The organism is Mycobacterium sp. DL592, from assembly GCF_011694515.1.
GTDB lineage: Bacteria > Actinomycetota > Actinomycetes > Mycobacteriales > Mycobacteriaceae > Mycobacterium.
In genome coordinates this window covers 717,615-773,403 of record NZ_CP050192.1, presented here as the reverse complement: position 1 = coordinate 773,403, position 55,789 = coordinate 717,615, and the positions used below count along the sequence as shown (strand labels likewise).

General features: G+C 68.1%; 58 protein-coding genes, 1 tRNA gene and 1 pseudogene (2 of these 60 only partly in view). 31 read left to right on the top strand and 29 right to left on the bottom strand.

The features are described from left to right. The 7 genes and pseudogenes from HBE64_RS03840 to HBE64_RS03815 all read right to left on the bottom strand — a co-directional run. A protein-coding gene (locus HBE64_RS03840; RefSeq protein WP_167097929.1) for an SDR family oxidoreductase crosses the window boundary here: on the bottom strand, positions 1–295 show its 5' end (the start). 455 nt of this gene lie to the left of the window's left edge; the window shows 295 of its 750 coding nt (coding positions 1–295); its start codon is at positions 293–295; the stop codon falls past the left edge of the window. A 29-nt stretch (positions 296–324) separates the two neighbouring features. Then, positions 325–792, bottom strand: coding sequence for a zinc finger domain-containing protein (locus HBE64_RS24600; protein ID WP_243841604.1), 468 nt, complete (start codon positions 790–792; stop codon positions 325–327). Between the two features lie 201 nt (positions 793–993). Next, positions 994–1,188 (bottom strand): annotated as a pseudogene (locus HBE64_RS24595) (DNA-formamidopyrimidine glycosylase family protein); the annotation flags it as partial. Between the two features lie 18 nt (positions 1,189–1,206). After that, positions 1,207–1,599, bottom strand: a complete 393-nt coding sequence (locus HBE64_RS03830) for a phage holin family protein (RefSeq protein WP_167097925.1) — start codon at positions 1,597–1,599, stop codon at positions 1,207–1,209. A gap of 29 nt (positions 1,600–1,628) precedes the next feature. Beyond that, complete coding sequence (gene cobF, locus HBE64_RS03825; protein ID WP_167097923.1) at positions 1,629–2,363, bottom strand: precorrin-6A synthase (deacetylating); 735 nt, start codon at positions 2,361–2,363, stop codon at positions 1,629–1,631. Positions 2,364–2,373: 10 nt separating this feature from the next. After that, on the bottom strand, positions 2,374–3,543 hold the full coding sequence (locus tag HBE64_RS03820) for an MFS transporter (RefSeq protein WP_167097921.1): 1,170 nt from the start codon (positions 3,541–3,543) through the stop codon (positions 2,374–2,376). Further along, positions 3,540–5,843, bottom strand: a complete 2,304-nt coding sequence (locus HBE64_RS03815) for a heavy metal translocating P-type ATPase (protein WP_167097919.1) — start codon at positions 5,841–5,843, stop codon at positions 3,540–3,542. The genes HBE64_RS03820 and HBE64_RS03815 overlap by 4 nt, the downstream gene beginning before the upstream one ends. Before the next feature lie 30 nt (positions 5,844–5,873). Between HBE64_RS03815 and HBE64_RS03810 the strand changes: the two genes are divergently transcribed. Further along, positions 5,874–6,362 (top strand): DUF2231 domain-containing protein, encoded by a 489-nt coding sequence (locus HBE64_RS03810; RefSeq protein ID WP_167097917.1) that lies wholly within the window; start codon positions 5,874–5,876, stop codon positions 6,360–6,362. Between the two features lie 3 nt (positions 6,363–6,365). Here HBE64_RS03810 and HBE64_RS03805 read toward each other — a convergent pair whose 3' ends face one another. Further along, positions 6,366–7,337, bottom strand: a complete 972-nt coding sequence (locus tag HBE64_RS03805) for an AraC family transcriptional regulator (RefSeq protein WP_167097915.1) — start codon at positions 7,335–7,337, stop codon at positions 6,366–6,368. Positions 7,338–7,574: 237 nt separating this feature from the next. Here HBE64_RS03805 and HBE64_RS03800 point away from each other — a divergent pair, with 237 nt between their 5' ends. Further along, complete coding sequence (locus tag HBE64_RS03800) at positions 7,575–8,441, top strand: TIGR03619 family F420-dependent LLM class oxidoreductase (RefSeq protein ID WP_167097913.1); 867 nt, start codon at positions 7,575–7,577, stop codon at positions 8,439–8,441. A gap of 3 nt (positions 8,442–8,444) precedes the next feature. Here HBE64_RS03800 and HBE64_RS03795 read toward each other — a convergent pair whose 3' ends face one another. Beyond that, a complete protein-coding gene (locus HBE64_RS03795; protein ID WP_167097911.1) occupies positions 8,445–9,245 on the bottom strand; it encodes an enoyl-CoA hydratase/isomerase family protein in 801 nt (266 codons plus the stop codon). Between the two features lie 43 nt (positions 9,246–9,288). Between HBE64_RS03795 and HBE64_RS03790 the strand changes: the two genes are divergently transcribed. The 6 genes from HBE64_RS03790 (at position 9,289) to rnhA (ending at position 15,005) form a co-directional block, all read left to right on the top strand. Next, positions 9,289–9,717, top strand: coding sequence for an SRPBCC family protein (locus HBE64_RS03790; RefSeq protein WP_167097908.1), 429 nt, complete (start codon positions 9,289–9,291; stop codon positions 9,715–9,717). A gap of 109 nt (positions 9,718–9,826) precedes the next feature. Next, entirely contained in the window at positions 9,827–11,698 is a 1,872-nt protein-coding gene (locus HBE64_RS03785; protein ID WP_167097906.1) for an acetate--CoA ligase, read from the top strand. Between the two features lie 28 nt (positions 11,699–11,726). Beyond that, positions 11,727–12,437, top strand: coding sequence for a phosphatase PAP2 family protein (locus HBE64_RS03780; RefSeq protein WP_167097905.1), 711 nt, complete (start codon positions 11,727–11,729; stop codon positions 12,435–12,437). A gap of 103 nt (positions 12,438–12,540) precedes the next feature. Continuing rightward, the gene (locus HBE64_RS03775) at positions 12,541–13,857 is read left to right on the top strand and encodes an HNH endonuclease signature motif containing protein (protein WP_167097903.1); all 1,317 of its coding nucleotides are present in this window, start codon (positions 12,541–12,543) and stop codon (positions 13,855–13,857) included. Between the two features lie 15 nt (positions 13,858–13,872). Next, complete coding sequence (locus HBE64_RS03770) at positions 13,873–14,496, top strand: glyoxalase (protein ID WP_167097901.1); 624 nt, start codon at positions 13,873–13,875, stop codon at positions 14,494–14,496. Positions 14,497–14,531: 35 nt separating this feature from the next. After that, positions 14,532–15,005 carry a ribonuclease HI gene (gene rnhA / locus HBE64_RS03765; protein WP_167097899.1) on the top strand — a complete coding sequence of 158 codons (474 nt, stop codon included), beginning with the start codon at positions 14,532–14,534 and terminating at the stop codon, positions 15,003–15,005. A 2-nt stretch (positions 15,006–15,007) separates the two neighbouring features. Here rnhA and HBE64_RS03760 read toward each other — a convergent pair whose 3' ends face one another. Continuing rightward, a complete protein-coding gene (locus HBE64_RS03760; protein WP_167097897.1) occupies positions 15,008–17,275 on the bottom strand; it encodes an ATP-dependent DNA ligase in 2,268 nt (755 codons plus the stop codon). Between the two features lie 32 nt (positions 17,276–17,307). Between HBE64_RS03760 and HBE64_RS03755 the strand changes: the two genes are divergently transcribed. The 10 genes from HBE64_RS03755 (at position 17,308) to HBE64_RS03710 (ending at position 25,448) form a co-directional block, all read left to right on the top strand. Next, on the top strand, positions 17,308–17,535 hold the full coding sequence (locus HBE64_RS03755; protein ID WP_167097895.1) for a hypothetical protein: 228 nt from the start codon (positions 17,308–17,310) through the stop codon (positions 17,533–17,535). Between the two features lie 35 nt (positions 17,536–17,570). Continuing rightward, positions 17,571–18,509 carry a Ku protein gene (locus tag HBE64_RS03750; protein ID WP_167097893.1) on the top strand — a complete coding sequence of 313 codons (939 nt, stop codon included), beginning with the start codon at positions 17,571–17,573 and terminating at the stop codon, positions 18,507–18,509. A gap of 126 nt (positions 18,510–18,635) precedes the next feature. After that, the gene (locus HBE64_RS03745; RefSeq protein WP_167097890.1) at positions 18,636–19,427 is read left to right on the top strand and encodes an SDR family oxidoreductase; all 792 of its coding nucleotides are present in this window, start codon (positions 18,636–18,638) and stop codon (positions 19,425–19,427) included. Positions 19,428–19,435: 8 nt separating this feature from the next. Next, a complete protein-coding gene (locus HBE64_RS03740) occupies positions 19,436–20,512 on the top strand; it encodes a diacylglycerol kinase (protein ID WP_167097888.1) in 1,077 nt (358 codons plus the stop codon). A gap of 23 nt (positions 20,513–20,535) precedes the next feature. Next, positions 20,536–20,775, top strand: a complete 240-nt coding sequence (locus HBE64_RS03735) for a hypothetical protein (RefSeq protein WP_167097886.1) — start codon at positions 20,536–20,538, stop codon at positions 20,773–20,775. A gap of 83 nt (positions 20,776–20,858) precedes the next feature. Then, a complete protein-coding gene (locus HBE64_RS03730) occupies positions 20,859–22,085 on the top strand; it encodes an Nramp family divalent metal transporter (RefSeq protein WP_167097884.1) in 1,227 nt (408 codons plus the stop codon). A gap of 44 nt (positions 22,086–22,129) precedes the next feature. Then, positions 22,130–23,200: a poly-gamma-glutamate hydrolase family protein gene (locus HBE64_RS03725; protein WP_208300556.1), complete on the top strand. Its 1,071-nt coding sequence runs from the start codon at positions 22,130–22,132 to the stop codon at positions 23,198–23,200. 64 nt (positions 23,201–23,264) lie between these two features. Next, on the top strand, positions 23,265–24,080 hold the full coding sequence (locus HBE64_RS03720; RefSeq protein ID WP_167097882.1) for a DUF1365 domain-containing protein: 816 nt from the start codon (positions 23,265–23,267) through the stop codon (positions 24,078–24,080). Positions 24,081–24,142: 62 nt separating this feature from the next. Further along, on the top strand, positions 24,143–24,697 hold the full coding sequence (gene sigK, locus HBE64_RS03715; protein WP_167108602.1) for an ECF RNA polymerase sigma factor SigK: 555 nt from the start codon (positions 24,143–24,145) through the stop codon (positions 24,695–24,697). A gap of 10 nt (positions 24,698–24,707) precedes the next feature. After that, positions 24,708–25,448: an anti-sigma factor gene (locus HBE64_RS03710; RefSeq protein WP_167097880.1), complete on the top strand. Its 741-nt coding sequence runs from the start codon at positions 24,708–24,710 to the stop codon at positions 25,446–25,448. A gap of 1 nt (position 25,449) precedes the next feature. On the opposite strand, the gene HBE64_RS03705 is transcribed toward HBE64_RS03710, so the two are convergent. After that, positions 25,450–26,553 (bottom strand): glutamate--cysteine ligase, encoded by a 1,104-nt coding sequence (locus HBE64_RS03705; RefSeq protein ID WP_371744084.1) that lies wholly within the window; start codon positions 26,551–26,553, stop codon positions 25,450–25,452. 62 nt (positions 26,554–26,615) lie between these two features. Between HBE64_RS03705 and HBE64_RS03700 the strand changes: the two genes are divergently transcribed. From HBE64_RS03700 to HBE64_RS03690, 3 genes are all read left to right on the top strand, one after another. Further along, positions 26,616–27,449 carry an LLM class F420-dependent oxidoreductase gene (locus HBE64_RS03700; RefSeq protein ID WP_167097878.1) on the top strand — a complete coding sequence of 278 codons (834 nt, stop codon included), beginning with the start codon at positions 26,616–26,618 and terminating at the stop codon, positions 27,447–27,449. A gap of 57 nt (positions 27,450–27,506) precedes the next feature. After that, positions 27,507–27,782 (top strand): antitermination regulator, encoded by a 276-nt coding sequence (locus HBE64_RS03695; protein WP_167097876.1) that lies wholly within the window; start codon positions 27,507–27,509, stop codon positions 27,780–27,782. 162 nt (positions 27,783–27,944) lie between these two features. Further along, a tRNA-Arg gene (locus tag HBE64_RS03690) sits at positions 27,945–28,017 on the top strand. A gap of 112 nt (positions 28,018–28,129) precedes the next feature. Here the strand turns inward: HBE64_RS03690 and HBE64_RS03685 are convergent. The 3 genes from HBE64_RS03685 to HBE64_RS03675 all read right to left on the bottom strand — a co-directional run bounded on the left by HBE64_RS03685 (position 28,130) and on the right by HBE64_RS03675 (position 31,503). Then, a complete protein-coding gene (locus tag HBE64_RS03685; RefSeq protein WP_167097874.1) occupies positions 28,130–28,630 on the bottom strand; it encodes a hypothetical protein in 501 nt (166 codons plus the stop codon). Between the two features lie 47 nt (positions 28,631–28,677). Then, positions 28,678–30,711 (bottom strand): glucose PTS transporter subunit IIA, encoded by a 2,034-nt coding sequence (locus HBE64_RS03680; protein WP_167097871.1) that lies wholly within the window; start codon positions 30,709–30,711, stop codon positions 28,678–28,680. Between the two features lie 108 nt (positions 30,712–30,819). Further along, on the bottom strand, positions 30,820–31,503 hold the full coding sequence (locus HBE64_RS03675) for a GAF and ANTAR domain-containing protein (RefSeq protein ID WP_167097869.1): 684 nt from the start codon (positions 31,501–31,503) through the stop codon (positions 30,820–30,822). Positions 31,504–31,732: 229 nt separating this feature from the next. Between HBE64_RS03675 and HBE64_RS03670 the strand changes: the two genes are divergently transcribed. From HBE64_RS03670 to HBE64_RS03660, 3 genes are all read left to right on the top strand, one after another. Further along, on the top strand, positions 31,733–32,962 hold the full coding sequence (locus tag HBE64_RS03670; RefSeq protein ID WP_167097867.1) for an acetyl-CoA acetyltransferase: 1,230 nt from the start codon (positions 31,733–31,735) through the stop codon (positions 32,960–32,962). Beyond that, complete coding sequence (locus HBE64_RS03665) at positions 32,962–34,473, top strand: carotenoid oxygenase family protein (RefSeq protein ID WP_167097865.1); 1,512 nt, start codon at positions 32,962–32,964, stop codon at positions 34,471–34,473. The genes HBE64_RS03670 and HBE64_RS03665 overlap by 1 nt, the downstream gene beginning before the upstream one ends. 69 nt (positions 34,474–34,542) lie before the next feature. Next, positions 34,543–35,430, top strand: coding sequence for a winged helix-turn-helix transcriptional regulator (locus tag HBE64_RS03660; protein ID WP_167108596.1), 888 nt, complete (start codon positions 34,543–34,545; stop codon positions 35,428–35,430). Here the strand turns inward: HBE64_RS03660 and HBE64_RS03655 are convergent. Next, positions 35,423–36,010, bottom strand: coding sequence for an LpqN/LpqT family lipoprotein (locus tag HBE64_RS03655; protein ID WP_167097863.1), 588 nt, complete (start codon positions 36,008–36,010; stop codon positions 35,423–35,425). The two genes, HBE64_RS03660 and HBE64_RS03655, sit on opposite strands and share 8 nt — an antisense overlap. A gap of 185 nt (positions 36,011–36,195) precedes the next feature. On the opposite strand from HBE64_RS03655, the gene HBE64_RS03650 reads away from it, so the two are divergent. Continuing rightward, entirely contained in the window at positions 36,196–36,645 is a 450-nt protein-coding gene (locus HBE64_RS03650) for an Hsp20/alpha crystallin family protein (protein ID WP_167097861.1), read from the top strand. A 25-nt stretch (positions 36,646–36,670) separates the two neighbouring features. Here HBE64_RS03650 and HBE64_RS03645 read toward each other — a convergent pair whose 3' ends face one another. Both HBE64_RS03645 and HBE64_RS03640 read right to left on the bottom strand, forming a co-directional pair. Continuing rightward, complete coding sequence (locus tag HBE64_RS03645) at positions 36,671–37,270, bottom strand: GNAT family N-acetyltransferase (RefSeq protein WP_167097859.1); 600 nt, start codon at positions 37,268–37,270, stop codon at positions 36,671–36,673. Continuing rightward, a complete protein-coding gene (locus tag HBE64_RS03640; protein ID WP_167097857.1) occupies positions 37,267–37,698 on the bottom strand; it encodes a hypothetical protein in 432 nt (143 codons plus the stop codon). The genes HBE64_RS03645 and HBE64_RS03640 overlap by 4 nt, the downstream gene beginning before the upstream one ends. A 110-nt stretch (positions 37,699–37,808) precedes the next feature. Here HBE64_RS03640 and HBE64_RS03635 point away from each other — a divergent pair, with 110 nt between their 5' ends. Further along, on the top strand, positions 37,809–38,246 hold the full coding sequence (locus HBE64_RS03635) for a cupin domain-containing protein (RefSeq protein ID WP_167097855.1): 438 nt from the start codon (positions 37,809–37,811) through the stop codon (positions 38,244–38,246). Here the strand turns inward: HBE64_RS03635 and HBE64_RS03630 are convergent. Continuing rightward, positions 38,236–38,973: a 3-keto-5-aminohexanoate cleavage protein gene (locus HBE64_RS03630; protein ID WP_167097853.1), complete on the bottom strand. Its 738-nt coding sequence runs from the start codon at positions 38,971–38,973 to the stop codon at positions 38,236–38,238. The genes HBE64_RS03635 and HBE64_RS03630 overlap by 11 nt on opposite strands. Positions 38,974–39,022: 49 nt before the next feature. Here HBE64_RS03630 and HBE64_RS03625 point away from each other — a divergent pair, with 49 nt between their 5' ends. Next, positions 39,023–40,741 (top strand): NAD-binding protein, encoded by a 1,719-nt coding sequence (locus HBE64_RS03625; protein WP_167097850.1) that lies wholly within the window; start codon positions 39,023–39,025, stop codon positions 40,739–40,741. A 1-nt stretch (position 40,742) separates the two neighbouring features. Here HBE64_RS03625 and HBE64_RS03620 read toward each other — a convergent pair whose 3' ends face one another. After that, positions 40,743–41,630, bottom strand: coding sequence for an amidohydrolase family protein (locus HBE64_RS03620; RefSeq protein ID WP_305792204.1), 888 nt, complete (start codon positions 41,628–41,630; stop codon positions 40,743–40,745). 77 nt (positions 41,631–41,707) lie between these two features. Then, positions 41,708–42,595 carry a universal stress protein gene (locus HBE64_RS03615; RefSeq protein ID WP_167108592.1) on the bottom strand — a complete coding sequence of 296 codons (888 nt, stop codon included), beginning with the start codon at positions 42,593–42,595 and terminating at the stop codon, positions 41,708–41,710. Positions 42,596–42,764: 169 nt separating this feature from the next. Here HBE64_RS03615 and HBE64_RS03610 point away from each other — a divergent pair, with 169 nt between their 5' ends. Both HBE64_RS03610 and HBE64_RS03605 read left to right on the top strand, forming a co-directional pair. Continuing rightward, positions 42,765–43,406, top strand: a complete 642-nt coding sequence (locus HBE64_RS03610; protein ID WP_167097848.1) for a response regulator transcription factor — start codon at positions 42,765–42,767, stop codon at positions 43,404–43,406. Next, on the top strand, positions 43,399–44,961 hold the full coding sequence (locus HBE64_RS03605; protein WP_167097846.1) for a GAF domain-containing sensor histidine kinase: 1,563 nt from the start codon (positions 43,399–43,401) through the stop codon (positions 44,959–44,961). Before HBE64_RS03610 ends, HBE64_RS03605 begins: the two co-directional genes overlap by 8 nt. A gap of 6 nt (positions 44,962–44,967) precedes the next feature. Here HBE64_RS03605 and HBE64_RS03600 read toward each other — a convergent pair whose 3' ends face one another. Beyond that, entirely contained in the window at positions 44,968–45,195 is a 228-nt protein-coding gene (locus tag HBE64_RS03600) for a three-helix bundle dimerization domain-containing protein (protein ID WP_167097844.1), read from the bottom strand. Positions 45,196–45,337: 142 nt separating this feature from the next. Here HBE64_RS03600 and HBE64_RS03595 point away from each other — a divergent pair, with 142 nt between their 5' ends. Beyond that, positions 45,338–45,712, top strand: a complete 375-nt coding sequence (locus HBE64_RS03595) for a hypothetical protein (protein ID WP_167097842.1) — start codon at positions 45,338–45,340, stop codon at positions 45,710–45,712. Here HBE64_RS03595 and HBE64_RS03590 read toward each other — a convergent pair. From HBE64_RS03590 to HBE64_RS03565, 6 genes are read right to left on the bottom strand one after another with little or no spacing between them, the layout of a single operon-like run. Next, positions 45,709–46,155: an SRPBCC family protein gene (locus HBE64_RS03590; RefSeq protein ID WP_167097840.1), complete on the bottom strand. Its 447-nt coding sequence runs from the start codon at positions 46,153–46,155 to the stop codon at positions 45,709–45,711. The two genes, HBE64_RS03595 and HBE64_RS03590, sit on opposite strands and share 4 nt — an antisense overlap. Before the next feature lie 12 nt (positions 46,156–46,167). Beyond that, the gene (locus HBE64_RS03585) at positions 46,168–46,479 is read right to left on the bottom strand and encodes an antitoxin (RefSeq protein WP_167097838.1); all 312 of its coding nucleotides are present in this window, start codon (positions 46,477–46,479) and stop codon (positions 46,168–46,170) included. 40 nt (positions 46,480–46,519) lie between these two features. After that, entirely contained in the window at positions 46,520–48,925 is a 2,406-nt protein-coding gene (locus HBE64_RS03580; RefSeq protein ID WP_167097836.1) for an HAD-IC family P-type ATPase, read from the bottom strand. Positions 48,926–48,953: 28 nt separating this feature from the next. Further along, the gene (locus tag HBE64_RS03575) at positions 48,954–50,537 is read right to left on the bottom strand and encodes a serine hydrolase (protein WP_167097833.1); all 1,584 of its coding nucleotides are present in this window, start codon (positions 50,535–50,537) and stop codon (positions 48,954–48,956) included. 18 nt (positions 50,538–50,555) lie between these two features. Beyond that, on the bottom strand, positions 50,556–51,665 hold the full coding sequence (locus HBE64_RS03570; RefSeq protein WP_167097831.1) for an MBL fold metallo-hydrolase: 1,110 nt from the start codon (positions 51,663–51,665) through the stop codon (positions 50,556–50,558). Between the two features lie 2 nt (positions 51,666–51,667). After that, positions 51,668–52,399: an enoyl-CoA hydratase gene (locus HBE64_RS03565; protein WP_167097829.1), complete on the bottom strand. Its 732-nt coding sequence runs from the start codon at positions 52,397–52,399 to the stop codon at positions 51,668–51,670. A 34-nt stretch (positions 52,400–52,433) separates the two neighbouring features. Here HBE64_RS03565 and HBE64_RS03560 point away from each other — a divergent pair, with 34 nt between their 5' ends. Continuing rightward, positions 52,434–53,939 carry a carboxyl transferase domain-containing protein gene (locus HBE64_RS03560; protein WP_167097827.1) on the top strand — a complete coding sequence of 502 codons (1,506 nt, stop codon included), beginning with the start codon at positions 52,434–52,436 and terminating at the stop codon, positions 53,937–53,939. 14 nt (positions 53,940–53,953) lie between these two features. Here the strand turns inward: HBE64_RS03560 and HBE64_RS03555 are convergent, their stop codons facing one another. Together HBE64_RS03555 and HBE64_RS03550 are read right to left on the bottom strand one after the other, a co-directional pair. Next, positions 53,954–55,774, bottom strand: a complete 1,821-nt coding sequence (locus tag HBE64_RS03555) for an ABC transporter ATP-binding protein (protein ID WP_167097825.1) — start codon at positions 55,772–55,774, stop codon at positions 53,954–53,956. Continuing rightward, positions 55,771–55,789: the final stretch of an ABC transporter ATP-binding protein gene (locus tag HBE64_RS03550; RefSeq protein ID WP_371744082.1), read on the bottom strand. 1,868 nt of this gene lie beyond the right edge of the window; only the last 19 of its 1,887 coding nucleotides appear in the window; the start codon falls outside the window, past its right edge — the gene reads right to left on this strand; the stop codon is at positions 55,771–55,773. Before HBE64_RS03550 ends, HBE64_RS03555 begins: the two co-directional genes overlap by 4 nt.

Here is a 55,789-nt window from a genome sequence, read left to right as displayed (position 1 = left end):
CCAGCGGGGCCCCCTTGCCGACGCCGGCGTTGACGATGACGCGGTCAAGGCCGCCGAGGGCGTCGGCAAGTTCGGCGAACACCTTGGGCACCTGCTCGTGGTCGTTGACGTCGAGGGCGGCCACGGCGACGGTGATGCCGGGGTGGCGCGCGGTCAGCTCGGCTTTGAGTTCGTCGAGCCTGTCGACGCGGCGCGCGCACAGCGCCAGATCACGTCCTTTGGCCGCGAACTCGCGGGCCATGCCCGCGCCGAGGCCGGAGCTCGCGCCGGTGATGAGAATTTTCTGCCGGGTCATGCACGGACCTTATCCAAGCGATCGGGTCCCTATTTCAGCAGCCGCGACATCCGTCGGTCGGCCAAGACCTTGCCTCCGGTCTGGCACGTCGGGCAGTACTGAAAAGACTTGTCGGCGAACGAGACTTCCCGCACCGTGTCCCCACAGACCGGGCAGGGCAGCCCGGTCCGGGCGTGCACCCGCAGCCCGGATCGCTTCTCCCCCTTGAGCGTCGCGGCCTGCTGTCCCACGGACCGTTGCACTGCGTCGGTCAGCACCGACGTCATGGCGTCGTAGAGCGCCGAGCGCTGGGACTCGGTGAGCTTGGCGGCGGTCGCGAAGGGCGACAGCTTGGCGACGTGCAGGATCTCGTCGCTGTAGGCGTTGCCGATCCCGGCGATGATCTTCTGATCGGTGATTACGGTCTTGATCCGCCCGGACTGTCCGGCAAGGATCTCGGCGAGGTGATCGGCGGTGAGCTCGAGGGCGTCCGGTCCGAGCGTCGCAATGCCGGGCACCTGCGCCGGGTCGCGCACGATCCACACCGCCAGGCGCTTCTGGGTGCCGGCCTCGGTCAGGTCGAATCCTGGTGCCTCGCCGGGCGTTCCGAGGTGTACCCGCAGCGCGATCGGGCTCTTACCGGGTTTCAGCGGCACCGCGGCCAGCTTGTCCGACCAGCGCAGCCAGCCTGCCCGTGACAGGTGGGTGATCAGGTAGAGCTCACCGGCCTGCAGGCCCAGGTACTTGCCCCACCGGTATGCACCGGTGACGGTCTGGCCGTGCAGTGCGGTGGGCGGCGGGTCGAACGTCTTGAGCACCGACAGCGCGCCGACGTCGATGCGCCCGACGGTCGCACCGATGGCATGCCGGCGCAAGTGGTCGGCGAGCGCCTCGACTTCCGGCAGTTCGGGCATGACTCCAGGCTAGCGACGCTAGATCCGTTCGGCGCTGCGCAGCGGCAGCGAGAACAGCCAGCCGACGATGGAGAGCACGATCGCCGCCCAGATGGCGGTCCACCAGAACTGGTTGATCTGCAGTCCCCAGTGGGTGGTGTGCTCGGTGATCCAGGCGGTGATCCACAGCATCAGGGCGTTGATGACGACGTGGATCAGACCCAGGGTGAGGATGTAGAGCGGGATCGACACCAGTTGCACGATGGGTTTGATGATCGCGTTGACCACCCCGAAGATCACCGCCACGACCAGGACGATGCCGACCCGTTGCAGGGAGGTGTCGCCGCCGACGAAGGTGATGCCGGGCACGACGAGTGTGACGACCCACAGCGCCAGGCCGGTGACCGCGGCGCGCAGGAGAAATGACCCCATGGGTGGAATCCTCCCACGGCAGCGGCGAACTAACTGCGAAGCAGGTAGATGTCCATGATCCAGCCGTGCCGGGAGCGGGCGTCTGCTCGAACGGCGGCGATCTGATCGCCCACCTCGCCGACCGTGCCGGTCACCAGGATTTCGTCGGGTGTACCCAGGTAGGCGCCCCACCAGATCCGCGTCTGCGGCGGGCAGCCGAGGAACGAGCACTCGCCGTCGAGCATCACCACAGCCGAACCGGTCAGCCCGCTGCCGCGCAGCTGCCGCCCGGTGGTGACGAGCACGGGTTCTCCGACGTCGTTTAATGGGATGCGGTGCCGGGCGGTCAGGGCCTGGATCGCGGTGATGCCCGGGATGACGTCGTAGTCGAACTCCACATGTTCGGCGACCTGGTCGAGGATGCGCAGGGTGGAGTCATACAGCGACGGGTCACCCCAGGCCAGGAAGGCACCGACACCGTCGGGCCCGAGTTCGGTCTCGATGGCGCTGGCCCACATCCGGGCCCGGGCGGTGTGCCAGTCGGCGACGGCCCGGGTGTAGTCCGCGTCGGCCGCGCGCGTGGGATCGGGCAACTCGACGAACCGGTAGCCCGGCCGGGTGATGAAGCGGCGGCAGATCTCGCGCCGCAACTCGACGAGGTCGCTCTTGGCCTGGCCCTTGTCCATCGCGAAGAACACCTCGGTGTCGTTGAGCGCGCGGACCGCCTGCGCCGTCACGTAGTCGGGGTCGCCGGCGCCGATGCCGATGACGTGGATGCGACGCATACCGGCGAGCCTATCGAGTGCGGCTGACCAGCCACGGCGCCAGGAGCACCGCCGCGAAGCACGCCCCGGCGACGCCGGACACCAGCAGCGGCAGGCGCCCGTCGGCGCCCCACAGCAGTCCGGCCCACACCCCGGCCGCCAGGATCGCCAGACCGCTCGCCCCCTGGAACACGCCCTGGGCCGTCGCCTGCCGGTCATCGGGTACCAGCGAGGAGATCCACGCCTTGCCCACCCCGTCAGTGCAGGCGGTGAACAACCCGTAGGCGCCCAGCAGAAGCGACGCGGTCAGCAGGTCGGTGGTCAGCCCCAGACCGATGTAGCCGACGGCGAAGAACACCAGCCCGAACCCGAACACCGCGGAGCGGGGCAGCCGGTCGGCGAGCGCCCCGGCGGGGAAGCTGGCCAGCGCGTAGACCAGGTTGTAGCCGACGTAGGCCAGGATCACCCCGACGACCCCGAAGCCGATTTCGTTGAGCCGCAACAGCAGCAGCGCGTCGGGGAAGTTGACGATGCCGAAGCCGACCACCACCGCGGTCACCCGCCAGTAGCGACCGGGCAGGTCCCGCAGTCCGCGGAAGATCGGTTGGCGTGGTGGGCGCGGGCCGTCGCGGCGCTGCTCTCGCACGAAGACGATCAGCAGGACCGACAGCACGGCGGGCACGATCGCGACATAGAGCAGCGGCGCAATCCGATGGTCCAGCAGTTCATACCCCGCCAGGCCGATCAGCGGGCCGACCACCGCACCGAGGGTGTCCATCGCACGGTGAAAGCCGAAAACCCGTCCACGTGACGACTTTTCGATACCCTCAACCAGCAATGCGTCACGGGGTGCGCCGCGGATCCCCTTGCCCAGCCGGTCGACGACCCGCCCGGCCAGCACCCCGGGCCATGCCGCCGCAATGGCGATGATCACCTTGCCCAGTGCCGCCATGCCGTAACCGGTTGCGATCAAAGGGCGTTTGGCGAAGCGGTCACCGAGTGGCCCGACGGCCAGTTTGGTCATCGAGGCCGCGCCCTCGGCGGCCCCCTCGATCGCTCCTACGACCGACGGCGGCGCACCCAGTACCGCGGTCAGGTAGATGGGCAGCAGCGGGTAGAGCAACTCGCTGGCGGCGTCCTGCAGGAAGGACACCGCAGAGAGCACCCGCACATTGCGGGTCAGCCAATTCTGTTGTGTCACGGGGTGTTCAGAAAGGCCGGCGCCAGGACGAAGAAGTTCTCCTCTTCCTGGACGAAGTGCAGACACAGCAGTGCGTACAGGCCGTAGAGGCAGGCCAGCAGGTCGTCGGCCTGTTCGGGACGCACAGCCCTGCGCTCATCGGCCAGTTCCCGGTGGGTGTGCAACCGCTGTGCAAGGCGGTGGATTTCGGCGTGCGTGCGGCTCATGGTCGCTGTTGCTTCGGCGCTGCCCAGTGGCCGCGCTAGTTCCGGGTAGAGCGCGCTGTCCTCGGCGTCCTCGTGGGGTAGCAGGGTGTCCTGGAGGAAGGTGTCGGCCGCGCGCAGTGAGTCGACGCCGGCCGGTTCGCCCGCGGCGACCTGGCGGGCGGTTTCGCGCAGCACCGACAGATCATCGCGCATGCGGTCGTGTTCGGCGGCGAACCGCGCGACCAGGTCCTGGGCGTCACGGCTCAGCGGCGGCGGCCCGGTGTGGTCGCCGCGCAGGGCGCGCAGCGCATTGAGGATCACGGCGAGGTCGATACCTTCCTGCAGCAGTGCGCCGGCAGCGGGTGGCAGCAGGCCCGCGGCGGCGAATCCCATCGCGACCAGCGACAGACCCATCCCCACGACGGCGCTTTGCACCGCGATCCGCCGGGAACGCCGGGCGATCAGCTTGGCATCGGCCAGCCGGTCCAGCCGGTCGGCGGTCAGCACGATGTCGGCGGCCTCCGAGCTCGCCGTCGACCCGCGAGCCCCCATCGCGATACCGACGTCGGCGGCGGCCAGTGCCGGGGCATCGTTGACGCCGTCGCCCACCATCGCCGTCACGGCCTTCGCCCGCTCGGCGCGCACCCTGGCGACCTTGTCTGCGGGGGTCTGCTGGGCGGCCACCTCGTCGAGGCCCAGGACGGTGCCGATCTGGCGGGCCGGTGCGGGACGGTCCCCGGTGAGCATTACCAGCCGCGTGATGCCGGCGGCCCGCAGCCGGCGCAGTGTGCGCGGCGCGTCGGGCCGCAGTGGGTCGGTCAGCAGGATCGCCCCGGCCAGGTCGTCGTCGACGCGCACCCAGGCCACCACCGCGCCATCCAGCGACGCCCGGGACAGGACCGCGGCCGCCCACTCCGGAAGATCCTCGTCGAGATCCAGGTTGCCGACCACCACGCGACGGCCTTCGACGATCGCCGAGACACCTGTTCCGGCCTCTTCACTGACCAGGCTGGGCACGCTGAGCGCAAGCCCCCGCAGCCGGGCTTCGCCGACGATCGCAGCGGCCAGGACGTGCGGCGACAGCTGGTCGGCGGAGGCCGCCAGCCGCAGGACGTCGTCGACAGCCCAGCCGGCGGCCACCGCGACGTCGGTGCCTCGGGGCCGTCCCGACGTCAACGTGCCCGTCTTGTCGAGCACCAAAGTGCTTGCCCGGCCTAGTGTTTCGAGGGCGCCGCCGCCGCGCACCAGAACACCGATGCGCGACGTGCGGGATAGGCCGGAGACGATGGCGACCGGCGCCGCGAGCAGCAGGGGGCAGGGGGTGGCGACCACCAGCACGGCCACCGCGCGTTCCGGCGACCCGCTGAACAGCCAGGCCAGGCCGGCCAGCACCAGAGCGGCCGGGACGAACCACACCGCCACGCGATCGGCGATGCGCACGACCGGCGCCGACTCGGCCGCCGCTTGTTTGGCCAGGGCCACGATGCCGGCGTACGTGCTGTCGGCGGCGGTGGCCGAGGCGCGCAGTTCCAGCCCTCCACCGGCGTTGACCACTCCGCTACACAGCGGCTCACCCTGCTCACGGCGCACGTGGGCCGCCTCACCGGTGAGCGCCGACTCGTCGAGTACGGCGTACTCCGACAGCACCAGCCCGTCGACCGGCAGCACCTCACCGGGCCCGACGATGATGATGTCGTCGACGACGATCGCGTCCAGTCCGACGACCTCGACATCGTCGCCGTTGCGCCGCCGGGCGGTGTGCGGTACCCGATCCAGAAGTGCGCGAAGGTCTTTGGTGGCCCGCCGTTCGGCGGCGGCATCGAGGGCCTGACCGGTCGCAAGCATGACGCCGACCAGTGCGCCGGCCAGGTATTCCCCAACCGCCAGCGCACCGGCCAGCGACAGCACCGCGAGGATGTCCACTCCGAGGCGGCCCGAGCGCAGCGCCGCGATGACCCACCACACGGCGGGCACCAGGGCCGCGAGCGTGCCGGCGATCCAGCAGCCGTCGGCCACGGTGTGCGCGCCGAGGAGCCAGGCCACGCCGCCGCCGGTCAGCGCCGCAAGCGTCACCGCCAGCAGGGCCCAGCGCGTCGCATCCTTCACGGAACTCATCATCCACCTACCGGGCGTAACATCCGCCGCGTGTCAACGTTTAACGGACTTCCCGCGCACGTGCTGTTTGTGCACTTCATCGTGGTGCTCGCGCCGCTGACCGCTGCCCTGGCGATCCTGTGTGCACTGTGGCCGGCCGCCCGTCAGCGGCTGGTGTGGCTGGTGCTGGCCCTGGCCGGTGCTGTCGCCGTGCTCACACCGCTGACCACCGAGGCCGGTGAGTACCTCGAGCACCACGTCGCGCGCACCCCGTTGCTGCACACCCACGCCGAACTGGGCGACACGATGATCGTCTTCGCGGGCGGTCTGCTCGTCGCGGCGGTGCTGATCGCCGTGGTGCACCTGCGGGCCGGCCGGGGCAAGCCGGTCTCGACAGTGCTCAACGCCATCGTCGCCGTGGTGGTGCTGGTCGCCGGTGTCGGCACAATCGTGCAGGTGTACCGGATCGGGGACTCCGGCGCGAAAGCGACGTGGAGCGAGATCCCGTTGACGTCGTCCTCGGGTGAGGGTGGCGAATAGCCCTCAGCCGCGCAGCGTCACGCTGGGCGACTGGCCGAACTCGGCGCGGTAGGCCTGGCTGAACCGGCCGGTGTGGGCGAAGCCCCAGCGCACGGCGATCGCGGCGACGGTGTCCTTGGCCGGATCGGCGGATATCAGGTCACGGTGGGCCCGGCGCAGCCGGATTTGGCGCAGGTACGTCATCGGGCTGACGTCGAGGTGCCGGCGGAACAGGTATTGGACCGCCCGCGGGGTGACGTTCAGGGCCCGCGCCACGTCGGTCATGCCGATATCGCGGGCGCAGTTGGCGTGCATGAACTCGACGGCCCGGCGCAGCATCGGCGGCCAGGTGTCCATGGTGTCGACGGTGTGGTCGTCGGCGTCGGCGAACGTGTTGGGGAAGACCTGCAGCATCGTGGCGGCCAGTAGCCGAACCGCCCCTGCGACGACCTGGTCATAGCCGCCGGCTCCGGCCCGGTCAGCCAGCGTTGTCGCGACATAATCGACCGCCGTCTGCCACTGCGCGGCGGCGGGCGCCGAGCGGGGCCGCCCCGAGGTGAACCGCACGGGGCCCCGGTCCAGGTCACCGGTGATCTCGGCCAGTACGTCCGGGGTCAGCGCGGTAAGCGATACCTCGGCGTCGACGAGGCGGGCCCGGCAGGTCCTGCCGGGGCGGATGGCCAGGACGGTGTCGCCGGCGCGGCAGGCCTCGGCGAGGGTGTCCGTACCCAGGTGCATGGTGCCGGATCTGACGTGGGTGACGACAAAGCATGGCGCGGGCGCGGATTCGAAGGTCAACTCGCCGGGGATGTGCGCCGTGCACAGGCTGACCGGGCCCATCACCACGTGCGACAACGTGATCGGACGGTCGCTGCGAAGCCCCTCGACGCGGCCGCATATCCCGTGCGCGCTGCCGATGAAGTCCGCGACGGCGGCGGGGTCCGCGGTCGTGCAGGTGGATTTCTGCGGAGGAGGTGACTCGAGGACTGCGGTCATCCGTGGGCTCCTGACTCATGCCGGCGTCATCAACCGCCGCCATCGCAGAGCTGTCGGATGTGTCGTCGCATGAGAACCTCGGCGACCGAACCGCCAGTGGCATGGTTGCGGTGCACACGCCCCTCAACTGAGGAGACGCTCGAGCGTTGTTCTCAACTCAGGGCAGAGAATACCTCGGCGCAGGACGATCTGACAGCATCTCTGAACGAAAATTAGAACACGTTCTACTATCGCGGTATGCGATTCACATACGCCGAGGCGATGACCGACCCGTCGTTCTATATCCCGTTGGCAAAGGCCGCCGAAGCTGCGGGCTACGACGCGATGACGATCCCCGACAGCGTGGCCTACCCCTTCGAGTCCGACTCGAAGTATCCGTACACTCCCGACGGCAATCGCGAGTTCCTCGACGGCAAGTCGTTCATCGAGACCTTTGTGATCACCGCCGCCCTCGGCGCGGTCACCACGACGCTGAAGTTCAACTTCTTCGTGCTCAAGCTGCCGATTCGCCCGCCCGCCCTGGTGGCGAAGCAGGCCGGTTCGCTGGTGTCGCTGATCGGCAACCGCGTCGGGCTCGGCGTCGGCACCAGCCCGTGGCCGGAGGACTACGAACTCATGGGCGTGCCGTTCGCCAAACGAGGCAAACGGATGGACGAGTGCATCGACATCATCCGCGGTCTCACCAGTGGCGACTACTTCGAGTATCACGGCGAGTTCTACGACATCCCCAAGACGAAGATGACCCCGGCGCCGACCGAGCCCATCCCGATCCTCATCGGCGGCCATGCCGACGCGGCGCTGCGCCGGGCGGCGCGCAACGACGGCTGGATGCACGGCGGCGGCGAAGAAGATCTCGACGAGCTGCTGGCCAAGCTGAACCGCTACCGCGAGGAAGAGGGCACGGCCGACAAGGACTTCCAGGTTCACGTCATCTCGATCGACGGCTTCACCGTCGACGGCGTGAAGAGGCTGGAGGACAAAGGCGTCACCGACGTGATCGTCGGATTCCGTGTCCCCTACATCAAGGGGCCCGACACCGAGCCGCTGGATTCCAAGATCCGCAACCTGGAGTGGTTCGCCGAGAACGTCATCGCCAAGGTCTGACCGTTACAGCGGATCCCACTTCGGGGCCCGCTTCTCCCGGTGCGCCATCGCAGCCTCCATCGGGTTCTTGGTGAACCCGGTCAGCACCTGGGTACGGTTCTCGATCTCCTTGGCATGCCGCAAGCTCGGGGCGTCCAGCGCCGTATTGAGTCCGGTCTTGGTCTGCCACACGCCGAAAGCGTTGTTGGCGGCGATGGTTCGGGCCATCTCGAGGGCAGCATCGGCAAGCCTGTCCTGGGGCACCACCTCGTGCACCAGCCCGATCCGGTAGGCCTCGTCGGCGTCGATGATCCGCCCGGTGAGCATCAGCTCGCGGGCCGCTCCCGCGCCGACGATCTTGGGCAGCAGATAGCTGGTGCCCATGTCCATCGAGGAGAAGCCGGCCTTGATGAACACCGACCCGAATCGCGCGGTCTGCGAGGCGATTCGGATGTCGCAGTGCAGCGCATAGGCCAGCCCGCCGCCGACGGCCACGCCGTTGACGGCGGCGATCACCGGGATAGGCAGCTCGTAGAGTCGGGTCATCTGGTCGGCCAGTCGCACCTGCGCGTCGTAGGTGGTCTTGAACGGGGCGCCGGCCGGCGGCGTCCACGGCTGCCCGGTGCCGCTGAGGTCGGCGCCCGCGCAGAACCCGCGGCCGGCTCCGGTGAGCACGGCCACCCGGTAGTTCCACGAACTGAGCTTGTCCAGGGCGTCGTCAATGCCGTCGAGCAACGCGCCGTCGATCGCGTTGAGCAGGTCGGGCCGGTTCAGCGTGACGCCGGCGATGCCGTCATCGAGTTCGGTGAATTCCACAGCGGGCATGCGTGCACGTTAGCGCCGGGGCGGCACCGGGTATAGGCGGGCCATGGCAACTGTCGACGTGTCGGTGCCCTCCGAGGTGAGCCCGCAGCGGGCGTGGGCGCTGGCGTCGGACCTGGCGCGGTTCGACGAGTGGATGACGATCTTCGCCGGGTGGCGCAGCCCGGTGCCGGCGCAGATCGGCGAGGGCACCTGTGTGTCGTCGCTGATCAAGGTGAAGGGCTTCCGCAACACGATCCGGTGGTGTGTGACCGGATACGACGAGCCGCACTCGATCGAGTTGGTCGGCACCGGTAAGCCCGGCATCACGATCGGCATCACGATGAAGGTCGTCGACGACTATCAGCGCACCTGTTTTCATCTGAGCGCCGACCTGTCCGGCGGTCTGCTCAGTGGCCCGGTCGGCCGGCTGGTAGCCCGGGTCCTGGAATCCGACGTCCGGCGGTCCGTGACCAACCTCGCCGCCCTGGCCTGAGCCGCTCGGCGCAGAAGTCGGTGCGTTCGGCGACAAATCAGCTGCCGATGAGACCTGCGACACCTCACCGCGCTACGGTGCATGCACCCAACGACGGGAGGGAGCCGGTATGGGCGGTTATCGAGAGTTGTTCGACGCCAGTGTCGCCGATCCGGCGGCGTTCTGGGCGCAGGCTGCGCGCGCGGTGACGTGGACGCGGGAGCCGCAGCGGATTCTCGACGACACCAATCCCCCGTTCTATCGGTGGTTCCCCGACGCGGAGCTCAACACGTGCGCCAATGCGCTGGACCGCCATGTCGACGAGGGCCGCGCCGAGCAGCCGGCGCTGATCTACGACTCCCCGGTCACCGGGACCAAGCGGGTGTTCACCTACCGCGAATTACTCGACGAGACAGCGCGTTTCGCCGGCGCCCTGCGCTCACTCGGGGTCGGCAAGGGTGACCGCGTAGTGCTGTACATGCCGATGATCCCCGAGGCCGTGATCGCGATGCTGGCGTGCGCACGCCTGGGCGCGGTGCATTCCGTGGTGTTCGGCGGGTTCGCAGCCCACGAACTGGCCACCCGCATCGACGACGCGCAGCCCGCCGTCATCGTCTCGGCATCATGCGGGATCGAGCCGACCCGCGTCGTCGAGTACAAGCCGATGCTGGACCACGCCCTGGAGTTGGCGTCGCACCAGCCCGGCGCATGTGTGATCGTCCAGCGCGACCGGCTGCGGTGCGAACTGGTCGAGGGCCGGGATCTGGACTGGGCCGAGGCGATGGCGTCTGCGTCGCCGGCGGCTCCCGTGCCGGTGGCGGCCACCGATCCGCTCTACGTGCTCTACACCTCCGGCACCACCGGTAAACCCAAGGGCATCGTCCGCGACAACGGCGGGCATGCGGTGGCGCTGCTGTGGAGCATGCGCAATGTTTACGACATCGACCCCGGTGACGTGTTCTGGGCGGCCTCCGACGTCGGCTGGGTGGTTGGCCATTCCTACATCGTCTATGGCCCGCTGCTGGCCGGTGCGACGACGGTGCTGTACGAGGGAAAGCCCATTGGCACACCGGATCCCGGCGCGTTCTGGCGGGTATGTTCCAAGTACGGGGTGAAGGCGCTGTTCACCGCGCCGACCGCGATCCGGGCGATCCGTAAGGAAGACCCGGAGGCCTCGCACATCAGCCGCTACGATCTGTCGTCGCTGAAATACTTGTTCCAGGCCGGTGAGCGGCTGGACCCCGACACGTACGCGTGGGCGTCGGCGAAGCTGGGTGTGCCGGTGGTCGATCACTGGTGGCAGACCGAAACCGGCTGGGCGATCGCGGCCAATCCCGTTGGTATCGAGCAGCTTCCGCTCAAGGCCGGCTCTCCCACGGTGCCGATGCCCGGGTACGACGTGCAGATCCTTCAGGTCGACGGTTCGCCGTGTGCCCCGGGCGAGGAGGGCGCGATCTGCATCAGCCTGCCGCTGCCGCCCGGCACGCTGCCCACGCTGTGGGGCGACGACGCCCGCTACGAGGCGTCGTATCTGTGCGAGCACCCCGGGTTCTATCTGACCGGCGACGGCGGGTACATCGACGACGACGGGTACCTGTTCGTGATGGGCCGCATCGACGATGTCATCAACGTTGCGGGACATCGGTTGTCGACGGGCTCGATCGAAGCCGTGCTGGCCGCGCACCCGGCGGTGGCCGAGTGCGCGGTGATCGGCGTGGCCGACGAGATCAAGGGCCAGGTGCCGCGCGGATTCGTCGTCCTCAAGGCCGGCGCGTCGGCCGAGGGTCTGGCCGCGGAACTGGTGGCGGCGGTGCGCGACGAGATCGGAGCGGTGGCCTGCTTCCGGTTGGTCGACGTGGTGCCTGCGCTGCCGAAGACCCGGTCGGGCAAGATCCTGCGCAAGACGATGCGTGGTATCGCACACGGCAAGGATGAGCCGATGCCCTCGACCATCGAGGACCCCGCGGTGCTGGAGACGTTGCGGCCAATCCTGCAGGGCTAGTCGGCTTCCCGGCTCTACCCTGTACCCGGTGACCGACATCCACACGGTGAAGACCGTTCTTGCCGTCGCCGCGGCACTGCTGGGCACGACGGCCGCAGTTGTTCGGGGCAGGGCGTCGCTGGCGGTGCTGTCGGTCGCGTCATTCACACTCCTGGCACTTCTCGCGCTGGAGATCAACGCTCCCCGGATCGTTTCGCTCGACGCCTCGATGTTCGACTGGTTCTATTGGCACCGATTCCATCGGTTGCGCATCAACTCCCAGGACGTCTTCTACTATCTCGGCCAACCGATACCGTTCGCGGCGGCCGGGGTGATCTGCGGAACGCTGCTGGCCTTACAGGCCAGGTCGGCGCTACGCGCGGTGGTCGTCATCGGCGGAGTCGCGGTCGGCGTGGCCGCCGAACAGACCCTCAAGGCGGTGGTCGTCCGGACGCCCGCAACCCTGGCCGCACTTCACGACGGGTCGCTGGTCGAGTACGCGCACTCGTTCCCGTCCGGCCACGTCACCACCAGTGCAACCCTGCTCGGGATGATCGCGGTGTGTCTGGGCACCGGATGCAGTCCGCTCACCAAGGCGACGCTGGCGGTCCCCGCGGTGACCGGTGCCGTGTTCGTAGCCTTCCTCGCGTTGCATACCGGGGCCCATATCTTCAGCGACGTCGTCGGTGGCACGGTTCTCAGCGCCGCGATCGTGGCCGCGGGCACCGCCGCCCTGAGGCCGCCGAAACGGCGGCAGTGAACCGGATCCTGTTGGTTCTAGGGGTTTTCCACACATCCGGGTTCGTCCCCAGGATGGGTTCGGGAGTCGGTTCTTGTCGGTGGGCCGGGGTAGTGTTTCGAACATGAGTTCGATCGTTGAGGCGCTGGATGCGCTCGATGCAGCGGTCGAACTGCTGGGCGCGACCGACATCGAGGAGTTGCCCGCCCATCAGCGCTTCGCGGTCCTCGAACGGCTGGAAACCTCGCTGCGCCGCCAGGTGGCGATCTCACACGAGCAGATCACCCACCTCGAGCAGTACGAGGGTTGCCCGCCGATCCCGATCGTGCTGGCCGACGTGCTGCGGATCAGCCGCAGCGCGGCCAAACGCCGCATCAGCGACGCCGAACACTTAGCTCCCCGCGTGGCACTGACGGGCCAACCGCTGGCCCCGTTGCTGCCAGCCACCGCGAAAGCCTGGGATGCCGGCCTGCTCGACGGCGAACACATCCGGGTCATTCAGAAGTTCTTCCGCGACCTACCCGACCATGTCGCACCGGCCGAGATCATCAGAGCCGAGCGCTCATTGGCCGAGCACGCCGAGCATCTGCGTCCCGATCAGCTGGAGAAGATCGCCGCACGGCTGGCTACGCACCTCAACCCCGACGGCACGTTCTCCGATGTCGACCGGGCCCGTAAACGGGGCTTCGTGTGGTGCGGCGGGCAGCGCGCCGACGGGATGAGTGTGGGCAAGCTGACCGCCACACCTGAACTGCGCGCGATGCTCGATGCCCTGTTCGCCAAACTCGCCGCCCCCGGCATGTGCACCCCCGACGGCGACACCGCCGACCGCGACGCACGCGGGCACGGCCAACGCCAGCACGACGCGCTGGTCGACCTAGCGCGCCGCCACCTCGGCGATCCAAAGCTCGGCCAGCACAACGGTCTTCCCGTCACCGTCATCGTCACCGCCACCCTGCAAGACCTCCAAGCCGCATCCGGACACGGCGTCACCGCCGGCGGCACCCTGGTCCCCATGACCGACGTCATCCGGCTGGCATCCCACGCTTACAACTACCTGGCCGTGTTCGACGGCGTGACCGGCAAGTCGCTGTGGCTGGGACGCACCAAACGTCTGGCCTCCGCAGACCAGCGAATCATGTTGTTGTCCAAGGAGCGGGGCTGCACCGCCCCGGGATGCACGGTGCGCGGCTACGACTGCCAAGTCCACCACGCGGTGCGCGACTGGAAACACGGCGGCACCACCGACATCGACGATCTCACCCTGGCCTGCAAACGCGACAACCTCCACGCCGAGAACGACGGCTGGGACACCCGCAAACTCCCCAATGGGCAAACGGAATGGATTCCCCCGCCGAATGTTCCGCTCATCGGCGGCACCAACACCTACCACCACCCCGAGCGGCTTCTACCCCGCGATGACGAAGACGACGACCCATAGTCGATGATGGTCACCATGGCCGTCAGCGTCGAGGAGATCGAGATCGCCGACCCCGCCGACGCGTGGCGTCAGGCCGGCTTCACCGTGGACGCCGACGGCGTATGCCGGGTCGGTGGTGTTCGGCTGCGGCTCGTCGGGCGGGAGTGCGGCACCGGCATCATCGGCTGGTCCCTGAGCGGCGTCGAGCGGATCGGTGACCTCGACGGCATTCCGACGACGACCTGCGACACAGCACCCGCGGACCCGGGCACGCACCCCAACGGCGTCACGGGAATCGACCATGTCGTGCTGCTGTCCCCCGACCTGCAGCGCACGGTCGAGTCGCTGGCCACGATCGGGGTGGTGGCCCGGCGGGAACGCGACGCGGAGATGGGCGGGCGGCCGATGCGGCAGATCTTCTTCCGCGTCGGTGAGGTGATCGTCGAGGTCGTCGGCTCGCCGGAGACAGCGGGTGAAGGCCCGTCCAGCCTGTGGGGCATCACCTACGTCGTCGACGACATCGACGCGACGGCCGAGTTCTTCGGGGACCGGACCCTGCCGGTCAAGGACGCCGTCCAGCCCGGGCGCCGGATCACCACGTTGCGGCACGGTGACCTCGGGATCTCGGTGCGCTCGGCGATGATCTCGGCGCGCCGGTGAGCGACGCACCGCAGTTGGTGCCTATTCTCGCGGGCATGCAAGACGACATCGTCGTCATCCACACCGACGGTGGATGCCGCCCCAACCCGGGCCCGGGAGGCTGGGGCGCGGTGCTGCGCATGCGTGAGCACGTCCGGGAGATGTGCGGCGGCGAACCCAGCCAGACCAGCAACAACCGCATGGAGCTGACAGCGCCGATCATGGCCCTCGAAGCACTCACGCGCACCGTGAGCGTGCACCTCTATACCGACAGCACCTACGTCCGCAACGGCATCACCAAGTGGGTGCACGGCTGGGAACGCAACGGCTGGCTGACCGCCGCCAAGGAACCGGTGAAAAACGTCGACCTGTGGCAGCGGCTGCAGATCGCCTGCGCGCGCCACCAGGTCGAGTGGTTCTGGGTCAAGGGCCACTCCGGTGTCGGCGACAACGAACTGGCCGACCAGCTGGCCACCCGCGGTCTACAGGAAGCCCTGGCACTGAGTTCCACTGGCATCCAAGGCTTCTGAGGCTACTTCTCGACAACCACCTCGGCCGGCTCCTTGTCCGGCCGCAGGCCACGCCAGCTCGGATGCCGCAGCCGGCCATCGGACGTCCACTCGCCGTAGCGCACCTCCCCGACGAGCTCGGGACGCACATACGTCACACCTTTGGTCTCCGTGCGCGGCAGCGGCGGATCGAACGGCGACTCGTCGGTGTGCAGCGGCGCCAGAATGTCCTTGAGCCGGGCCAGGTCCTTGTCGGAGAAGCCGGTGCCGACCCGGCCGACGAACCGCAGGCCGGCATCGCCCGGGATGCCCATCAGCAGTGCACCGATACGACTGGATCGCCCGCCGTTGCCTTCGCGCCAGCCGCCGATCACGATCTCCTGGGTGTTCCAGTTCTTGTCCTTGATCCACGCCGCCGACCGTCGCCCGGGCTGGTAGGTGGCGTCCCACTTCTTGGCGACCACACCCTCCCAGTTCTTGCTCCGGGAGTACTCCAGCGCCGCCGGGCCGTCACCGTCGAGCAGCGGCGGCACGATGAGATCGGTTCCCTTGGAGAAGGTTTCGAGAATCTTGCGGCGATCACGGTAGGTGGCGCGCAGCAGCGACCGCCCGTCGAGACGCAGGATGTCGAATGCCCAGAACTCGATGCGGGTGGCGCGTACCCGGTTCTGCATCTCGCCGAAGTTGGGCACACCGTCAACATCCAGGGCCACCACCTCACCGTCGAGGATCACATCATGATCGGCGAGATCGGCTGCCAGTGAAGCTAATTGGGGATACTCGCCGGTGACGTCACGACCGCTGCGCGACTGCAGCCGCAGCCGCCCATGGTCCACCTCCACCAGCAGGCGGTACCCGTCGAACTTGCCCTCGAACGCGTACTGGGCGGCGGTCAGCTTGTCGACCGAGCCCAGGGTGGCCAGCATCGGCGAATAGTCCTGCAGGCGCGGGGCGGGTTGTTCCTTCATCCGATGCGCCAGCCATTGGTCACCCTTGGTCTGAATCAGGGCATAACGTCCCGAGATCCGCTGGCCGTACAGGTCAACAATCACCTCGTTATCGCGGAACTTCTCCGCCTCATACGTGCCCGAGTCCCAGATGATCACCTTGCCGCCGCCGTACTCCCCCTTCGGAATCTCACCGGAGAACGTCGCGTACTCCAGTGGGTGATCCTCGGTGTGCACGGCCAGATGGTTGACCGCGGGGGTGTCGGGCAGGTTCTTCGGGATCGCCCACGACACCAGCACGCCGTCGCGTTCCAACCGGAAGTCGTAATGCAACCGCCGGGCGTGGTGCTCCTGGATGACGAACCTGTTGTTCTCTCCAACAGCTGGGGCGGCTTTCGGCACCGGCTCGGGCGTCTTGGCCGAATCACGCATGCTGCGGTAGGTGGTCAGCCGATCCTCCCGCGGCACATCCGCGTCGAGATCGGCCAACAGGTCACCGTGCTCGGCCACCCGGGCCAGCACCTCGGTGTAGTCCAAGTGGCGCAACGCGGGATCGCCGATCTCGTCCCAGGTGCGCGGCGCCGCGACGGTGGGGTGCTCGCGGCCGCGCAGCGAGTAAGGCGCGATGGTGGTCTTGGCCGCGTTGTTCTGACTCCAGTCCAGAAACACCTTGCCGGCCCGCAGGCTCTTGGTCATGGTGGCGGTCACCAGGGCCGGCATGGTCTGCTCCAGCTGCTGGGCCACCCGGCGGGCGAGCACCGCCGCGCCGCTGCTGCTGACCGGTTCGGCCAGCGGCACATACAGGTGCAGCCCCTTACTGCCACTGGTCAGCGGGTAGACCGTCAGCCCGATGTCGTACATCAGATCCCGCACGGCATTGGCCACCTCGCACAGCTGCGGCATGGTGACGCCCTCGCCGGGGTCGAGGTCGAACACCAAACGCGTTGCCGGACCGGGCTTTCCGGCTGAGGTGAAGCGCCACTGCGGCACATGGACTTCCAGCGCCGCCTGCTGGGCGATCCAGGCCAGCCCCGTGGAGGTGTCGATGATCGGGTAGGTGGTGGCACCGGAGCGGTGCACCACCGTCGCGCGGTCCAGCCAGTCCGGTGCCGAACTGGCGAGCTGCTTTTCGAAGAACGACGGCTCGTCGACGCCGTTGGGCCAGCGCTTGCGGGTGACCGGCCGGCCGGCAATGTGCGGCAACATGACGTCGGCGATGGCGGTGTAGTAACCGAACACGTCGGCCTTGGTGGTGCCGGTGGCCGGGTAGAGCACCTTGTCGGCGTTGCTCAGCGCGACGCGCGGACCTCTCGTCGCACCCGGCGGCCACACCTGATTCACCATCTCAACGTATTACCCGCTGCTACCGTGAACCAATGAAACGGTGGGGCGCCGGCGCGTTGCTGGTCGCAGCCGCGGTATTCGGTGCGCCGGTAGCCGGCGCCGACCCCGAGATTCACGTGCCCTACTGCTCAGGCGATGAGACCCCCACCAACAACAACTGCCAGTACCCGCCCGATCATCGGACTTCCATGGACGGCGCTCCCGGCGCGAACCCCGACATACCGCTCGGACTGACACCCCTCGACGAGCCCGCGGTCTGACCCGGAATCGCCCCGCACGCCTGCATACTGGACCTATGCGTTCCATCTGGAAAGGCTCGATCGCCTTCGGTCTGGTGAACGTCCCAGTCAAGGTGTACAGCGCCACCGAAGACCACGATCTGAAGTTCCACCAGGTGCACGCCAAGGACAACGGGCGCATCCGCTACAAGCGGGTCTGCGAAGTGTGCGGTGAAGTCGTCGAGTACCGCGACATCGCCAAGGCCTTCGAGTCCGACAACGGCCAGACCGTGATCATCACCGACGACGATATCGCCACCCTTCCCGAGGAACGTAGCCACGAGATCGAAGTGGTCGAGTTCGTGCCGGCCAGCGACATCGATCCGCTGATGTATGACCGCAGTTACTTCCTCGAGCCCGACGGGAAATCGCCGAAGTCCTATGTGCTCTTGGCCAAGACGCTCGCCGACACCGACCGGGTCGCGATCGTGCATTTCGCGCTGCGCAACAAGACGCGGCTCGCGGCGCTGCGGGTGAAGGACTTCTCCAAGCGCGACGTCATGGTGGTGCACACCCTGTTGTGGCCCGACGAGATCCGCGACCCCGACTTCCCGGTGCTCGACCAGGAGGTGGAGATCAAGCCGGCCGAGCTGAAGATGGCAGGCCAGGTCGTCGAGTCCATGACCGACGACTTCCACCCCGAGAACTTCCAGGACACCTACCAGGAGCAGCTGCGCGAACTCGTCGAGGCCAAGTTGGAGGGCGGCGAAGCCTTCACCACCGAGGACCAACCCGCTCAGCTCGACGAGACCGAGGACGTCTCGGATCTGCTGGCCAAACTCGAGGCCAGTGTGCGCAGGCGCCGCGAGCAGTCCGGCGACGGCGAAGCCACGGTGCCCGCCAAGAAAGCCGCAGCCAAGAAGGCCCCGGCGAAGAAAGCTCCCGCGAAGAAGGCTGCCGCCAAGAAGGCTGCTGGAGCCGGAAGGCCGGCGACGTCAGACAGCGCCAAGAAGTAGCGCCACAACGTCGTCTTCAATACGGCTGATTACGAAACTAGAACGTGTTTCAATTGCGTTCGGAATTCGCGGCCGGACGACGCCGCGATCTTGTTACGGTGTTCGCGGACAAGGGAAGAGAGACACGTGATCCTCGATAGTTTTCGCCTTGATGGTCAAGTTGCAGTAGTCACCGGCGCTGGCCGCGGGCTGGGCGCCGCGATCGCGGTCGCCTTCGCCGAAGTGGGCGCCGACGTGGTCATCGGCTCGCGCACCGAGTCCGAGCTCGAGGCCGTCGCCGGGCAGATCGAGGCACTGGGACGCCGCGCGCACATCGTCGTCGGCGATCTCTCCCACCCGGAGACCACGGCCGAGCTCGCCGGTAAAGCCGTCGAGGCGTTCGGCAAGCTGGACATCGTCGTCAACAACGTCGGCGGCACCATGCCGAACGCACTGCTGGCCACCAGCGTCAAGGCGATGAAGGACGCTTTCACGTTCAACGTTCTGACCGCGCACGCGTTGACCGTGGCCGCGGTGCCGCTGATGCTCGAGCACTCCGGCGGCGGCAACATCATCAACATCACATCGACGATGGGCCGTACCGCGGGCCGCGGTTTCGCCGCCTACAGCACCGCCAAGGCCGCCCTGGCCCAGTACACCCGGCTGACCGCGCTGGACCTGTGCCCCAAGATCCGGGTCAACGCCATCGCACCGGGGTCCATCCTGACCTCCGCGCTGGAGATCGTGGCCTCCAGCGACGAGCTGCGCGACCCGATGGAGAAAGCCACCCCGTTGCGTCGCCTCGGCGATCCCGCCGACATCGCCGCCGCCGCGGTCTACCTCGCCTCGCCCGCTGCCAGCTACCTCACCGGCAAGACGCTGGAGGTCGACGGCGGCCTCAACATGCCGAACCTGGATCTCCCGATCCCCGACCTGTAAGGATTCCCATGGCCATCCGCGTCGCACAGATCGGCACCGGCAACGTCGGCGTCCACGCACTGACCGCGCTGATCAACAACCCCGATTTCGAACTCACCGGCGTCTGGGTGTCCTCGGAGTCCAAGGCCGGCAAGGACGCCGCAGAACTCGCCGGACTCGACGGGGCCACGGGGGTCACGGCGACCACCGACCTCGACGCGGTATTAGCCACCAAGCCGCAGTGCGTGGTCTACAACGCGATGGCTGACAACCGGCTCGTCGAGGCGCTCGAGGACTACCGCCGCATCCTGGCCGCCGGGATCAACGTCGTCGGCAGTGGGCCGGTGTTCCTTCAGTGGCCGTGGCAGGTGATCCCCGACGAGATGATCAAGCCGATCGAAGATGCTGCGCGCGAAGGCAACTCGAGTCTGTTCGTCAACGGCATCGACCCCGGGTTCGCCAACGACCTCCTTCCCCTGGCGCTGGCCGGAACCTGTCAGAGCATCGAGCAGCTGCGCTGTATGGAGATCGTGAACTACGCCACCTACGACAGCGCGACGGTGATGTTCGACGTGATGGGCTTCGGCAAGCCGATGGACGAGATCCCGATGCTGCTGCAGCCCGGGGTGCTGAGCGTCGGATGGGGTTCGGTGGTGCGGCAACTCGCCGCCGGCCTCGGCCTGGAACTCGACGGACTCGAGGAGATCTACGTCCGCGAACCCGCACCGGAGGACTTCGAGATCGCCAGCGGGCACATCGCCAAGGGCACCGCCGCGGCCCTGCGGTTCGAAGTGATCGGTCTGGTCGACGGGGCGCCGGCGGTGGTGCTCGAGCATGTGACCCGGCTGCGCGACGACCTGTGCCCGGAGTGGCCGCAGCCCGCCCAGGAAGGCGGCAACTACCGCATCGAGATCACCGGCGAACCCTGCTACGCCGTGGACGTCTGCCTGTCGAGCCCCAACGGCGACCACAACCACGCCGGGGTGCTGGCCACCGCCATGCGCATCGTCAACGCGATCCCCGCCGTCGTCGCCGCACCACCGGGCATCTGCACCACGCTGGACCTTCCCCTGGTCACCGGAAAAGGGTTGTACGCTGCTGGATAGGCCAACCTGTGAGGAGGCCCATCATGCGGATCGCCACCCGAGTCGCCGCCGTCGGAGTCGCACTACTCGCGAGCCTGCTGCTCGCGATTCCCGCCGCTGCCGTACCGCAGTGCACCGACACCGGGCCGAACACCACCGTCTGCCAGACCCCCGGTCATGCGCAGATCACTACTTCACCCAATCCGTCGCTGACCAACCCGTACCCGGGTTGGGGCTTCGGCGGAATCGGCATCGGCCTCGGCGGACTCTGGATTGGTCTGTGAGGTAGCGGGCGTCTAACATCGCCGCCGGTGGCCGGTTGAGCAGTCCTGGGCCGCCTCCAGACGCCGCATAGAGAGCTCGACGGTTGGCAGCAGAGCAAGCCCGGGTCGCCAAGGCTGGTTGGTATCTGCTGGGGCCCGCGTTCGTCGCCGCCATCGCTTACGTCGACCCGGGCAACGTCGCCGCCAACATCAGCGCCGGCGCCCAGTTCGGCTTCCTGCTGGTGTGGGTGATCGTCCTGGCCAACGCGATGGCCGGGCTGGTGCAGTACCTGTCGGCCAAGCTCGGCCTCGTCACCGGCCGCACCCTGCCCGAGGCCGTCCGCGACCACACCCGCACCTCGACCCGCATCGGCTACTGGATCCAGGCCGAGCTGGTGGCGGTCGCGACCGACCTGGCCGAGGTGGTCGGCGGTGCGATTGCGCTGCGGCTGCTGTTCGACCTGCCGCTGCTGCTCGGCGGTGTGATCACCGGCGTTGTCTCGCTGCTTCTGCTGGTGGTGCAGGACCGTCGCGGCCAGCGGGTGTTCGAGCGGGTCATCACCGGGCTGCTGATGGTCATTGCCATCGGGTTCCTGTCGAGCCTGTTCGTCAACGCCCCGCCGGCCGGAGAGGTCGCCGCCGGGCTGGTGCCCAGGTTCGAGGGCACCGAATCCGTGCTTCTCGCAACGGCGATGCTGGGCGCGACCGTCATGCCGCACGCCGTCTATCTGCATTCCGGCCTGGCCCGTGACCGCCACGGCCACCCACCGGCCGGGGCGGCGCGCAAGCTGCTGCTGCGGGCCACTCGGTGGGACGTCGGCATCGCCATGCTGGTGGCCGGCGCGGTCAACATGGCCATGCTGCTGGTCGCGGCGACCAATCTGCAGGGCCGCGCCGACACCGACTCCATCGAGGGCGCATACGCCGCCGTCGGCGACACCCTCGGACCGACGGTCGCGCTGTTCTTCGCCATCGGGCTGCTCGCCTCGGGTCTGGCGTCGACCTCGGTCGGGGCCTACGCCGGCGCCATGATCATGCAGGGCTTGTTGCGAAAGTCGTTCCCGCTGTTGCTCAGACGGCTCATCACGCTCGTGCCCGCCCTCGTGGTGCTGGCCATCGGTGTCGATCCCAGCCGCGTCCTGGTCATCTCCCAGGTGGTGTTGTCGTTCGGCATCCCGTTCGCGCTCGTGCCCCTGGTGCGACTGACGAGCGACCCGGATCTGATGGGCGACGACACCAACCACCGGCTGGTCTCCGTACTCGGGTGGGGCGTGGCGACAGTGATTACGCTGCTCAACGTGGTCCTGATCTATCTCACGCTCACCCGGTAATGAACACCGGCCCAATGTCGCCGGCCCAGCGGCTCCCTGACCCAATGTCGCCGGCCCAGCGGCTCCGCCACCCCTACTTCGCCTACGGGTCCAACCTGTGCATCCAGCAGATGGCCCTGCGCTGTCCGGACGCCACCGATCCGCGTCCGGCGACGCTGGCCGACCACGACTGGCTGATCAACGAACGCGGCGTGGCCACCGTCGAACCGTTCGCGGGCAGTGTGGTGCACGGCGTGCTGTGGTGGGTGTCCGACCGTGATCTGGCCACCCTCGACAGCGCCGAGGGCGTCCCGTCGCGGTACCGCCGCGACCGGCTCGTCGTGCAGACCGACGACGGGCCGTCACCGGCGTGGGTCTACATCGACCACCGCACCGAGCCCGGGCCGCCCCGGCCCGGGTACCTGGAACGCATCATCGACGGCGCCCGCCACCACGGGCTGCCGCAACGCTGGATCGACTTCCTGCACCGGTGGGACCCGGCACACTGGCCGAAAGCTCTGTCATCGAAAAGCGATGGTCCGCAATCACTTTCGGAGCTTCTGGCCGATCCGTCCGTCATCGAGGTGTGCCAGCTGCGCTCACGGTTCGGTTTCCTGGCCATCCACGGCGGCGGCCTCGAGCAGATGACCGATGTCATCGCGCAACGGGCCGCCGACGCGGCCGGCGCCTCGGTGTACCTGCTGCGCCACCCCGAGGGCTACCCGCACCACCTGCCGTCGGCGCGCTACCTCGCCTCGGAGTCGGAGCACCTCGGCGCATTCCTCGACCACGTCGAGGTGGCGGTCTCACTGCACGGCTACGGGCGCATCGGGCGCAGCACCCAGCTGCTGGCCGGCGGACGCAACCGGGCGCTGGCCGAGCATCTGGCTACCCACATCGCCGTTCCCGGCTACGAGGTGATCACCGACCTCGATGCCATCCCCGCCGAACTACGCGGCCTGCATCGCGACAACCCGGTGAACCGGGTCCGCGGCGGCGGCGCCCAACTGGAGCTGTCGACGAGGGTGCGCGGGATCAGCCCGCGCAGCCAGCCGCCGGACTCCGACGGCCTGCCGCCGGCGACCTCGGCGCTGGTGCAGGGACTGGTGGCCGCCGCACATTCCTGGCGCGCCTGAAAATTTCGTTAGCAATCGGACCCATCCGCGCAATGCGGTGCTCCGAATAGTGGGTGTGAAACCGATGAGCACCCAGGTAGACAACCAGACGCTGACTCCCGCGCTGTACCGGACTCGGGTCACTCACCTGCGCCGATCGCCGGTACACCACTACGGCGAGCACCGCAGCTATAGCTGGTACGTCGATGTGGACAACCTGCCCAAGCTGCCGTGGTGGCTGCGGCCGTTCGCCCGGTTCGAGGCCGTCGACCACTTCACCGGCACCGACAACGACACCCTGCGGCAGCGGGTCGACGGATTCCTCGCCGAGCACGGCATCTATCTGCCGGGCGGAAAGACCACGGCGCTGCTGATGCCGCGCGTCCTCGGCCGTGCCTTCAATCCGTTGAGCCTGTTCTGGTGCCACGACGCCGACGGCGCGTTGCGCTGCGTCATCGCCGAGATGCACAACTCCCACGGCGAACGGCACGCCTACCTATTGCCGCCCGACCAGGACACCCCGGCCATGGTGTCCAAGACCTTCTATACCTCGCCGTTCAACGGTGTCGACGGCTACTACCTGATGCGCGCGCCCCGGCCGGACCAGAAGCTGGACCTGACGATGTCGCTGCACCGCGAGAACGAGCCCGCGTTGGTGGCAACCGTTCGCGGCGCCCGGCGGCGTGCCACTGCCGGCCAGGTGCTGCGGCTGCAGTTCAGTGCGCCGCTGGCCCCGCAGATGGCTGCCCTCAACGTCTGGGTCCAGAACCTGATCCTGCGGCTGCGCGGCGTGCCCGTGATCCCGCGCCCGGAGACCCATGAGCGCCTGCCGCAGGCGGTGAGCATGCAGTCGGCGACGGCGGGTTGGACGGCAACGAATCGTTCGTGGATGCCGTCGTGACCAGTCTGCTTGACCCGCCCGTTAGGCTACGGCTCAATGCCAGCGACAAGAAGCGGACGGCGATCGTGACCGCGACGACTGACCTCGACGGACTGCTGCGCCGGGTGGCACAGCGTGACGCCGATGCGTTCGCCGCGTTCTACGACGCCACCCGCACCCGGGTCTACGGTCTGGTGACACGCGTGTTGCGCGACCGTGGCTACAGCGAAGAGACCACTCAGGACGTCTACCTGCAGGTATGGCGTACCGCGGAGAGTTACGACCCCGCCTCGGGCACTGCCCTGGCGTGGTTGCTCACCCTGGCGCACCGCCGCGCGGTGGACCGGGTGCGATCCGAACAGGCCGCCTCCGTCCGCGAGTCGCGGTACGGCTCCGCGACGGTGGAGACCCCGGCAGACCACGTCAGTGACGCCGTGGTGGCCAGCGACGAGCGACGTCAGGTGACAGCCTGCCTGGACGGGCTGACCGAGGTCCAGCGCGAATGCATCGAACTGGCCTATTACCAGGGAATGACGTACGTGCAGGTTTCCGAGCGGCTGTCGGCGAATTTGGCGACCATCAAGTCCCGCATGCGTGACGCGCTGCGGGGCCTGCGTAATTGTTTGGGTGTGCGATGAGGGTGCTGCGATGACTCAACCTCACGACGGGTTTGCGAACGGCGACCTGTTAGATCTCGCCGTCCCGTATGCCTTGCATGCGCTGCCTGACGACGAGCGTGACGATATCGAGAGCAGGCTGGCTCGTGCCGGCCTGCAGGAGGCCGACGCCTTTTACGACGAGGTGCGCGCGGTCCGCGAGACCATGGCCGTGGTGTCGGCGGTCAGCGCCGAGGAGCCACCGGCCGCGCTGCGTGACCGGCTGCTGGCGACGGTGGCAGGCGACAATGTGCGCACTCTGCCCACTGCTCCCAAGGAGTCCGGAAAGCGCTGGCGCACAACAGCACTGACCGCTGCAGCAGCGGTGGTCGTCGGCCTGGGCACCGTCGCTGTGGTGCAGTCGCTGCGGCCCGGACCTCCGCAGCCGTCGACCGCGCAGCAGGTGTTCGCCGCCCCCGACGTGCACACCATCTCCGGTGACATTCCCGGCGGCGGCACCGCGACGGTCGTCTTCTCCCGCGACAAGAACGCCGGTGTGCTCGTGATGAACGACGTGCCGAAACCCAAGCCGGGCACCGTGTATCAGATGTGGTTGGTCAGCGACAACGGTGCGACGTCGGCGGGAACCATGGACGACAAGGCGGTGTCCCCGTCGACTACGGCCGTCCTGCCCGACCTCGGCAACTCCAAGGCGCTCAAGTTCACCGTCGAGCCGGGCACGGGTTCCACCCAGCCGACCGGCCAGGTGGTCGCCGAACTGCCGCTGGTCTGACTCAGGCATCCAGCCCCCTGACGGTCGCCGCGGCAGCCTCGGCGATGACGTCGGAGATCTCGCCGCGGCAGCGCCACGCCTGACGTTGCCGCATCGCGCCGTTGCCGTCCTGCAGCAGCCGGGCGACATCGGCACGCACCCACTGCTCGTCGCCGATCTCCTGAAGTGCCGGCGCCAGCATGGTCAGCCACTGGCCCAGTACGCGTGAGGTCGGGGCCGTCGCCCAGCCGTCGAGCACGTCGATGGCCTGACCGTCGAGGCCGTCGTGGGCAGATTTCCAGTAGGCGGCCCGCAAGGTGTGGTCGCTGACGCGGGGTGCCGGAACACCGCGGTCACGCTCGTCGAGCGCGGTCATCACCGCCGCGCGGATCAGGGTGGCCAGCAGCACGGTTTCGGCCACGGTGGCGGGAACGTCGGCCACCCGCACCTCGACCGTCGGGAACTTCGTCGACGGCCGGACGTCCCAATAGACCATGCCGTCGTCGAGCATGGCCCCAGAGTCGATCATCATCGCCACCACCGCGTCGAAGTGGTCGGCGGATTCGAAGAACGGCGGCGGCCCGGCGCTCGGCCAGCGGCCCCACAGCACGCTGCGCCAGCTGGCATGCCCGCTGTCGGCGCTGCGGTAGATCGCCGAATTGGCGGCGAGCGCCAACAACAGCGGCAGCCACGGCCGCAGCCGGTTGCCGACGTCGACCGCGGCCTCTCGGTCAGGCACCTCGACGTGGACGTGGCAGCCGCAGATACCTTGCTCGGTGGCGATCATGCCGAAGCGGTCGGCGATCTCCAGGTAGCGCGGGGTGTCGGTGATCGGGAAGGAATGCGGCACCGTCGGCGGCAGCCCCACCGCGAGCAGCGTGGCAGAGGCCTCCCGGGCGGCCTCTGCGGCGACCAGCCGTTGACTCGTAAGTTGTTGGCGCAGTTCGGCACTCGCCTGGCAGACCTCGGTGGCGGTCTCGACCTGGCAGGTGGTGAGTTCGAGCTGCAGATCGACACCATTGCGCGCAGCGTTGCTCGCGACGGCGGAGTTGCGGGCCACCGGTTCGCCGGTGTGGGGGTCGACGAGTAGGAACTCCTCCTCCACACCGACACTCGGGGCGCTCATGATGGGTGGTGTGTGCCCGTAATGTGCACCGGCCAAACGCAGGCGCGACGTAGCATGACCGGGTGCCCAGGGATTTTCGTTTCGGTATCGGTGTGCGGTCGGTCAAGTCAGCAGCGAAGCTCACCGACACGGTGAAGCGCTTTGCCGACCTGGGCTTCGACGTGCTGCACGTGCCGGACCATCTCGGCAAGTTCGGCGTTCCCGCGCCGTTTCCGACCATGGTCGCCGCCGCCCAGGCGGCCCCGACGATGCGGGTGGGCACCTTCGTCATCAACGCGGCCTTCTACAAGCCGGCGCTGCTGGCCCGCGACGCGATCGCCGTTGATGTGCTCAGCGAGGGCCGGCTGGACCTCGGCCTCGGCACCGGGTACGTGCGCGAGGAGTTCGAGGCCGCCGAGATTCCCTACCCGAGCGCCGGTGAACGCGTCGACCACCTGCGGCACACCACCAAGTACCTCAAGGAGGTCGCGCCGTCGATCCCGATCCTGATCGCCGGCAACGGGGACCGGGTGCTGCGGATCGCCGCGCAGCACGCCGACATCATCGGCCTGACCGGTGGCGGCATCCCCCGCTCCCCCGACGACGACCCCCTGGCTGAACGGATCGAGTTCGTCCGCGCCGCCGCCGGCGACCGGTTCGACAGCCTGGAGCTGAACATCGCGATCACCGGGGTCCCGACCGACGCGTCGGGGGTGCCCGATCTTCGGCTGACGCGGGGTTACGAGCCCGAGGCCACCGACGAACAACTCCTGGCTCTGCCGACGGTGCTGAGCGGGACGACGCGCGACATCGCGGACACCTTGCGGGAGCGCCGCGACCGATACGGGATCACATACTTCACCGTGCAGGACTACCACGCCGAGTACTTCGCGAAGGTCATCGCCGAACTGCGCTGAGCCACCTGGGGTTTGCCACCTCTGATGGGGGGTATGGCTGCTGCGGGGAGGTAGGACATGACAGTGCTACAGGACTTTCGTATGCGGCAGATCAACGGGGACTACAACCAGACACGACAGCAGGCCGAGGGCGTGCTCGTCGCACTCAAACGCTGCACACTGGACGCGGCGGCCGGCGAGATCACCCGGGCGTCGCGCCGACACCACCTCGACAGCAACCGGGTGGCCCGGGCTCTGGTCCGGCTGGCCCAGAACATCGAGCCGGAGGTGGACAGCAACGCCACGGCCGTCGCGCGCTATGAGTGGGGCGCGCTACTTCCGCATCGGAAATGAGGATGATCCGCAATCGAATCGCCTCGGTGGCGTCGACGACGCACCGCGTCGCCGGCTGGATCCGCAGGGACTACCCCAAAGCGGCACCTCAGCGCGGGCACTGCTCCCTGATCGCTCTGTGCGGGGCTGAAACCCCGGCACGGTAAGCTGCCAGCCGGGTCCGCCCCCGTAGCTCAGGGGATAGAGCACGGCTCTCCTAAAGCCGGTGTCGCAGGTTCGAATCCTGCCGGGGGCACTTTCTGCCCGGGGTGTATGACCTCGCCTGATGGTTGACGTTTCGGTTGCGGGTGATGGACGACAGTGTTTCGACACGGCTTTTGGTGAACGTCCGGCGTGGGCACCGCCAGTTACACGCGCTTGGCTGTCATGTTGATCTCGAGTGTTCCCTGACATGCGCCGCCGGAGATCTCCGTGCGCATAGTGCCGGACAGTGATCCGTCGGACTGGGGTGTGTAGCGCACATCCGCTCGGGCCGGATTCCATTGAGTCGTGCCGTCGTCCAGCATGCATTCCCACTGAAAGTTGTTCACTTGGGTCCAGGACGATCCGTCCCAGGTGAATTGAACTGGTTGCGGCACTGTGGGGTTCCTCGGCGCAGGGCCGTTGATGATCGTGGCGGTGCACTGCCCGCCGGCGCAGCTCGACTGGAATGTGTAGATATCCGAGTACTGTCCCTCGGGTTGACCAGCCGCCAGACTTGTCCCGGACTTCGGGCCAACGATGAACGTGATCTCATAATCGCCGTTCCAGGTCGCAGAGTCGGCGGAGGCAACAGGGACCATTGGCAAGAGGACGGCGAGCGGCCCAGCACACAGGCCGACGAGTGTGCCCACGCGGCCTCGGGTCATCCGTTTCTCCTCGGCATCGATTCCGCTGCTATGGCGGCGCTGAGCTCCTACACCGCCGCCTCGGCAGGCGCGGGCGCCGGTGTCACGGTCAGCAGCGGGGCGCCCACCGCGATGTCGCCCGCCGCGGCCGGCTCGACCGCACCGAACTTCTTGCCGTTGAGCACCACGATCGGAGTGATCAGCGGATAGCCCGCGGCCTCGATGACCTTGCGGTCGAACGTCACCAGAGGCGTTCCGGCGGTGACCTTCTGCCCCTTGGTGACCTTGACGTCGAACCCCTCACCTTTGAGCGCCACGGTGTCGATGCCGATATGGATGAGGACCTCGACGCCACCGTCGAGCACCAGACCGAAGGCATGCCCCGACGCCGGGACGGCCACGACCACACCGGATCCCGGCGCATACGCCGTGTCACCCGAGGGGAGCACCGCCACACCCGGGCCCATGGTGCCCTTGCTGAACACCGGGTCGGGGACGTCGGCCAGCGGCACGACCACGCCGTCGAGCGGGGAGAGAATCTCGATACCCACACCCGCCTGGTCGGCGGCCTGGGTCTCAGAAGCCGCCACCAACGTGTCGGCGCTGGCCTTCGCCCGCGGGCTTTCCAGATCCGCGACCGGCACGCCGGCGGCCACCGCCGCGGCCGCCTCCTCCGGCGTGCGGTAGCCGGACAGGATCACCAGGATCATCGCGGTGAGGAACGCCGCGCCAACGGCCAAGGCGTACAACGCCATATTGCTGAACGCCGGGATCGTGAGCAGCGAGGTGAACACAAAGGCCTTGGTGGTCACACCGCCGCCGACGCCGATGATCACGCCGCCGACCAGACAGCCGACGAGCATGCGCGGGTAGATCCGTTTGAACCGCAGATGGATGCCGTACAGCGACGGCTCGGAGATACCGCCGAGCAGACCCGCGGCCAGCGCGCCGATCGCCGTCTGGCGCATCTGGGCGTCGCGCTCCCGCCAGGCCAGGAACAGCACCCCGGCCGTCGCACCGAAGCAGGCGAAGTTCCATGCACCCATCGGGCCCTGGATGAAGTCGTAACCAAGGGTCTGGATGTTGATGAGCATGATCGCGTTGATCGGCCAGTGCAGACCCAGCGGCACCATGAACGGATACGCCAACGGAATGAGGATGGCGAAGATCAGCGGCGAGAAGTCGTTGACCGACTTCAGGAAGCTACCCAGGCCCGCGCCGGCATAGACGCCGATCGGTCCGATCAGGAACGCCGTCAACGGAATCATGATCAGCATCGACAGGAACGGCACGAAGATCAGCTGGACGTTGTCCGGGATGATCCGCTTGAGGAACTTGTACAGCGGACCCAGCACGGCGGCCATAAGCAGCGGCGGGAACACCTGCGAGCTGTAGTTGTGGATGGTCAGCGGCAGCCCGAAGATGTTGACGATGTCGACCGCGGAGCCGAACACGCTCTGCGGGTGGCTGAAATCCTTGAGCCCGGCGAACCCGGGCAGCATCACCACGGCCATGATCGCGAACCCGACCCAGGGGTCTGCGTCGAGTTTCTTCGAGGCGTTGTAGGCCACCATCAGCGGTAGGAAGACGAACACGCTCTGCCAGCACAGGTTCACGAACTGCCAGGACGGCGGCAGTGTCACGTTCGGGTCGGCCCAGTTCGGGATGACCTTCAGCGTGCTCATCAACGCCATGAACGTGATGAACAGCGAGGCGCCCAGCAGCGCGCCCAGGATCGGGCGGAACGAGTCGGACAGGAATTCGAAGAACGAGTCCAGCCAGGTGAACCTGCCACGCGGACCCTGCGCGCGGGCGGCGGCCTTGATCGCATCGGCGTCCGGGGCGGCAGCGCCGCTCATACCGGGCAGCGCCATGATGTCGTTGTAGACGCTCTGGACGGCCCCGCCGATGACAACCTGGTAGCGATCGCCGGCTTGCGGGACGGCCCCGAGGACGCCGGGCACCGCCTCGATGCCGGACTGGGTGACGCCCGATGCGTCACGCAACTGGAATCGCAATCGGGTGGCGCAATACGACAGGCCCGCGATGTTCGCGGCGCCCCCCACGCTTCTGACGATCTCGGCAGCGGTGTTCGACGACATCAGACCCGAACCTTTCCCGGGAGCAACCCTGCGACCGTGACCACGGTCGAGTGATCGTATCGACGCGGTGGCACGTCGGTACGGGGATTGGCCGCGATCGGAGTCCGGCTAGCCGCCGCGGGTGTCGATGACCCGGGTCGCGATGTCTATGAGCCTGATGTTGGCGGTCTGCGACAGCTCGCGCAGCATCTCGAAGGCGCGGATGGCGTCGACGTTGAACCGTTCCATGATGACGCCCTTGGCCTGCCCGATCGTGTCGCGGGTGTTCAACGCCGCCTCCAACTGCTCGCCGTGCCTGCTGGCCAGAATCGCCGCGGCCGCATGCGCGGCCAGCACTGCGCCGATCGCCTCGGACTCACCGTTGAAGGCATGCTCCTTGAGGCCGAACAGGTTCAGCGCACCGGCGGTGCTGGAGCCGGTGTACAGCTTGAACGACAACCCGCTGCGCACCCCGAGCTCGGTGACGGCCCGGCTATAGGTCGGCCAGCGTTGCTCATGGGAGAAGTCGTCAGTCCGCACGATCAGTTCGTCGACCGCGGCACTGATGCACGGACCCTCCCCGAACTTCTCCTGCAACGCGTCGAGTTCGTAGATCAGATCCGAGGTGCCGAACAACGACTCGTACTTGCCGCCCTTGCCGATCAAGAGCACCCCGCAGGTGTCGGTGCCGGGAATCATCTCGACGGCGGCCTTGGTCATGCTCGCCAGCACCTGGTCGACAGTGCTGGGCGGCGCCGTGGCCCGCGCCAACTCCGCCATCCGCATGGCGAGGTCGTGATTCGGCGAATTCATGGGAGCAGAGTTCCCAATCCGTTCGGAATTTACGTCATTCCAAGCAATCTGGTTACGTTTGTTAATCACCTGGCAGGGCAATGCAGGCTGCAAGCGGACGTAGGCGTCGACACCTATGACCGCGAGGTCCTGTCGGTTCAGACCACGAGCCGGCAGGGCCGCCCGGGTTGGGTTGCCCTGACTGGCCATTCCGGCCCGCTACTCTCTTAGCTGTAGTAGCTTCGGCGCTGTGACAGGCAATGTGTGGATCCTCGGCGGCTACCAGAGCGACTTCGCGCGCAACCTCAGCCGCGAGGGCCGGGATTTCGCCGCACTGACCACCGAAGTCGTCGACCTCACCTTGGCCGAGTCGATGATCGACGCCGCCGATATCGACGTGGTGCACGTCGCCAACGCCTTCGGCGAGTTGTTCGCCCAGCAGGGCCACCTCGGCGCCATGCCCGCCACGGTCCACCCCGGACTGTGGAACACCCCGGCCAGCCGCCACGAAGCAGCCTGCGCCTCAGGCAGTATCGCCATCCTCGCGGCGATGGCCGACCTGCGTGCAGGCAACTATCGCACCGCACTGGTGGTCGGGGTGGAACTGGAGAAGACGGTGCCCGGCGACACCGCCGCCCAGCATCTGGGCGCGGCGGCGTGGACCGGTCACGAAGGCCAGCACGCCAAATACATGTGGCCGTCGATGTTCTCCGGCGTCGCCGACGAGTACGACCGCCGCTTCGGTATCGACGAAGCCCACCTGCATGCCATCGCCACGGTGAACCTCGCCAATGCCAAGCGGAATCCCAACGCCCAGACCCGGGACTGGGAGGTGCCCGATCTGATCGGCCGGGGCGGCGAGGACGCCGTCAACCCGCCTGTCGAAGGCCGGATCCGCCGCTACGACTGCAGCCAGATGACCGACGGCGGCTCCGGTGTCGTGCTGGTCAGCGACGACTTCCTGCGCGAGCACCCGGGTGTGCGGCCGATCGGCCGCATCGAGGGCTGGGGCCATCACACCGTCGGGCTGGGCCTGCAACAGAAGTTCGACCGCGACGCGGCCAACCCCTACGTCATGCCCCATCTGCGGGCCACCGTCCAGGATGCGCTGGCGCGGGCCCAGACCGACCTCGACGGCATCGACGGCTTCGAGGTGCACGACTGCTTCACCCCCAGCGAGTACCTCGCCATCGACCACATCGGTCTCACCGGGCCCGGCGAGTCCTGGAAGGCCATCGAGAACGGCGACATCGAGATCGGGGGACGGCTGCCGATCAACCCCAGCGGCGGGCTGATCGGAGGCGGGCACCCGGTCGGCGCCACCGGCATCCGGATGGTGCTCGACGCCGCCAAACAGGTCAGCGGAATCGCCGGCGACTATCAGGTCGACGGCGCCCGCCGGTTCGCCACGCTGAACCTCGGCGGCAGCACCGCCACCACGGTCAGCTTCGTCATCGGTGCCGGAGAGGACGCGGCGTAATGGACGTCACGGTCGTCGGAAAGTTCCTGTCCACCCTGCCGGAGGACGACGACCACCCGTACCGGACCGGGCCGTGGCGGCCGCAGAACACCGAGTGGCGTGCTGAGGGCCCGAGGGTCGTCGACGGCGAGATCCCCACCGACCTCGACGGCATCTACCTGCGCAACACCGAGAATCCGTTGCATCCGGCGCTGAAGTCCTATCACCCGTTCGACGGCGACGGCATGCTGCACATCGTCGGATTCCGGGACGGAAAAGCGTTCTACCGCAACCGCTTTGTCCGCACCGACGGCTTCGAGGCCGAGAACGCCGCAGGCGGCCCGCTGTGGCCGGGGCTGGCCGAGCCGCTGTCGCTCGCCAAGGTCGACTACGGCTGGGGTGCGCGCACGCTGCTCAAGGACGCCTCAAGCACCGACGTGGTGGTGCACCGCGGCACCGCCTTGACGAGCTTCTACCAGTGCGGTGACCTGTACCGCGTCGACCCCTACACCGGCGACACCCTGGGCAAGCAGGCCTGGGGTGGCGCCTTCCCCGCCGAGGGGGTCTCGGCCCACCCCAAGGTCGACGAGCGCACCGACGAACTGATGTTCTTCAACTACTCGAAGAACGCGCCCTACATGCACTACGGGGTGGTCGACCGCAACAACCAACTAGTGCACTACACCGACGTTCCGCTGCCGGGACCGCGACTTCCGCACGATATGGCGTTCACCCGGAACTACGCCATTCTCAACGACTTTCCGCTGTTTTGGGAACCTGAGATGCTCGAGCGCAACGTGCACATGGCGCGCTTCCACCGCGACATGCCGTCGCGGTTCGCCGTGCTGCCGCGCCGCGGAGGGGGGCCGATCCAGTGGTTCGAGGCCGAGCCGACCTTCGTGCTGCACTTCGTCAACGCCTACGAAGACGGCGACGAGATCGTGCTGGACGGCTTCTTCCAGGGCGACCCCGAACCCGCCGACAACGGCACCGGCACCAAGTGGCAGCGGGCGTTCCGGTTCTTGGCACTGGATCGCATGCAGGCCCGGCTGCACCGCTGGCGGCTCAACCTCGTCACGGGCGGCCTCACCGAAGAACCGTTGTCGGAGAACATCTCCGAGTTCGGCATGATCAACGCTGCTTACGGCGGCGAACCGTACCGCTACACCTACGCCGCGACCGGCAAACCGGGCTGGTTCCTGTTCGACGGGCTGATCCGCCACGACGTGGCGACCGGCACCGAGCAACGGATCAGCTTCGGCGAGGGCGTCTACGGCAGCGAGACGGCGATGGCTCCCCGGGTGGGCAGCCGGTCCGAGGACGACGGCTACCTGGTGACCCTGACCACCGATATGAACGCCGACGCGTCCTACTGCCTGGTGTTCGACGCGGCCCGCATCGAAGACGGCCCGGTGTGCAAACTCGAGCTGCCCGAACGGATTTCCAGCGGAACGCATTCGACGTGGGTGCCCGGCCACTCGGTACGACGCTGGCATTCCGCCGACTCCGCCGCCGAAGCGGTCGGTCTGTAAGTGTCCGATCTCATCGACGCCGACGCACCGGTAGTGCTGGCCCCCGACGACACCAACGCCATCGGGCGGATGCTCGGGCTACTGGGCGACGAGTGGAACCTACTGATCATCCAGCAGGCGCTGCTGGGCGCCACCCGTTACAGCCACTTCATGACTCGGCTGCCGATCTCGAATTCTGTTCTGACCAACCGCCTTCGGACCCTCGTCCGCGATGGTCTGCTGGCGCGCCGCGAACACGCCTCCACCCGGGCCCGCACCGAGTACCTCGTCACGGCGCGCAGTCGCTCGTTGTGGCCGGCCCTGCTGTCGATCTGGGAGTGGGAGCGCAACTGGGTGGCCTCACACCGCGAGGTCCTGCCTGCCATGCATCACCAGATCTGCGGCCAGCCGTTCACGCCCGTGCTGCGCTGCGATTCCTGCCATTCGCCGGCAGGCAACTGCGATGTCACGCTCTCGCTGGGGCCAAGCGGAAGCTGGGAGCGGTCGGCACCCGCCGCGGCCACCCGCAGGCGATCGGAGTCCGACTCGACCGGCCGCGACGCCGGCATGTTTCCCGAGACCATGAGCGTGCTCGGAAACCGTTGGGCTGCAGCGCTGTTACTGGCGGCCTTCCTGGGCAGTACGCGTTTCACCGACTTCCAGTCCCAGCTCGGGGCACCGCCGAGCCTGCTGGCCGAACGACTGCAGACGTTCTGCGGTATCGGCGTGTTCAGCAGCCCGCCCGCCGAGCGGGGCGGCGCAGAGCGCGCGGCCTACCTGCTCACCGAGAAGGGCCGCGCCTTCTTCCCGGTCCTCGTGGCGGCCGTGCAGTGGGCGCAGTGGTGGTTCCAGGCCCCCGAGGGACCGGCGCTGGTGCTGCACCACCACGACTGCGGCTCGCCGTTCACCGGTGAGCTGGCCTGCGACCGGTGCGCAAACCGGCTGACCGGCGCGCAGGTCAGCGTCGCCGTCACTTAGGCGGAATGATCTGGAATCCCTTGATGATCGCGGACGAGTCGGTGGCATACGTCGGGTTGTCGGCCTTGATGCTCTGCACGGTGACGGTGGCGATGTAATTGATGTCACCGGACTGGTAGACCGCGGCCAGCGAGGTGGCCTTGCGGGCGGGGATCTTGCCCATCGCGGGCGCGGTGTAGGTGGTGGCCTGCGCCGGTGAGCCGCAGACCTGGCCCGGCGTCGACGTCATGTCCTTGACCTTCAGCTTCACCTTCAGCTGCTGGTTCTGGGCGTCGAGGATCTGCTGCGGCTTGCCGACGTCGGAGCCGACCTTCTGCAGCGTGACCACAGCGTTCGGCGTGAACCCGTCGGTCGTCAGGCCTGGGTTGCGCAGGGCGTACCGGATGGTCTCGGAGTCGAGCTTTTCGGTGCGTTCCCAACCCTGCGGCTGCGGGAGGCGCAGCCGGGGCTCCTGGTCGGTCCTCGTCGGGATGTCGATCATCGGCAGCGACACCGAGTCGCACTTGGCCGCCGTCGGCTTCTCGTCCTCCGAGCAGCCCGCGACCGCCATCGACAGTGCGGTCACCAGGACGGCCGCCACAGGTCCTACTACTTTGCGCAATCTGTTCCCCTTCGAAAACCCGCCACAGCCTACCTGTGGCACCACGTCACGCGGTGAAATTGTGTTAGCACTCGTCAAGGTCGAGTGCTAATCTTGAAGAGCACAGTGATGGCTGCCCGCCAGGGTGGCGGGCTTCCATGAAGACATACAGGAGGTGAGTTGCTGTGCTCCGCTTCGATCCGTTCAGTGACCTTGACGCCGTGACCCGCGGTTTGCTGAGCAGCCAAACCGGAAGCGACCGCAGTCCCCGATTCATGCCCATGGATCTCTATAAGGTCGACGACCACTACGTCCTGACCGCCGACCTGCCCGGGGTTGATCCCGGATCGGTCGACGTCAGCGTCGACAACGGCACCCTGACTCTGACGGCCCATCGGTCGGCCCGCTCGGAGGACACGGTGCAGTGGCTGGCCAGCGAGAGATTCTTCGGCACTTACCGCCGCCAGCTCTCCCTCGGCGACGGTATCGACACGACGAGAATCAGCGCCACCTACGAAAACGGTGTCCTGACCGTCACGATCCCGCTGGCCGAACGGGCCAAGCCGCGCCGCATCGAGGTCGCTCATGCCGGTGGCAGCAGGCCGATCGAGCCCACTACCGTCGAATCATCCTGACTGACAGAAGATTCCGGCTCAGCCGTCATTCGTGGCGGCTGAGCCGGAACTTCAGATTGGTCCGCACCGCGGGCCACTCGATGTCGAGGATCGAGTAGACGACGGTGTCGCGCCGGGACCCGTCGGGCAGCAGCTGATGGCTGCGGAGAATGCCGTCGAGCTTCGCGCCGAGACGTTCGATGGCAGCGCGGCTGGCCTGGTTGAAGAAATGGGTGCGGAACTCGACGGCCACGCAGCCGAGCTGTTCGAACGCGTGGGTCAGCAGCACCAGCTTGGTCTCGGTGTTGACTCCGGTGCGCTGCGCCGATGCGCAGTACCACGTGTGGCCGATCTCCAGCCTGCGGTTTGCGGCGTCGACGTGAAACATGGTGGTGGAACCGACAACCCGGCCGTCAGCGCGGCGCCGCACCACGTAGGTGACGCCCTCGTCGGCCTGCTGCAGGGCCTGCATCTTGGCCACCCACGTCGCGGCGGTGTCCGGCGAGGGCGTGGCGGTGAACCACAGCGCACCGACGTCACCGTCGGCGGCGGCAGCGGCGATCTCGTCAATGTGGTTGTCCCCCAAGGGTTCCAGCGTCACCCAGGACGGCCCGGCCAGGGTGACCGGCTCCACGAAGCGGCTCATCGTCGCGACCCTCCACGTAGCAGCGCTGCCACCAATGCCCACACCGAACAGGCCAGGGCGCCGGCGGCGCTCGCGGCACCGATATAGAAGCCGTAGCCGGCAGCGACCGGCGAGCTGACATTGAGGTGGTAGTACCACCACGTCAACACTCCGATCAGTGCGGCGATGACCACCGCCGCGCTGGCGGCCAGCCGCGGCGAGAGATTGCGGGCGACCATCGCACCGGCCACGATCAGCATCGAGGACAGCAGCACGATCAGCTGACCGGCGCCGAATCGCGGCGGCAACGCGATGCTGCCGACGGTGCCCCCGATCGCGCTGGCCCGTCCGCCGCCCGCAGCGGAGGTCGTCAGCCAGGGCAGCCAGGCGCTTACTGCGAGCACCGCCGCGCACAACACCACAGACCACCCGGTGCGTAGCGATGCCATGGTCAGACCCTAACCCGCATCGGTCAGGACGCCGGGCATCCGCATGGCGAGCGTCCCGGTGAGATCGAGCCTGCCCATAAGCTGGTCCGAACATCGACCGAGGACGGCATATGACGGAACTCCCCGACTGGGTTCGGCAACTGGACATGGCCCCGCATCCGGAGGGCGGCTTCTTCAAGGAGACCTGGCGCAGCGATCTGGTGCTGGCCGAGTCGGTGCTGCCTGCCGACTACACCGGCCCGCGCAGCGCCGGTACCGCGATCCTGTTCGTCCTGCTGCCCGGGCAGGAGTCCGCCTGGCACACGGTGCGCAGCGCTGAGTTGTGGTTCCACCACCGCGGCAGCCCGCTGCTGCTGGAGTTCGGGCGCGAAAAACACAGTGCCACAACGCATGTTCTGGGCACAGACATCGCGGCCGGGCAGCATCCGCAGCTGCTGGTACCGCCCGGCTACTGGCAGCGGGCCGAGCCCCGAGATCCGGAGGCGACGCTGGTGAGCTGCGTGGTGGTGCCTGGCTTCGACTTCGCCGACTTCGCGCTCAGCCCCTGACCTCGCCGAGGATCTGCACCGCGGCGTCGACGAGTTCGGCATTGCCCGGCGCCGGCGACCCGTCAGGCAGCAGCACGGTGTCCTCCAGACCGATGCGGGTCTGCAGTCCGCGCACACCGGCATGCCGCAGCAGCGGCCAGCAGCTGTCGTCGAGCCCGTGCAGAAGCACCGGCGCGGGCGAACCGGCGCGGCGGATCCGGGCCAGCAGGTCGTCAGCGGTCTCGGTGTCGCCGTCCGCACCGAGCTCGATCATCACCCGCATGCAGTGTGGCGCGATCTCGGAGCGCGCCCACGCCTGCGCGGCCTCGGCGTGAAAGATGCCCACTTCGACGCCGAGCCCCCGGCTCAGCAGGAGTTCGGCGAGCTCTTCGGAACCCGGCTCGTGCCAGTTCACCGACGCGAAGTCCGGCAGCACGTCCCAGGATCGGACCGCACGCAGCCGCTGCTCGGCGTCGGGCAGGGCCCAGTAACCCGTCGTCACCCCCAACGGGAGCCCCGGCACCGCCTGCCGCACTGCGCTGACCGCCGGGCCGACCGTGTCAGCCAGCAGGGAGTCCACCCCGTCGGCGGTCTTGGGATGCAGATGCACCGCCTGCGCACCGCTGCGGTGTGCGGCGACCGCGGCATCGGCGAGCTGCTGCGGGCTCACCGGAAGGCCGGGGTGTTGGTCGGGGGTGCGTGCGCCGTTGATACACGCCTTGACGTAGGGACGCGAAGAATTGGGCATCCCCCATCTTGACCCGTCATGGCGGAGGTTTCCGAAGTAGCGTTTCCCCATGCACGGCCACACCATCGTCTGCGGGGACGATGCGCTCGCGATGCGGATCATCGACGAGCTCAACAATGCCGAGCTCAGCGTGGTCACCCTGCAATCCCCCGATGGCCTGGAGTCGGCCGGGATCGGCACCGCCGACGCGATCATCTGCGCCGCCGACGACGATGCGTTGAACTTGGAGATCGCCCTGCTGGCGCGGCAGGCCAACCCGCGGGTGCGGGTGGTGACCCGGCTGGCCAACACCGTGCTGCGCAAGGCCATGTCCGACGACGAAGGCCCCGGCGCTGTTCTCGACATCGCAGACCTGGCCGCCCCGTCGGTGGTCGAGGCACTGCTGGAGCGCACCACTCACGTCATCACCGCCGCCGGTGTCGACTTCGTGGTCTCCGGCGCGACGGCCAGCCGGGCGGGCACGCTGCGCGAGATGTACGGCGATCTGGCGCCAGTGGCCATCATCCGTGGCGAGAGCTCCGAACACCCCGGCGCGGTGATCGCCTGCCCCGGCCGCGACGAGCCCGTGCATCCCGGCGACTGGACGGCCATGATCGGCACCGCCGACGAGCTGACCGAGCGGGGCATCAAGATCGCCAAGCCCATCCCGTCGACGCCGCGGGAACGACCGCTGGTGGTCCGCATCGCCGACGCGGTCCGCGCCTTCCGCGACGACCTCCACCCGATGTTCTACAAAGCGCTGTCGGTCGCGGGCGCATTGTTGGTGGGTTCCACCATCATGCTGCGGTTCGCCTATAACCAGCCCGGCATGAGTTGGGTTGACGCGCTGTACTTCTCGTCCGAAACCATCGCGACGGTGGGCTACGGCGACTTCAATTTCCTCCAGCAGCCCACCTGGCTCAGGTTGTGGGGCATCGTGATGATGTTCGCCGGGGTTGCCACCACCGCCATCGTGGTGGCCTTCGTCGCCGACGTGCTGCTGTCCCAGCGGTTGTCGCACGCGGCCAGCAGGCAGAAGATTCGGCACCTGCACCGCCACGTCGTGATCGTCGGGCTCGGGTCGTTCGGCATCCGGGTCGCCAGCGTGCTGAAGGCTGCCGGGCACGACGTCGCGGTGATCGAGCGCAACGAGGACAACCGCTACCTGGCGGCGGCGGCCGAACTGGAGCTCCCGGTGATCTTCGGCGACGCCACGCTGCGCCAGACCCTGGAGGCCGCGCGTCTCGATGGCGCCCGCGCGATCGCAGTGCTCACCCAGGACGACATGGTGAACATCGAGACCGGCATCGTGCTGCGCGAGATGCTCGGTCCGCGCACCCTGCCCGATCTGCATCGCCCGGACGTCCCGATCGTGTTGCGCATCTATGACCGGGCCCTTGGCTCGGCGGTGGGTCACCGGTTCGGCTTCGGCTACGTCCGCTCCACAGTGGACCTGGCCACACCGTGGTTCATCGGCGCCGCAATGGGCCTCGACGTGCTCGGCACCTTCTCGGTGGGACAGAGCTCGTTCATGCTCGGCGGGGTGCGGGTGCTTCCCGACAGCGAACTCGACGGGATCCGAATGTTCGAGCTGTCCACCCAGACCCGAGTGATCGCCATCGAGCGCGACGGCGTGCCCCTGCGACTGCATCCGCGCCGCGACACCCAGCTGGTCGCCGGGGACACCGCCTACCTGGTCGGGCCCTACCGCGAACTGATCGACACCATGCGCAAAGGTCAGCGGGCGTCACAGCCCGGCAAGGTCCGGCGGGCGGACTCGACCGGCTGACTCATCGCGCCAGCCCCAGCACCCGCACCGCGTTGTCCTTGAGGATCAGCGGCAGGACCTCGGCATCGACCCCGAGTGCGTCGAAGTCGCGCCGCCAGCGCTGCAACGAGATGTAGGGATGGTCGGTGCCGAACAAGGCTTTGGTGCGCAGCTGGCGGCCGATCGCGGCGACCAGCTGCGGCGGGAAGTACTTCGGTGACCACCCGGACAGGTCGACGTAGACATTCGACTTGTGCGACGCGATGGCGATCTGCGCGTCGACCCACGGCACCGCGGGGTGCGCCATCACCACCGTCAACTCCGGGAAGTCGGCGGCGACGTCGTCGAGCAGCATCGGATCGGAGTAGCGCAACTTGATCCCGTGCCCGCCCGGCAGTGCCGAGCCGAGCCCGGTCTGGCCGGTATGGAACAGGGCAGGCACGCCGGCCGCGGTGATCGCCTCGTAGATCGGGTAGAACCGGCGGTCGTTGGGTTCGAAGGCCTGCAGGCTGGGATGGAACTTGAATCCCTTGACGCCCCAGCCGATCAGCTGATGCACCCGCGGCACCGCGGCGTCGTCCCACGGGTCGACGGTGCCGAACGGAATCAGCACATCGTTGTTGCGGGCGGCCCCCTCGATGAGGTCCTCGACAGAGTTGGGCCGATGCCCCGACACCGTGTGGGCGTCGACGGTGAACACCACCGCGGCAGTGTTGTTGGCGCGGTACTGCTCGGCGAGGTCGTCGACCCGGGAGAAGTAGTCGTCGCCGAGCTTGAAATAGCGTCCGGTGGCCCCGGCCAGTTCGGCGTCGTAGGCGCAGTGGCCAGCGGCGTCGATCTCGACATGGGTGTGGAAGTCGACGGCGTCGACGGCGTCGATGTCGATGCCGTACTCGTAGGTGGCGCTCACCGACGCAGTCTAGAAAGAGCGAGCCGGCGGACGGGGGAGAACTCCGTCCGCCGGCTCAAGGCGCGCGCCGTGGGGTGCTAGTAACGACGCGCGACAATCAGGGGGGTGGTGACGGTGTGGGCCAGCGCGGTGCTGACGGAGCCGAGCAGCATCCCGGCGAACCCGCCGCGCCCGTGGCTGCCCACCACCAGAAGCTGTGCGTTCTGGGCCTGCTCGGCCAGGTAGCGCGCCGGCTGGTCGCGCACCACCACGCGGTGAACAGTCACGTCCGGGTAGTCCTCGGACATGCCGGCCAACCGCTGGGACAGGATCTCTTCCTCGGTCACCACGACCGCAGCCCAGTCCACGCCGGGCACGGCGAACAGGCTGTCGTCGCTCCAGGCGTGCACGGCGACGAGGTCGACGCCCACCCGCGACGCCTCGGCGAAGGCCAGTGCGGTGGCCTCGACCGAGGCCGGTGACCCGTCGACACCGACCACGACAGGAAGCTCCGGCGACGGCGTGGGGCCGTCGTGGATCACTGCCACCGGGCAGTGCGCGTGATGGATCAGGCCGGTGCTTGCCGACCCGAGCAGGGTGCGCCGGAACGCACCCATTCCCCGACTGCCCACCACGATCATCTCGGCGCCCTTGGACAGATCGATCAGCGTGGGAACCGGCGCTGCGTGGTAGATGTCGGTGTCGGCGATGCGCGCAGGCAGTCCGGTTTCGGTGCCGATCTGTGCCACCAATTCGGTTGCCTCGCGCAGGACTTCGCGGGCCTGGGTGTCCTGCCACTCTTCGAACTCGGTCGGCACCGCAGGCATCACATTGGTGATCGACGGGGCGGCGCAGATGTGCACCAGGCGAAGCGGCGCATTGCGGCGGCCGGCCTGCGCGGCGGCCCAGCGGACCGCGGCATTCGACGATGCCGAACCGTCCACTCCAACCACGATCTCACCGGGAGCCGACGGGCTGTGCACCATCGTGTCCTCCCCGCTCGCCGCGGCCGAACCGGCCATTTCGCTAACGACAATCCCAGCTCAGCGGTGTCGCCCGCCAGTAAAGTTGGACCCCTCCTGACAAGGCGTTGGTCAGGTGTTTTCGGGACCAAAGTCCCTACCAGCCGGGGACCCTTCCAGGCTCTACTGCGGTGTGATCAAGGTGTTCCTGGTCGACGACCACGAGGTGGTGCGTCGCGGCTTGGCCGAGCTCCTGGGCAGCGACCCTGACATCAGCGTCGTGGGTGAGGCGGGCACGGTCACCGAGACCCTCGCCCGCGTTCCCGCCGCACGCCCGGATGTCGCGGTGCTCGATATCCGGCTGCCCGACGGCAGCGGGATCGACCTGTGCCGGGAGCTGCTGGCCACCAACGACGAGTTGCGCTGCCTGATCCTGACCTCGTTCACCGACGAGCAGACGATGCTCGACGCAATCCTGGCCGGCGCCAGCGGCTACGTCGTCAAGGACATTCGCGGAATGGAACTGGCCCAGGCGATCAAGGCGGTCGGCTCGGGAAAGTCGTTGCTGGACAACCGTGCTGCGGCCGTCCTGATGTCCCGGCTGCGCCGCGACACCGAGAAGGACGAACGGTTGCGCGATCTGTCGGCCACCGAACGCACCCTGTTGCAGTTGCTCGGCGAAGGCCTGACCAATCGGGAGATCGGCCAGCGGATGTTCCTGGCCGAGAAGACGGTCAAGAACTACGTGTCGCGGCTGCTGACCAAGCTGGGCATGAGTGGACGAACCCAGGCTGCGTTGTTCGCCGCAGAGACGCTGCGGCGCAGCGATGTTTGATACCGACGTCCGCGACGGACTCATCGACGCGATGCTGGCGGTGGCCTCCGGGCTGGAACTCGAACGCAAGCTGCACACCGTCGTCCACACGGCCATGGGGCTGGTGAACGCCCGCTACGGCGCACTCGGCGTGATCGGCACCGATCCGCAGCCGGTGCTGGAGCGGTTCGTCTTCGAGGGAATCGACCAGGCCAGCGCCGAGCGAATCGGACCGCTGCCCACCGGGCACGGCATGCTGGGTGTTCTGTTCAACAGCCCGAAAGTCATTCGGGTCGAGGACCTTTCGATGCACCCCTCGTCGATCGGCTTTCCCCCCAACCACCCGCCGATGCGCAGCTTCCTCGGCGTCCCGATCCGGATCCGCGAGCAGGTGTTCGGCAACCTGTACCTGACCGAGAAGGCCGACGGCGCCGCCTTCACCGAAGCCGACGAGCTCCTGGTGCTGGCACTGGCCGGGGCGGCGGGCATCGCCATCGACAACGCCCGGCTCTACCAGGCCGCCAACACCCAGCAGATGTGGATCGAGGCCACCCGCGACATCAGCACCCAACTGCTGGCCGGCCACGATCCCGACGAGGTGCAACGCGAGATCACCGTGAAGGCGGTGGCTTTGACGGGCAGTGAGTTCAGCTTCCGGGTGACACCTGAGCAGTCCGGCGAGTTGGTGATCACCGACTCGACCAGGCCGGACCTGCTGGGTCGCACGGTCGCCAAGGCTTCGACGACCGTGGGGCTGGCGTTTTCCGACTGTATCGCCATGCGGGTCAACGATTTTCGTGATATCGGCGAAGACAGCGGGTCGGCCCTGGTCCTTCCGGTGTGCGAGCCCAATACCGCCACCAGCGTGTTGGTGTGCGTGGCACCGCCCGGCAGGCACTTCACCGAGAGCGAGCTGGACATGGCAGGCGCCTACGCGTCGCAGGCCGGCCTGGCACTGCACCTGGCCAACGCGCAGCGGCGGATGCGTGAACTCGACGTGCTCACCGACCGGGACCGCATCGCCAGGGACCTGCACGACCATGTGATCCAGCGGCTGTTCGCCGTGGGACTGTCGTTGCAGGGCGCGCTGAGCGCCGACGCGGCCGACGGCACCCGTCGGGTCACCGGCGCCCTGGACGACCTCCAGGAGGTGGTCCAGGAGATCAGGACCGCGATCTTCGACCTGCACGGCGGCTCGGTGACCCGGTTGCGTCAGCGCATCGAGCAGGCCGTCACCCAGATGACCGCCGACTCGCCGGTGCGCCCGGCGGTGCACATCAGCGGGCCGCTGTCGGTGGTCGACGGGTCGCTGGCCGACCATGCCGAGGCGGTGGTCCGGGAGGCCGTCTCCAATGTGGTGCGCCACGCCGGTGCCCGGTCGGCGACGGTGTCGGTGACCGTCGACGACGACCTGACCATCAGCGTGACCGACGACGGTGTGGGCATCAGCAAGGACATCACCCGCAGCGGCTTGGCCAACCTGTCGGCCCGCGCTCATGACTGCGGCGGGCAGTTCAGCATCGCCACGCAGCCCGGCGGCGGGACCCGTCTGGTGTGGTCAGCCCCGCTGCCCTAATCGGGGTCAGGCAGAGATCTCCACGACGGGCTGTTGAGTGAACTGAGCACGGCAGTACCGCTCGACGAACAGCGGGACGAATTCGCGGATGCGGGCCCCCTCGAACCGGCGGTGAGCGGCCTCGACGGTCTCGGCGATGACGTGGTCGGGGGTGTACGGAAACTCATCGGTCAGGCGCGCAACCACCTGTTCCATATGGCGTTGCTCTTCGGCACGGTCCACGCCGGACATCATCGAACGGAATATACCGATTGCGCAACTGCCGAAAGGTGATCTCGGCGACAAAAAGGTGACTAGTCCGTTAACGCAAGGTGCTGGTAGCCCAACGCGTCCCGTCCGGTGCGCAGCCGCCCACGGGGTCGGTTACAGTTCGCCCGTGACCCCACTCAGGAGCCGCGACGCAGGCGTCGAACCCCTTTCCGAGTCGGCGAATCGGCAACAGGCCGAACACTTGCGGGAGATGCTGCTGGCACAGTGCCAGGAGCTCGACGCAGACCTCGTCACGTACGGCTCGGCGCTGGAGCGCTATCAGCGGCGCGGGGAGCAGACCCAGGCCCGCCGGATCCGGGGCATGATCCGCACCGCCGAACGCGAGCGTAGAGCCGTCCAGGATCTCATCGCCGGACTGGAGAAGCGGTTTCTCGACAGCGCAGCCGTGCGGCACCAACCGGCCCCGGGCCCGGCGCGGCACCCGGTCAACCGGGTGCATCCTCATCCGACCCCGCACCGGGTGATCCGCACCGGCCACTAGGACGGCGAGAACACCGTCACGAAGCGGTCCAGCGACTCCTTGATGTCGCTGCGCAGTGCGCCGGCCACCAGCATGCCGATCGGCCCGAACAACGCCGGACCGCCCAAATGAACGTCCATGGTCACCACCGAGGTGTCGGCGTCCTTGTCATGCGGCCGGACCTTGCCGATCAGCTTGACCTTGACACCGCCGACCCCGATCCCGTTGAGCGTCATCGCCTCCGGGGGCTTGAAGTGCACGATGGTCCACTTGACGCGGTTGGGCATGCCCTTGACCTCGACGATGGACTCCACCTCGGTGCCCTTGTCGAGGGTTTCGGGCAGCTTAGAGCGCCACACCCGGTGAATGGTCAGCCATTCCTTGTACCGGCTCAGGTCCGAGGCGTGCTGCCAGGCCTGCTCGGGCGGTAACGGAACGTCTACGGATACAGAGAGTTTCGCCACCCGTTACGTCTCCTAGGTCTGCGGATCAGCCTTGTCTGCGACAGCATCGCCGGCCTCGTGGGCCTTGTCTGCGACGGCATCGCCGGCCTCGTGGGCCTTCTCGGCGACGGCATCGCCGGCCTCGTGGGCCTTGTCGCCGACGTTCTTGATAGCTTCCTGGCCCTTGTCGACGGCGCTCTTGGCAGCCTCCTGAACCTTGTCGACAGCCTCTTTGAACTTGCCCTGGGTCTTCTCGTCGATGAGGTCGCCGGCCTTGTCGATGGCCGCCTCAACCTTGTCGGCGTTCTCGTGCAGGACTTCCTTGGCTTTGTCGAGGAATCCCATGGTTAGGCCTTCTTTCTTGTGGTCACGACTGCACCCCGCGTCATTGTTGCATCGACGTCTGGGAGCGCCATAAGAACCGCGACTCCCCCAGCCACCGGCCCTGAATCCACCACAACGCCTCGATGATTCCCGCCGCAAGCAGGCCGATTGCGATCGCCGTCGAGGTGGTCGCCACATTCGACGGGTCGAGCATGAACTTCTCCCGGGCCAACGGGATGGCAAAAATCACGACGTACGAAAGTCCGGACACCACCACCAGGGCCACCCGCCACCACTGGTATGGGCGTGCGACGACGGCGAGCACCCACATCGCCCCGATCAGCAAGGTGATCAGCGCGGCCGTGGAGGCCTGGGTCTGCTCGACGGTGGTGGCGCTGTCGCGGTAGGCGATCAGATACGACACGAAAGTCGCGAGCCCGATCACCACCCCGGACGGCAGCGCCGAGGCCATCACCCGCTTGACGAACCCGGTATGCGCGCGTTCGTTGTTGGGGGCCAGCGACAGGATGAAAGCCGGGATCCCGATGGTGAACCAGGCGGCGATGGTCACGTGGATGGGCTGGAACGGGTACAGCAGCGGATCGGTGCCGAACAGCTTGGACGACAACCCCGCCAGCCCTACGAGAAGCGCGAGCAGCACCGAGTACACCGTCTTGGTGAGGAACAGGTTGGAGACCCGCTCGATGTTGCCGATCACCCGTCTGCCCTCCCCCACCACATAGGGCAGGGTGGCGAACTTGTTGTCCAGCAACACGATCTGCGCGACGGCACGCGACGCCGGGCTGCCCGAGCCCATCGCCACGCCGATGTCGGCGTCCTTGAGCGCCAGCACGTCGTTGACCCCGTCGCCGGTCATCGCGACGGTGTGGTCGCGGGACTGCAGCGCGTGCACCATGGCCCGCTTCTGGTCGGGGCGCACCCGTCCGAAGGTGGTGTATTCGGCCATGGTGTCGGCCAGCTCGTCGGGCTCGGATGGCAGGTCGCGGGCGTCCATCGTCTCGCCGTGCAGGCCGAGCGAGCCGGCCACCGCCCCCACCGAGACGGCGTTGTCTCCGGAGATCACCTTCACCGTAACCTGCTGGGAGGCAAAGTAGTCCAGGGTGTCGCGGGCGTCGGGCCGGACCCGCTGCTCGAGGACCACCAGCGCGACGGGGGTGACCCGCCCGGGTGCGTCGGGGCTGTCGACGCTGAGGTCGCTGGACCCGAGCAGCAGCACGCGGAGCCCGCGCGCACCGATCTCCTCGGCCTGCGCGGCGGCCGGCGAGTCCGGGTCGAGCAGCACGTCGGGTGCACCGATCAGCCAGTTGCCGTGCTCCCCATAGGAGGCTCCGCTCCACTTCGTCGCGGACTTGAACGGTGCGGTGGCGGTGGCGGTCCAACCCGGCGGATCGGGATACGCCTCGCCGATCGCCAACATGCTGGCATTGGGCTTCGGGTCGTCGGCCACAAGGGCGCCAAGCACTTTCGCGACCAGATCCGGCTTCACCTCGCCGGTCACCGACGTCACATCCGACAGGCGCATCCCGTTCTCGGTGAGCGTGCCCGTCTTGTCGGCACAGACGACGTCGACGCGGGCCAGCCCCTCGATGGCGGGCAACTCCTGCACCAGGCATTGACGCCGCCCGAGCCGGACCACCCCGACGGCGAAGGCGATCGATGTCATCAGCACCAGGCCTTCGGGCACCATCGGCACCAGCGCGCCCACCATCCTCAGGACCGACTCGCGCCAGCCGACATTGGTGGTGAACAGCTGGGTGTAAATCGTCAGCAGCCCGGCCGGCCACAGCAGATAGGTGATGAACTGCAGGATCTTGTTGATACCGGTGCGCAGTTCGGACTTCACCAGGGTGAACTTGCTGGCCTCCTCGGCCAGCCGGGCGGCATAGGCCTCGCGGCCCACCTTGGTGGCCCGATAGGCGCCGGTGCCCGCGACGACGAAGCTGCCCGACATCACCGCAGCCCCGACGTCTTTGGGGATCGAGTCGGCCTCGCCGGTCAGCAGTGACTCGTCGATCTCCAGCGTGGAGGCCTCGAGAAGCTCACCGTCGACCACGATCTGGTCGCCGGGGCCGAGCTCGATGATGTCGTCGAGGACCACCTCGTTCGGCGCCAGCGGTGCGGTGCCCGACTGACGGCGCACGGTGGGTTTGGCCTGCCCGACGATGGCCAGGTTGTCCAGCGTCTTCTTGGCCCGCAGTTCCTGGATGATGCCGATGCCGCTGTTGGCGATGATCAGCAGCCCGAACAGTCCGTTGATCAGTGATCCGGTGGCCAGCACGATGAGAAGCAGCACACCGAGGATGGCGTTGATGCGGGTGAAGACGTTGGCCCGGACGATCTCGCCGACACTGCGCGACGCCCGGCTGGGGACGTCGTTGGTCTTTCCCTCCGCGACCCTGGCGGCGACCTCGGCGTCGCTCAGGCCGGTGGCAGTGCTGACGCTCATCGCAGCCCGCTCTCTTCGCGCAAGCGGCTCATCGGACCCACGTCCCCATCTTCTCGTCGTCGTAGTACTCCAACGTGAGCTTGTCACCGTCGAACCGCGCCGCGGAAACGCTTCCGGGCGGGGAGTTTTCGTCGACAAAGCTCAGGGCGAACACGTCACCGTCCCAATGCCGAAGCTCGAAGGTCTGCGGTTTCGGGCCCAGCGACACGGTGAGCTTGCCGTCCTTCTCGGCCACGACGGCCGGGCCCCAGAAGCTGTTGGCGTAGCTGCCGGTGTAGCTGGCCAGCGGTTTGGCCGGGGCGGGATTGGCCGGGGGTTGCTTGCCCGCCAGCGAACCCACCGGTTTGTCCATCTGGGCGAAGGCGTCGCCGTAGAGCTTTCGCCAGTCTTCGCGCACCGCACCGAACTGGACGAGGTCGGCGAACTCGGCCGTCAGCGTCTCGGGGATACCGGACGGGGTGGCGTTGGTCAGCGCCACGATCGCCACGTCGGCAGACGGGATGATGACGAAGTTGGTACCCGCCCCGAGCTCGAAGGCCCCCGAGTGGCTGAGCTGGGTGCGCGCCGCCGACGTGGTGCCCACGTTGAAGCCGTAGCCGTAGAACCCCGAGCGCATGGCCGCCTCGCTGGGCGGGCTGGAGACGATCTGCGGGGTCAGCGCCGGCAACAGGGCGCCCGGGTCGACGATCTGCCTGCCGTTGTAGGTGCCGTTGGCCAGCACCATGGCCAGCCAGTGCGTGAGGTCGTTGACCGAGGAACTGACGCCGCCCGCGGGCGCCTCCGGGTCGGGGTCGCGTTGATAGCGCGGTGCGTAGCCGCCGTCGATGCGGATGTGGCCCAGTGCCTTGTCGCCGCGGGCCTCGAAGTCGGCGAACCGCGAGCTGGTGGACGCCATGCCCAGCGGGCGGTAGAGCACCTCGTCGGAGAGGTCCTCCCAGGATTTGCCCGATGCCACCGCGACGGCCTCGGCTGCTGCGGTGAGCCCGAAGTTGGTGTAGGCGTAGGAGATTCGGAAGGGGTCCAGCGGGTAGTCACGCAGCCGTTCGAGGACGTAGCGCCGGTCGTAGCCGAGGTCCTCGAGTTTGTCACCGGCGTGGTCGGGCAGGCCGGAGCGGTGCGAGTACAGGTCACTGACGGCCACCATCTTGGTGACCGCGGGGTCGGCGAGGGCAAACCAGGGCAGCTTGTCGACCACCGGTGTGTCCCAGGTGATCACCTTCTGTCCGACCTGGTGAGCGACCACGGTGGCGCCGATCGGCTTGGACACCGAGGCCAGCTGGAACACGGTGTCCGAGTCCACCTTGTTGGCCGGGTCATCGGCCGGCTTGGTGGCGTCCTTGACGCCGAAACCCTTGGCGTAGACAGCCTTTCCGCCGTGCACGACGGCGACCGCCAGTCCCGGGATGCCGGATGACTTCAGCAGGTCCGCGGCGATGCCGTCGAGTTTGGCGACGGCGTTAGCGACGGCGTTGTCGGGCAGCGCCATCGCCGGCACCAGCGGCGGCGGCACGTCGGAGGGCACCGTGGCGGGCTCAGACTTGGGGCTGCTGCTGCACGCGGTGAGGGTGGCCAACAGAACAACGATCGCGGCACGCCTTGCCAGTGCGGTCATGGCTTGCACGGTAGTGCGTCAGGGCCGCCACCACTGTTCTATGGCCGTCGAGGTGGCGGGGAGCACCCGACCGCCCGGCTTCGGCACCGCCACGTCGACCCCGGCGCCGTCGGCGGCCGCCAGCAGCCGTTCGACCGGCTCGGCCCAGGGGTGCGGCGCAAGCCGGAACGTGCACCAGTGGATGGGAACGAGCAGGCCGGCGTCGGTGACGTCGCGGTGGGCCTGCACGGCTTCTTCGGGGTTCATGTGGATGTCGGGCCAGGACTTGTTGTAGGCGCCGATCGGCATCAGCGTCAGGTCGAACGGCCCGTGAGCGGCGCCGATATCGGCGAAGCTGCGGGTGTAGCCGGTGTCGCCGCCGAAGTAGGCGCGGTGGCGCGGCCCGATGATCGCCCACGACGACCACAGCGTGGTGTTGCGGGTCAGGAACCGGCCCGAGAAGTGCCGCGCCGGGGTGCAGACCAGGGTGAGGTCGCCGATCCTGGTGTCCTCGTTCCAGTCCAGCTCGATGATCCGCTCAGCCGGGATGCCCCACTGCCGAAGGTGGGCGCCGACGCCGAGCGGCACCACGAACGGCGCCCGCTGGGTGCGGGCCAGCGCCAGGCAGGTGTCCATGTCGAGGTGGTCGTAGTGGTCGTGGCTGACCACCACCGCGTCCAGGGCGGGCAGCGCTTCCAGGGGCGCGGGCACCGGGTGCAGCCGCTGCGGGCCGACGCTGCGCGACGGCGAGCACCGGTCACTCCAGATCGGGTCGGTGAGCACCAGGTAGCCGTCGATCTCGAGCAGCGCGGTGGAGTGGCCGAACCAGCTGACGGCCAGCGGCTCGGCGGGCAGCGGCGCCGGCGGGTCAACCAGCGGGATCGTGGCCTGCGGGCGGCTGGCCGCGCGGCTGGACAGCATGTCGAACAGGACCAGCCGGTTCTCCTCGGCGTCCAGGCGCAGCGGCGAGGCGGGGTCGATGTTGTGGAAGACCCCGTCGCGGTAATGCGGTGAGCGGTCGCCGACGGCCCGAATAGCGCCCGGGCCGGCACCGAGTGAGGCGGGCGCGTCGTTCAGCGCGCGCAGGACCCAGCCGCCGGTGGCCAGTGACGCAGTCCCGGCGGCCAGCTTCAGCGCTGCTTTCAACAAGGCTAGGCCCCCTGGAACTTGGGGGCGCGCTTCTCGATGCGCGCCACCTGGGCCTCGATCACGTCCTTGCTCCCCCACGCCTTGTCGAACAGCTCCTTGTGCACGGGGCCCTGCTCCTCGTAGGCGCCGTCGTCGTTGAGCACCCGCTTGGACCACTGCACCGACAGCGGGGCCAGCCCGGCGATCTCGGCGGCCCAGGCCTGCGCGTCGGCGAGGGAGCCGATCCGGTTGGCCATTCCGGTCAGCAACGCGGTCGGCGCGTCGAGCTTCTCCGCGGCCAGCAGCATGCCGCGGGCGCGCCCGTGGCCGACGAGCGAGCTCAACCGGCGGACGCTCCAATTGTCCAGGGCGAGGCCATATTTGGCGATCGGGAACTGGAAGTAGGCCTCCGGTGCCACCACCCGCAGGTCACAGATCATCGCCAACTGCACGCCCGCGCCGATGGCCGGGCCGTTGATCGCGCCGATCACCGGGATCGGTACCGCGTCGATGGCCTTGTTCAGTGCGATCGCCTTGTCCGGGAAGTCCGCGGCGAACACGTCGCCCGAGAGGTCCGCACCGGCGCAGAACACCGTGCCCTGCCCGGTGAGCACGATGGCCCGTACGTCGTCGGCCGCCGCCTTCTCCACCGCCTCGCGCAGTGCGTCGCCAAGCTCGGAGTTGAGCGCATTGCGCCGCTCGGGGCGCTGCAACTCGATGGTCGTTACATCCCCCACGCGGTTGACACCGATCATGAAACCAAGACTACTGGCCCGTTAACCTGCTCTGGTGAGCCGCATCGGGGCTGCCGAACTGCGTGACGCCGTGCTCGACGCCGGGTCGTTCCGCAGCTGGGACGACGCGCCGCTGGCCGTCCCCACCGACGACGCCTACGCGGCCGAGCTCGCCAGGGCGCGCGCGGCCACCGGGCTCGACGAGTCGGTGCTGACCGGTGAGGGCACCGTGTTCGGGCGCAGGGTTGCGGTCGTGGCCTGCGAGTTCGACTTCCTGGCCGGCTCGATCGGGGTGGCCGCCGCCGAGCGGATCACCGCCGCGGTGGAACGGGCCACCGCCGAGGGACTGCCGCTGCTGGCGTCGCCGAGTTCGGGCGGTACCCGGATGCAGGAGGGCACGGTCGCCTTTCTGCAGATGGTCAAGATCGCCGCCGCCGTCACCCGCCACAAGCAGGCCCACCTGCCGTACCTGGTGTATCTGCGGCATCCGACCACCGGCGGGGTGTTCGCCTCGTGGGGGTCACTCGGCCACATCACGGTGGCCGAACCCGGCGCGCTGATCGGCTTCCTGGGACCGCGGGTGTACGAGCACCTCTATGGCGAGCCCTTCCCGTCCGGCGTGCAGACCGCCGAGAACCTGCTGCGCCATGGCGTCATCGACGGCGTCGTGGGGCTCGATGCGCTGCGGCCCACCCTCGATCGCGCGTTGAGCGTCATCACCGACACCCCCGGTCCGCCACCCGATGCCGAGCCGACGCCGGCTGTCCCGGAGGTGCCCGCGTGGGATTCCGTCGTGGCCTCCCGCCGGCCGGACCGCCCCGGCGTGAGCTGGTTGCTGCGTCAGGGCGCCACCGACCGGGTGCTGTTGTCGGGCACGCACGGCGAGGCGGCCACCACGGTGCTGGCGCTGGCCCGCTTCGGCGGCCAGCCCGCCGTCGTCGTGGGACAGCGTCGGGTAGTCGGCGGACTTGATGAATCCCCCGGTCGCTTCGCTCCTGCCCACCGGACCGGCCCCGCCGCCTTGGCCGAAGCCCGCCGCGGCATGGCGCTGGCGGCAAGCCTGCAGCTGCCGCTGGTTCTGGTGATCGACACCGCGGGCCCGGCGCTTTCGGCCGACGCCGAACAGAACGGCCTGGCCGGGGAGATCGCCCGCTGCCTGTCCGATCTCGTCACGCTGGACACCCCGACGGTCTCGGTGCTGCTCGGTCAGGGCAGCGGCGGACCCGCGCTGGCGATGGTTCCCGCGGACCGGGTGCTGGCCGCCCAGCACGGCTGGCTGGCGCCGCTGCCACCGGAGGGCGCCAGCGCGATCGTCTTCCGTGACACCGACCACGCACCGGAACTGGCTGCGGCGCAAGGCATTCGGTCGGTAGATCTGCTCCGCAACGGGATCGTGGACGAGATCGTGCCGGAATACCCCGATGCCGCCGACGAGCCCGTGGAGTTCGCCCGCCGGCTGGGTACCGCGATCGCGCGGGAACTGCACGTGCTGCGGGAGCGCCCTGCCGGCGACCGGTATGCCGCGCGGCTGGCCCGCTATCGCCGGATCGGCTTGTCCTGAGCCGTCGCCGTGGGCTACGCCAGCGACTCGATCCACGCCCGGTGCAGGGCGGCGTACCGGCCCTCACCGTCACCGATGAGCTCGGCGGGGGTGCCGTCCTCGAGGATGCGGCCGTGCTCGAGGACGAGCACCCGGTCGGCGACCTCCACGGTCGACAGCCGGTGGGCGATGATCAGCGCGGTCCGGTCGGCCAGCACGGTACGCAGCGCGCGCTGCACCAGACGCTCACTGGGAATGTCGAGCGACGACGTCGCCTCGTCGAGGATCAGCACCGCCGGGTCGGCGAGGAACGCGCGGGCGAACGCGATCAGCTGCCGTTGTCCGGCCGACAGCCGTCCCCCGCGCTTGGCGACGTCTGTGTCGTAGCCGTCGGGCAGCGCGTCGATGAAGGTGTCCGCACCGACCGCCGTGGCGGCGGCGCGCACCTCCGCATCGGTGGCCGACGGCCGGCCGAACCGGATGTTGTCGGCGACGGTTCCCGAGAAAAGGAAGTTCTCCTGGGTGACCATCACCACGTGGCGGCGCAGCTCGCTCTGGGAGACGTCGCGCAGATCGACGCCGTCGAGGGTGACCGAACCCGAGGTGGGGTCATAGAACCGTGCGATGAGCTTGGCGATGGTGGTCTTGCCCGCGCCGGTGGTGCCCACCAGCGCGACGGTCTGTCCCGGCGGGATGGACAGGTTCAGTCCCGGCAGCACGGGACGGTCGGCGACGTAGCTGAACTGCACGTCGCGCAGGTCGACGCCGCCGCGCACGGTGTCCAGCGCCACCGGATCGGCCGGGTCGGCGATACCGGGCTTCTCGGCCAGCACCCCGGCGAGCTTCTCCAGCGCCGAGGACGCCGACTGGAAGGTGTTGAAGAACTGGGAGATCTCCTGCATCGGTTCGAAGAACATCCGCAGGTACAGCAGGAACGCCGCAAGCGTGCCGATCGTCATCTCACCGTTGAGCGCCCGGTAGCCGCCGTAGAGCAGCACCACCCCGGTGGTGAGGTTGCCGACCAGTTTGACCCCGGGCATGAACACCGCCAGCAGCTGGAAGGTGCGTTCGTTGACCTCCCGGTACTGGTCGGCGACGTCGTCGAAGATCTCCTGGTTGCGCGGCTCTCGGCGGTAGGCCTGCACGGCCTTGATGCCGGTCATTGTCTCGACGAACTGCACGATCACCAACGCCGCGCTCTCGCGCACCTTGCGATAGGTCTTCGCCGACTCCGCCGAGAACCACCACACCAGGGCGACCAGGACCGGGAAGGCGGCCAGGCACATCAAGCCGAGCCGGACATCAAGGGCCACAAGCAATATCGCGGTGCCGAACAATGTCAGAACAGCGGTGATCAGGCTGTCGAACCCGGTCTCCAGCATGTCCTGGATGGCCTCGACGTCGTTGGTCAGCCTGCTGACCACCCGCCCGGAGGTGTAGCGGTCGTGGAATGCCACGTCCAGGCGCTGGAAGTGCCGGAACACCCGGCGGCGCACCTCCAGCAGCACCCGCTGGCCGATGCGGCCCGACCGGCTCAGGAAGATCAGCCGGCTCACCGCCTGCAGCACCACCACACCGCACAGCGTCGCGACGACGATGACCAGCTCGCGCGATGAGCCGCCGGCCAGCAGCGGCGGGATCGCGTGGTCGATGCCGCGCTGAACGAGCAGCGGAACCGACAGCCGCGCAGCGTTTTCCACGATGACCACCAGGGCGAGCAACCCGACCGTGGCACGGTAGGGCCGCAGCAGCGAGCCGAGTAGCGCGCGGGCCTCGCGCCGGCGCGGCACCGCCTCGTCGATCGGCAGGTCGTCGGGCTCTTCGTCGAGCTTTCCCCGCCACTCGGTGGCCGTCATCGCTTGCCACCTTCC

Excerpts from the sequence above, each read along its gene's own strand:
- HBE64_RS03830 (WP_167097925.1), bottom strand. The coding sequence starts at position 1,599 with ATGGGGTCATTTCTCCTGCGCGCCGCGGTCACCGGCCTGGCGCTGTGG.
- cobF (WP_167097923.1), bottom strand. The coding sequence starts at position 2,363 with ATGCGTCGCATCCACGTCATCGGCATCGGCGCCGGCGACCCCGACTAC.
- HBE64_RS03815 (WP_167097919.1), bottom strand. The coding sequence starts at position 5,843 with ATGAGTTCCGTGAAGGATGCGACGCGCTGGGCCCTGCTGGCGGTGACG.
- HBE64_RS03805 (WP_167097915.1), bottom strand. The coding sequence starts at position 7,337 with ATGACCGCAGTCCTCGAGTCACCTCCTCCGCAGAAATCCACCTGCACG.
- HBE64_RS03800 (WP_167097913.1), top strand. The coding sequence starts at position 7,575 with ATGCGATTCACATACGCCGAGGCGATGACCGACCCGTCGTTCTATATC.
- HBE64_RS03795 (WP_167097911.1), bottom strand. The coding sequence starts at position 9,245 with ATGCCCGCTGTGGAATTCACCGAACTCGATGACGGCATCGCCGGCGTC.
- HBE64_RS03790 (WP_167097908.1), top strand. The coding sequence starts at position 9,289 with ATGGCAACTGTCGACGTGTCGGTGCCCTCCGAGGTGAGCCCGCAGCGG.
- HBE64_RS03785 (WP_167097906.1), top strand. The coding sequence starts at position 9,827 with ATGGGCGGTTATCGAGAGTTGTTCGACGCCAGTGTCGCCGATCCGGCG.
- HBE64_RS03775 (WP_167097903.1), top strand. The coding sequence starts at position 12,541 with ATGAGTTCGATCGTTGAGGCGCTGGATGCGCTCGATGCAGCGGTCGAA.
- HBE64_RS03770 (WP_167097901.1), top strand. The coding sequence starts at position 13,873 with ATGGCCGTCAGCGTCGAGGAGATCGAGATCGCCGACCCCGCCGACGCG.
- rnhA (WP_167097899.1), top strand. The coding sequence starts at position 14,532 with ATGCAAGACGACATCGTCGTCATCCACACCGACGGTGGATGCCGCCCC.
- HBE64_RS03760 (WP_167097897.1), bottom strand. The coding sequence starts at position 17,275 with ATGGTGAATCAGGTGTGGCCGCCGGGTGCGACGAGAGGTCCGCGCGTC.
- HBE64_RS03755 (WP_167097895.1), top strand. The coding sequence starts at position 17,308 with ATGAAACGGTGGGGCGCCGGCGCGTTGCTGGTCGCAGCCGCGGTATTC.
- HBE64_RS03750 (WP_167097893.1), top strand. The coding sequence starts at position 17,571 with ATGCGTTCCATCTGGAAAGGCTCGATCGCCTTCGGTCTGGTGAACGTC.
- HBE64_RS03740 (WP_167097888.1), top strand. The coding sequence starts at position 19,436 with ATGGCCATCCGCGTCGCACAGATCGGCACCGGCAACGTCGGCGTCCAC.
- HBE64_RS03735 (WP_167097886.1), top strand. The coding sequence starts at position 20,536 with ATGCGGATCGCCACCCGAGTCGCCGCCGTCGGAGTCGCACTACTCGCG.
- HBE64_RS03725 (WP_208300556.1), top strand. The coding sequence starts at position 22,130 with ATGTCGCCGGCCCAGCGGCTCCGCCACCCCTACTTCGCCTACGGGTCC.
- HBE64_RS03720 (WP_167097882.1), top strand. The coding sequence starts at position 23,265 with ATGAGCACCCAGGTAGACAACCAGACGCTGACTCCCGCGCTGTACCGG.
- HBE64_RS03710 (WP_167097880.1), top strand. The coding sequence starts at position 24,708 with ATGACTCAACCTCACGACGGGTTTGCGAACGGCGACCTGTTAGATCTC.
- HBE64_RS03705 (WP_371744084.1), bottom strand. The coding sequence starts at position 26,553 with ATGAGCGCCCCGAGTGTCGGTGTGGAGGAGGAGTTCCTACTCGTCGAC.
- HBE64_RS03695 (WP_167097876.1), top strand. The coding sequence starts at position 27,507 with ATGACAGTGCTACAGGACTTTCGTATGCGGCAGATCAACGGGGACTAC.
- HBE64_RS03685 (WP_167097874.1), bottom strand. The coding sequence starts at position 28,630 with ATGACCCGAGGCCGCGTGGGCACACTCGTCGGCCTGTGTGCTGGGCCG.
- HBE64_RS03680 (WP_167097871.1), bottom strand. The coding sequence starts at position 30,711 with ATGTCGTCGAACACCGCTGCCGAGATCGTCAGAAGCGTGGGGGGCGCC.
- HBE64_RS03675 (WP_167097869.1), bottom strand. The coding sequence starts at position 31,503 with ATGAATTCGCCGAATCACGACCTCGCCATGCGGATGGCGGAGTTGGCG.
- HBE64_RS03665 (WP_167097865.1), top strand. The coding sequence starts at position 32,962 with ATGGACGTCACGGTCGTCGGAAAGTTCCTGTCCACCCTGCCGGAGGAC.
- HBE64_RS03660 (WP_167108596.1), top strand. The coding sequence starts at position 34,543 with ATGCTCGGGCTACTGGGCGACGAGTGGAACCTACTGATCATCCAGCAG.
- HBE64_RS03645 (WP_167097859.1), bottom strand. The coding sequence starts at position 37,270 with ATGAGCCGCTTCGTGGAGCCGGTCACCCTGGCCGGGCCGTCCTGGGTG.
- HBE64_RS03640 (WP_167097857.1), bottom strand. The coding sequence starts at position 37,698 with ATGGCATCGCTACGCACCGGGTGGTCTGTGGTGTTGTGCGCGGCGGTG.
- HBE64_RS03635 (WP_167097855.1), top strand. The coding sequence starts at position 37,809 with ATGACGGAACTCCCCGACTGGGTTCGGCAACTGGACATGGCCCCGCAT.
- HBE64_RS03630 (WP_167097853.1), bottom strand. The coding sequence starts at position 38,973 with ATGCCCAATTCTTCGCGTCCCTACGTCAAGGCGTGTATCAACGGCGCA.
- HBE64_RS03625 (WP_167097850.1), top strand. The coding sequence starts at position 39,023 with ATGCACGGCCACACCATCGTCTGCGGGGACGATGCGCTCGCGATGCGG.
- HBE64_RS03615 (WP_167108592.1), bottom strand. The coding sequence starts at position 42,595 with ATGGTGCACAGCCCGTCGGCTCCCGGTGAGATCGTGGTTGGAGTGGAC.
- HBE64_RS03605 (WP_167097846.1), top strand. The coding sequence starts at position 43,399 with ATGTTTGATACCGACGTCCGCGACGGACTCATCGACGCGATGCTGGCG.
- HBE64_RS03600 (WP_167097844.1), bottom strand. The coding sequence starts at position 45,195 with ATGATGTCCGGCGTGGACCGTGCCGAAGAGCAACGCCATATGGAACAG.
- HBE64_RS03585 (WP_167097838.1), bottom strand. The coding sequence starts at position 46,479 with ATGGGATTCCTCGACAAAGCCAAGGAAGTCCTGCACGAGAACGCCGAC.
- HBE64_RS03580 (WP_167097836.1), bottom strand. The coding sequence starts at position 48,925 with ATGAGCGTCAGCACTGCCACCGGCCTGAGCGACGCCGAGGTCGCCGCC.
- HBE64_RS03575 (WP_167097833.1), bottom strand. The coding sequence starts at position 50,537 with ATGACCGCACTGGCAAGGCGTGCCGCGATCGTTGTTCTGTTGGCCACC.
- HBE64_RS03565 (WP_167097829.1), bottom strand. The coding sequence starts at position 52,399 with ATGATCGGTGTCAACCGCGTGGGGGATGTAACGACCATCGAGTTGCAG.
- HBE64_RS03555 (WP_167097825.1), bottom strand. The coding sequence starts at position 55,774 with ATGACGGCCACCGAGTGGCGGGGAAAGCTCGACGAAGAGCCCGACGAC.